Consider the following 57,671-nt stretch of genomic DNA (forward strand, 5'->3'; position numbering starts at 1 on the left):
CAATATGAAGCCGAAAGAGAGGAGTCCTATCTTAGGATCGTTCCAGAAGCCGTCGACGAATTTGATGATCTCTTTGTTGTATTCGGGAGCGGGGATCATGTCCCGGATAATTCTTTTCAGTTCCCATTGCACCGATCTTTTCCTGATGAAGGGCAACTGGGGTATCAGGGTGAACAGGAACAGGCATGTAGGGGGGATGGCCATGATGAAGTTGTACGATACGGCCGAGGCCCTTTCTGTGAGCCCTACTTTCTTCACCTGCTCGAAGAAGAATACCCCCACGTCATACAGCGGCACCCGATCGAAGCCAGGCAATATGATGTGCTTGCTTCTGTCCGTTACGAATTTAACGGGCGGTAAGTTCAGCAGTATGCGCTCCAGTTTGTTCATTAGTATCCTTGGTTCCTCGCTTGTTTAGTTGGCTGCACTGCTATCTTCAGCGGCTTTTTTCTTTGCCGCCCGCTCGTCCATCGATTTGTGGAATTCACGGGCATAGGCCATATGGTCCTTATAGTTCTCGGTGAAGATATGTTTTGTAAGATCGGGACTCACTACAAAATACAAATACTTTGTCGTTGGTGACTGGAGTACTTTATCGAGTGTGGTGAGTGACGGTGTGCAAATGGGGCCCGGGGGCAATCCTTTGTTCCGGTAGGTATTGTACGGCGATTCTACCTGCAGGTGTTTTTCGTATATGCGTTTGATGGTGAAATCGCGCAGGGCAAACTTCACGGTGGGGTCGGCCTGCAACATCATGCCGCTGCGGTACCTGTTGAGGTATACGCTGGCCATGGTGTCCTTTTCGCGGTTGTTCTGGGTTTCTTCTTCAATGATGGATGCCAGGGTATAGGCTTGTACCGTAGTAAGTCCATGGTCTTTGGCCTGTTGTTGCCTTTCGGGTGTCCATACCTTTTTGTATTCGGCAAACAGTTTTTTGAAGATACCCGGTGGGGTATTGTTCCAGAAGTAGGTGTAGGTATTGGGGTATACGGTGGCCATGATGGTATTGGCATCGAAGCCATAGGCTTTGAGGGTATCCTCATTGCTCATGTATGCCATTACGGAGGCGGAGTCGCACTCGAATTTGCGGCCAATGAGGGCGGCCAAATCTTCTTTGGTGCGCACCTTGGTGATCACAAGGTTTACGGGCACCTGGCGGCCATTGCGCAGCATGCGCACGATATCCGACAGGCTCATGCCTTTGCTGATCTCGTATTTACCGGGCCTGATCATTTCGGGCAGGTCCATACGGCGGGCCAGGAAATCGAACGACCCGGGGTTGCGCACGAAGTTGCTGTCTTTGATGGTTTGCAGCACTTCGTCGTAGTTGGCGTGGCCGGTACGGATGTAGAGGTATTTGTGTTTTTCGGCAAAGGGTGTATTGCCCATAAAGAACCGCCAGCCTATAAATGCAGCACCGGCCAAAAGGATAATAAGTACGATCAGTATCAGCTTCTTCCACATAGGTATAAAAGATTGACGCTCTAAAATAGTTAAAGCAGGCAGAATTGGAAACTTATGGCCAGTAATAAAAAACCCTGCCATTTCCGGCAGGGTTGCAATATGTTGTTCGATCAGGTTTTACTTGGCTGCAGGTGCTGGTACTGTTCCCTGAGCAGGGGTGGTAGCAGGAGCTGTTTGCTGTGTAGAAGGCCTGATGTTGGAATCGTTCACTGAAGGGCCACCGCCTTTGATAAAGAAGGCTGAGCAGAGGCAGAGCAATGCAATGGCTACCGCCATGATCCAGGTTCCTTTTTCCAGTACGTCGGTCGTTTGTTTTACGCCCATGAACTGGGAGTTGAAACCGGCGATATTACCGGCCAGGCCACCGCCTTTGGGGTTTTGGATAAGGATAAACAAGCCCATCGCTACACTTGCTATAATGATCAGTATCAGGAAAAAAATCATATCACAATGCTTTTATTTGTTCAATACGAGCTGCAAAATAAGGGGTTTTGGCGGGATTCAGCAAACTTAATTTCTCGTATATCGCTATGGCTTTCTGCTTACTACCTTGCTTCACCCAAACCTCGGCCATGGCTTCTGTAACGATCTCTTTGCCTTCTACGGATGGGCTCGCAAATGCCTGGATCGATTGCTGTACCGTATCCTCATCGCCTGCGTTCGGGATATCCGGGTTGCCGGCTGTGGGCGGTATCTTTTTCATGCTCCTCAGCCAGTCGGTAAAGCTTTTCAGCTGTTTGCCCAGTTTGTCCTTCATGTCCACATCCCGCAGTTTGATGCCGAGAGAGGCGAAATAGTCGATGGTATGGTAAGGTTCAAATACCGGCTCTTCGTTTTCGCTGATCGATGGCTTAAAGGCTTCCGATAAGCCGGAAATGCCCGGTAATGGTATGGTAATCAATGGAGTCTCCTGCGCAGCAGCAGGTGTATCCTGCACGTTTTCAGCGGGTTGTGAGGCGGCTGATGGGGTGCTGGCTGGCCCTGCGGCGGTGACATCGCCAGGTACAAAAAATACGGGCTGTATCTTAAAGGCCTCGATGGCCTCCGGGGTTTCAGTAGCGCTAGCCGGAATTTCGGCCGTGGTGATGGCCGGCGGCACATCGTCTACCAGGCTCAGGGGTTCTTCTACCAGACTTACCGGTTCGGATACGCCGGGGATGAGTATTTCGGTTTCGTCGATATCGTTGATCTCGTTTGCGGCGGGCTCGGGCATTGCGATCCTGGTCTCCACCACGGGGGCTACGAATGCTTCGGGGGCGGCAATTGCCTCGGGGGCTGTCGGTGTTTCCTCTACTGGGTTTGTAGCGGTGGGGATGGTTGCCTCAGCATCCGGTGCCGGGCGGGTTGTTACGGGTTCCGACCGGTGCGTTGGGATTAGCAGCGTTTCTGCTACCGGCTCATGCTCCTGGAGGGTCCAGTGCAACCACAAAGGATTATTGAACCAGGCAACGGCATGGGCCGATTGGGTGGCGGCACGGTCGGGGGCCGTATCGTACACTTTCTTGGCCAGCAGCCAGTGACCTACTGTTGAGTAGGGATGGTCTTCCGTGAACTGCTGCAGCACCTGCTCGGGTACTTCCTGCAGGGAATCCTTTTGAAAAAAGTGTTTTACAATCGTATGGATATGTTGTTGCATGAAGGTTTTTACCAGTTTGAGAATAAGCGGTTGAAGGCTTCATCCACCATGTTCTTGATGATGTCTGGCGTCAGCTGCGGTTCGGCCTGGGTAAGGGAAAGGCTGGCGTTGAAGTCGAAGTTACGGGAAACCGTGGCTTCGAAGTTCGATTTGGGATCGTCCGGGTTCTTGTTGTTCACCAGTTTGATCGACATGGCGACGGTAAGCCGGTTAATCGATGCCTGCTGGTTGGATATAGCGGATGTGCTGACATCGTAACCGGTGACGGTGCCCGATATCTGGTAATCGCCATTGTCCTGTACCGGCGACAGACGGGTTTGACCCACGATCTTTTGCCGCAGTTTATCGGTGATCTGCGGGCTCAATTGCGGGTTCACGTACCGTGCTTTGTTGAGGAACAGTTCTACCTGAAAGGTCTTCACATCGGCCGGTATGCTGCCCAGGTCTTTGAACGAATAGCAGCCGCCGAGTACCAGCATACCGGCGAGCAACAACAGGGCCAGGAACCGGATGCCGGTAGCCTTGAACCATTGATGCAGTGTATTGCCGATATTGCCGGACCGGCTGGCGGTCCCGTTACGCTTTATAATGAGGTCATTCTTTGATATCATATTCTTTTAACTTACGGTATAAGGTCCTTTCACTGATTCCCAGATCGGTGGCGGCGTCTTTTCTTTTGCCTTTGTGTTTTTTGAGCGCCTTCATGATCAGGTCTTTTTCCATATCCATGATGTTGAGGGAATCCTCTACTTCTTCATGATGATGGATAGCATCGTCGTGGTGCAGCATTACCGGTTGTGCGCTGGTTACCGCGCCTGGCTGCTGCATGATCGACGGCGCCATGATCTCCTTGCCGCCCTTCAGTTCATTGATCATGGACTGATGTTGCTGGGCCATGCCTGGATTCTGCAATATCTCCACAAACATCTTCTTCAGTTCCGTTACATCTTTCTTCATATCGAAGAAGAGCTTGTACAGGATCTCGCGTTCGTTGGCAAATTCATGCCCGTTGGTGTTGCCGGTATTGCCTACGAATATCGGGAGCCTGTTCGAGGTGTCCCTATCGGGCAAAAAGCGGCGGAGCTCCTGGGCAGTTACCTGCTTGTCGGTGGCAAGAACGGAAATCTGCTCCGCAATATTCTTCAATTCACGAATATTTCCGGGCCAGCCATAGTTAATTAACACATCTTTCGCCTCATCGTCAAGCTGGATGGGCATTGCCTTGTATTTCTCTGCGAAATCAACAGCGAAACGCCTGAACAGCAGGGGTACATCTTCTTTGCGATCGCGCAGGGCGGGCACGCGGATGGGCACCGTGCTGAGGCGGTAATAAAGGTCTTCGCGGAACTTTCCGTTTTGGGTGAATTCCAACAGGTCTTTATTGGTGGCTGCAATGACGCGTACATCGGTCTTTTGTACCTTGGACGAACCTACCCGGATGAACTCACCGGTTTCCAGTACACGCAACAGGCGCGCCTGGGTGCCGAGCGGCATTTCGCCAATTTCATCGAGGAAGATGGTTCCTCCGTTCACGGTTTCGAAATAGCCTTTGCGGGAATCTACTGCGCCGGTAAAGGATCCTTTTTCGTGACCAAAGAGTTCGGAGTCGATGGTTCCTTCGGGAATGGCGCCGCAGTTGACCGCAATGAAGGGGTTATGCTTACGGTTTGAAAGGGCATGAATGATCTGCGAGAAGGCTTCTTTACCGGCCCCGCTCTCGCCGCTGATCAATACGGTGAGATCGGTATTGGCTACCTGGGCGGCTACCTGCAGGGCAAAGTTCAATGCAGGTGAGTTGCCAATGATGCCGAAGCGGTTTTTGATTGATTGGATATCCATAGTCACAATTCTTTTAGCTCATTTAATCTGGTTTCACAATTCCTGCCATCATCCTTTATTATTAGCAGCCGGTGATTACTCAACGATATGACCGATCAGCGTTCCGCCGGTGCATTCCGTTACAGTAACCATCGCATAATCGCCTTTGTTCAATGCGTGGCCGCCTTTGGGAAAAACTACTACTTTGTACTGACTGGTACGGCCCATCCAATCGTTGGCACTTTTCTTAGAGTCACCCTCGATCAACACCTTTACGGTTTTGCCGAGATCCTTCATATTGCTTTCGTGACTAAGCTTGCGTTGCATGTTGATGATCTCTTCCAGCCTTCTCTTCTTTAAGTCTTCGGGTATATCATCTTTGTAACGGCGGGCAGCCAGTGTGCCCGGCCTTTCGCTGTAGAAGAACATGTAGGCGTAATCGTATTTACTGTACTCCATGATGCTAAGCGTATCCTGGTGATCTTCTTCCGTTTCGGTGCAGAAGCCCGCGATGATATCGGCGCTGATGCTGCAGTCGGGGATGATCTTCATGATGCGATCTACCTTGGCCATGTACCACTCCCTGGTATAGGTGCGGTTCATCAGTTGCAGGATACGGGTAGAGCCACTCTGCACAGGCAGGTGTATGTATTTGCAGATGTTCTCGTATTTCGCAATGGTATACAGCACATCATCATTGATGTCTTTGGGATGGGAGGTGGAGAAACGCACACGCAGCAGCGGGTTCACGAGGGCCACTCTTTCGAGCAACTCAGCGAAGGTGACGATGTGCTCGCCATTGATGCCACTGCTCCAGTAATAGCTGTCTACGTTTTGTCCCAGCAGGGTTACTTCGCGGTATCCCTGGTTGAACAGGTCCTGGCATTCCTTCACGATGGAGTCTGCATCGCGGCTGCGTTCGCGGCCACGGGTAAAAGGTACCACGCAAAAGGAGCACATATTGTTGCATCCCCGCATGATGCTCACAAAGGCGTTGATGCCATTGCTGTTGAGCCTGATGGGGGCGATGTCGGCATAGGTTTCTTCCCGGCTAAGGAGTACGTTCACCGCCTTCTGACCTTCGGCCGCTTCTTCGATAAGGCCGGGTAATGTGCGGTAGGCATCGGGACCTACTACCAAGTCTACCAGTTTTTCTTCTTCCAGCAGTTTGGACTTCAGGCGCTCGGCCATGCAGCCCAATACGCCGATGAGGGCGCCGGGTTTTTCTTCCTTTACCGTGCGCAGGTCGCTGAGGCGCTTGCGCACCGTTTGCTCGGCCTTCTCGCGGATGGAGCAGGTATTGATCAATATCAGGTCGGCTTCTTCGTAGTTGCGGGTAGCTCCAAAACCACTCTCGTTGAGGATAGAGGCCACAATCTCGCTATCCGAGAAATTCATCGCACATCCATAACTCTCTATGTAAAACTTCTTGCCATAGGCAACAGGGTCATTCACGAAGGGGGCATAGGTTTCTCCCTGGCGATTTTCGTCCTGTTTGGTATGGGTAATCAGATCCGGCATCAGTTATTCAAAATTTGAAAGGGGCAAAGATAGCTAAAATGAGGGATAAATAATGACAGGATGGCAGGGCTACAACCACTGCCTTCCTTGTTGAACGATAAAACGATTGTTAGTCTGTTCTCAAATGAAAATGTGGTTAAAAAATGTAAACGGGCGAACAAGTCCGGGTAGATAAAAAGCGTCTGTAGGGTGGAATAACCGGCTAAAGTGGCGGTTGGCGGGGGATACAGTAGCGGGAAGGGGCCATTCCGGTGTCCTGATTGTACAGGGCTTCCGTTCATACCTGAAATATGGATATTGGACCCAATTGATTTAGCAATTTTTCATGAAAAGTTAACTTTACGCTTGCATGACCCTTATTTACCGTAGCTTTTTGTTGATATTTTCTATCGTTTGGGCCTTTTCCTTGCAAGCACAGGAATCGGCGAGCCAATCGCCTGGTATCATCACCGGCAATATCCTGGATGAAAAACAAAAAGCGATCGGCGACGCTACGGTCGAGCTGCAATTGCTGGCCGACACCCTCACCCGCAAAACGACCCTTTCGGACAAGAACGGTAATTTCTCCCTTTCCAATATTGCTTTTGGCTATTACCGGTTGAAGATCACGTATGTAGGTTTTCAGCCCATGGTCATCGACAGCATGAACTTCAGAACAGAGCGGTTCGATTTCAATATGAACGACCTGGTGATGAAATCGGGTACTTCTTCCGAAATGGCGGAAGTGGTGGTGTATGCCGAGAAGCCCCTGATCCAGAGCCGGGATGGCAATATCACGTTCAATGCCGGTGAATCGGCCCTGAGTGCAGGTTCTACCGCCAGTGAGTTGCTGAAGAGCGTGCCGCTGGTGGCCAACGATCCCGATGGCAAGGTGGTGGTGCGGGGTAAGGAGCCGAAGATCCTGATCGACGATAAACCGGTTGACCTCAACGCCCAGCAGCTACAGGATTTTCTCGAGTCGCTGCCCGGCAGTATGATCGAACGCATTGAAGTAATGACCAACCCGCCACCCCAGTATGCCAATGAGCAGGGCGGCGTGATCAATATCATTACCCGTAAGGGCAGGGTAGGTGCCGGCGCGCGGTTGAGCCTCACAGCAGGCACCAATGGCGAACGCAATATCAGCGGCAATATCAATTACCGCAAAAAGGGTTTGTCCATCAACCTCAACGTCAATACCGGCGATAACCGGGTGAACGGGTACGGCTATTCCAAACGGGAGAACCTGTACAAGGATTCCACGAACTATTTCAACAGCACCAACAGTTACCGCAACCGCAATACCCGGCCTGGCGCCCGGTTGAGCATCGATTACGATATCGACCGCAACAATATCGTGAATGTGCTGCTGCTCTTCAACCACAATGATTTCAGGAACCGGAGTGAGAATGAATATACCAACCTCAACCAGCACCAGGAGATCTATAAGTTAAGCAACCGGTATGTAGAAACGGAGGGGCAGAACGTAAACCCCGCGATGAACCTTACTTATACCCATCGCGGTAAGAAGCCGGGTGAAACGTTGCGCCTGATCGCTGGCGCCAATTACTCTTATAACCAGAATGACCGTACTTTCTTTCAGCAGTTCCTGTTTCCGGATCGTACGCCCACGGGTGTCGACTCTACGCAACAGCAGCTCAATGATAGCTGGAACCATGGGTATAGCGTTCGTGTGAATTACGATAAACTGCTTGACAATAAATCTACCTCCTTCTCGGTGGGTGGAGGTACTGTGGCCGATGCCAGTCATGTGGTGTTGAATACGCAATACTGGAAGAAGCCGGATAACGTATATGTGAAGAGCGATCTGTTGAGTAATGATTTTGGTTTTAAACAGAGCGTACACAGTGGCCGCTTTTCGATGAAGCAGATCATCTCCGAGCAAATGAGCGTTACGGCCGGTGTTACTGCCGAAGTAACCGATATTAAGTTTGACCTGAAGGATAAGACGGAGGTGAACAATGATTATACTACCTGGCTGCCTTTCGCCAATTTCAACCAGCGTTGGGAAGAGGTGCTGAACCTGAGTGTGGCTTATCGTAAAACGATCCGCCGGCCGGGTATCGGTCAGCTCAACCCTAGTATCGACTACGGTGATCCAAATAATATCCGTTACGGTAACCCGGAGCTGGCGCCTACTACAGCGCATAACTTCGACCTGGTGCTGGGACGGAATGGCAATAACTATTACACGAACCTGGGCTTCGGCTACAATGTGGTGCAAAGCATTTTCAGTCAGATCCGCAACCTGCTGCCCGATGGCAAAACGGAAACAACCTGGCAAAACATCGACGATCGCCATGAGTATGAAGTGAGTACCTGGAGCGGGTATACCTTGTCGAAAAGGTTGCGGATGAATGCGAGCGCGAGCTATACTTTCAACAAGTACAGCGAATACGACAAAACGAAGAACAAGTACCGGGATGGCGGTTCGTTCACGACGAGCTTCAATGCCAACTACTCGCCCCTGGATGTGTGGAACTTCAATGGCAATTTTACGCTGAACCGCTTTGCCAATCCGCAGGGCACGGTGCGCAGTAACGTGCGTATGAACCTTTCGGCTCAATATAAGCTGCTGAAGAAGAAACTGATCCTTACGCTCAATGCGATCGATCCTATCTTCCAGCAGAAATATACTACGTATACATTTGGTCCCAATTACAACCTGGAGTCTTTCAGTAATGCGCGTACGCGCAGCTATCGTCTCACGGTGAGTTACAACTTTACCAACCTGGTGGGTGGGGGTAAGAAGAAGCCGTCGGCTGCAGCCTCGGTGCCGGTGAAAGGTGGAGCAGGTGCGACCGGGAAAGGATCCCCGGCTAATGGGGTGAAGCGCGGTGAGCCTGCCAAGGCTACGACACCCACTAGCACTGAAAAGAATGGCCAGCCTGCCAAGGCTGTACCGGCCAAACAACCCGCGGCTAAAGTGAAGCCGGAGGGTACGACGGTTGGTGTTCCTATTTAATCGATCAAAAGACTGAGCTATGTGGCCTGCTATCGACCAGTTGAAGGGTTGATGGGGGCGTGGCTATTGGGAGACTTGCTGTCGTAGCAGCTGTGATTGACCGTGAGGTGGTGTGGTGTGGGGAGGCTGTGGCGAGGGCAGGGTGAGATGTGCAGCAGCGTGGCGGCGAAAGGAGGAGTAAGCAGATGAGCACGAGCAGTAACAACGGGGGGGAGGCAGCAGCAGACCAGGGCCTGATCACCGGTAGATCAGGAGGGGACCAGGAGCAGGTCAGGGACTCCCCGGGAAGTGCATCGCTGTAAAGTCGCTATAATGTCGCTATAAGGTCGCTATAAGGCCGGTATAATGTCGCTAAGAGGTCGCTACAGTATCGCGATGATAACGCTGTAAGAGGTGGGGGAAAGCCGCCCAAAAGACTGATTTTGGCCTCTGCGGGTAATAGCTGATATGGTATCCTGGCCGGCATGGTGCGTTTTTATTGTTGTTTTTGTGGATGGCTGATCGTGTGGTGTGATGCCTTGTAAGCTGATGTAAATTTGTAAAATCCCCTCTACATATAAGACAATTCAATACGGTTATTCGTTGCGTATGTGGGTAACTGTTTTTGTTGTTTTTTGGCGTGGTAGTTATTGCCTTTTGCAGGAGTGATACTCCTGACGAGTATGTCAAACTGAGTGATCGGACGAAATTGTTCAGAGGCGCTCTCGTCTCTAAAAAAACGTTAAAAGGGTTACGTGGCTTTTGTTCACGGCGACTGGTAGTTACATTTAGTACATGAAGCATTTACTACTTTCTACCGTATTGTTTGTTTCGACGGGCATTGCCGCTGTGGCTCAAGCCCCTTGTTACAAGAACCTGGTATTGGAAGGCGGCGGTGTGCGCGGGTTTGCTTATGCCGGTGCTTTTGAAGTGCTGGACAGTTTGTGTATCCTCGATGATATTGAGCGGGTGGGAGGTACGTCGGCCGGAGCGATTCAGGCGGCGTTGCTCTCGGTGGGGTATACGCCACGCGAGATATTATCGTTAACAGCCTATGTAAAGCCGCAGCAATTCAATGACGGATCCTGGTTTGTGGGTTCGGGAATGCGCCGGTTGAATAAAGAATTTGGCTATTACAAGGGCGAGAAGATCTCGGAATGGCTGGAAGAATTGATTGCGCGCAAAACAGGAAATGGTCTTATCACTTTTGCCGAATTGCACCGGCTTGGACGATCGAAAGGATACAAAGATCTGTACATAACGGGTACCGACCTTACCTATCAGTGCCTGCGTATTTTCTCCCATGAACAATATCCCAATATGGCCATCAAGGATGCGGTGCGCATCTCGCTCTCCATTCCGCTTTATTTTAAACCGGTATTGATCGATGACCAGGGTAAGGTGTACGAGAAAAAGGAGAAAGGGATCGTTCTCCATACTATGGTTGACGGGGGCGCCCTCAGCAATTATCCTTTGTTCCTGTTCGACTCTTCGAAATACATGGCCGGGGTGGTCTTTCCCCGCAATGTGTTCATGGAAAACCCGGAGACGCTGGGGTTGATGATGGAGTCGCCCGAGCAGATCGCCCATAACCGGTTGAAGGCGGGTAATTCTCCCATTCCCATCAAGAGCCTGAAGGATTATATGAAAGCTGTGTATGTTACGCTGATCGACAAGCCGAGTCCGGAGGCTAATGGCAGCAGCGCCTGGAAGCGTACCATTACCATCAGCACCCTGAACTATTCGGGGCGGGTGCGTAAGTTGCCGAAGAAAGTGGTGGAGGACTTGCTGGAGAGTGGAAGGGAGGGCGTGCGGCGGTTTTTTGCATCTTCCGGCAATCCCGCATGAACTTGTATGTGATAAATGATTATACGGTTTAATCGACCTGTGGATCTATTCGCGCCTGCATGAAAGCGTTTGATGGCGATGATTCGCATTGGCTGAAATAAGCATTCGGAGGAGGGCGTTTATAGGCCCTAACTTTCTTGCCTATGCTCCGTAAGCTGGTGAAATTATTGAGTGCGCTCTTTTTTCTGCAGGCCAGTATGGCGTATGGCCAATGTCCCGGTTCCTCTCCGCTGACTATCGATAATATCATTACAACGGAAATGCGTTGCCCTTCGTCGGCCACTGCCAATGCCATTGTATCGGGAGGTGTGGCGCCTTATAGTTATGCCATTACGGCGGGCCCCAGGATCGTGACCCCGCAATCGTCCAGTCTCTTCAATGCCTTGCCTGCCGGTCTCTATACCATGCGGGTTACCGATAACTGTGGTAACAATACAACACACGATTTTCAGATCACCGGTTCTTATACCGTTACCCAATTGACCAATGTATTGAGATCGCCGTCCTGTACCGGCAACAGCGATGGTGCTATCGAAGTAAATGTTACTGCCGGTGGCCGAGCTCCCTTTACTTATGAGTTGATAGCCCCTTCACCCATTATACGTCCTGTACAAACCAGTAATCTTTTTGACAATTTGCCCATAGGCAGGTATACGTACCGGGTAAAGGATTCCTGTGGTAATGTGCAAACGCGAACGGTAAACCTGCTTGATAACACCAACAATAACTTTTTGATTGTAGACCTGAAATTGAATTGGGTTGCCTGCGATTCCTTTTATGTTGCTTACCGGGTAACGTCGGATGCAGGAGCCAACTTCAGCATGCCTTTTGAATCCGAATTACAGTTGCCCAACGGTTCGGTGATCAAGCGCGTTGTTGCAACTCCCTCTGCTACTATTCTAGATACCTTCCGCTTCAGGTACGGTCACCTTAAGTCGGTGGACCCCTGGTTGCTCCTTACCGTATATAACGGATGCAGGGTGCCGAGGTTGTTGAATTACAGAATGCCGCTGGATATGTCGGTCGTGAAGGAGGAGGATGGCAGTTGCAGCGGCTTATACCGGTACATATTTGATCAAGGTACAGATAACAATCCTGCCTATCCCTATAACAGACTGGTACATTGCGGAACTATTACTTATTCGTTGATCAATCCTTCAGGTACAGTGGTGGCTACCCAGGTCAATAATTCAACCTTTTCCGGTTTTCCGCCAGGTATTGGTTATAAAGTTGTCCGGGAGACCTGCTGCAATAAGGATACGCTGGAGTTTGACTGGGCTACCATGCCGTTTCATAAATTGACGTACAATATTGACCTCGGCTGTAAAGAAGGTACAGCCGTTTTGCGGATACAGAACAATGGAGCCGATTCAGGGATTGTGGTGATAGAATCAGGTCCTGCTTCGGTGACTTTTGCCAATGGGGTTACCCATACCTTCACGTATCCGGATACCATCAGACGAGTGTTTTCTTCGTCTGCCAGTATTGTACTGGGATATCTCACAGAAGGTTCTTACAGGATGTATTATATCAGCGAATGCGGACATAAGGATACTGCTAATATCGTAATACTTCCCGCACACCTGAAACGCGTTACTTTCAACACCAGTCTGGTAAAAGGATGTCTGAATGATAATAAGATCGTTTGGGAAGGAACCAGCAATTTCCGGGGAGCTGATAATATTACCATTACCAAAGGCACGACGGTTACCACCAGGTCCGTATCGACATCGCCCTTTAAGGATTCTGTCGTTAACCTTGCTCCGGCTTTCTATACGGTTGAATACCTGTACCGGAACTACCGGCCTACCCATTTTGTGACGGGCATGGCCGGGCTTGCCTGCGACAAAATTACCGCGTACATCAATGTGCCCAATTATACGCAACCCTTTCTTAGAGATGAAGCATTGGTGGGGCGTTGTGCCAGCGACCGGCTGGTGTCGTTGGTGCCGGATAGTTCAAGCGGGGTATTGCCTTTCTGGTATGATGTTTTAGCCGGTCCTGTTATTCCTCCGGGCCAAAGCCATCCTCTTTATACCAACCTGCCTCAGGGAACGTATACCGTTAGGGTAACGGATGCCTGCGGCAACAGTTATTCGGATGATATATATTTTGATAGCCTTATCAAACCAACGCTTGATGTTCAGCAAGACTGCCAATTCGAAACTTTTACCGCGTTTGCGACCTCTTCGCCTTCCTATGATTATCACTGGATCTATCCGGATGGAACTGCGCTGCCAGGAGGCTACCTTGGTTTGTGGCCCTACACGATCAATGATGCAGGAACCTACCGGCTGGTGGCTACCAGTATATTAGCGGGCTGTATTTATACAGAAGATACGAGCATTACACTAACGCTGTGTTCCCTGCTGCCAACAGAACTGTTAAGCTTTAAGGGTGTTGCTGAAACAAATGTGGTTTCCCTGCATTGGAAGATAGCAGCTGCTGGTACTGTGCATCGTTTTGTTGCAGAACGTAGTGCAGATGGTAAACTGTTTACGCCGTTGGGTTCGGTGCCGGCAACGGAAAGTGTAACTACTTACCGGTTTACGGATCAACATCCGCTTGCCGCCAAAGTCTGGTACCGGCTGCAATTGGTAGATAATAATGGTAGTACCGTTAAAAGCAAGACGATTGTTGTCGACAGATCTCAAACCAGGTCGCTTAGAGTGTACCCTGTGCCGGTCGATGAACACGGCCAGGTTTACCTGGACCATCCGGTAGCCACTACTGCCACACGTATCGAAGTTGCCGACCTGCTGGGCCGGGTAATGATCAGGGCAGCGGCCGTAAGTGGCGTCAAGCAGTCGCTGGTCGATATCAGCAAATTACCGGCGGGCAGTTACCTGCTGATCTACCGGGATGGCAGACAGACGCAAACCGTTAAGTTGTTGAAAAAGTAGGTGGACCCGGGACGAGTTGCTTTTCCGTAACCGGCAATCGGGCAATTCTTATATTATTCCTTAACTTTAAGAGGCAAGCGGAAATAGCTCATTTGGTAGAGCGATAGCTTCCCAAGCTATAGGTGGCGGGTTCGAGCCCCGTTTTCCGCTCAAAGGCTCTCAGGCCTTAGGTGGTCCCGACGGTTGTCGGGAAGCCCCGTTGTTCGTTCAAAAGATCCCCAAACTATAGGTGGTCCCGAAAGTTGTCGGGAAGCCCCGTTTCCCGCTCATTTTTTCCAAAGTAACACCGGCAACAAAAAGAAGATGGCAAATAATGCCGTTGCCAATCCTCCGAGGGTGCCCACGGCCAATGAAAACCAGAATACTTCCTGCTGGCCTTCCAGCACAAAAGGTATCAAGCCGCAGCAGGTCGATATGGTGGTTAGTAATATTGTCTTTGCCCGATAGGCGATCGCTTTCTTCAACGTACTATTCCGGTTCTCTACAGGTTCCTTTTTTTTCAAGTTGTTGAAATCATTGATCAAAAATATGGCTGCATTGGCCACCAGTCCGCCCAGCATGATAAAGGCTGCATACCCACCCTGATCGAAATAAAAGCTCCCCCCGTAAAATGTCAGGAATAGTCCCATAAAAGAAACAGGGATCATGCAAATGATCGCCAATGGCTGCCGGAGGTTTTCGAAAAGGATGGAGCCCAGCATGAATATAGCCAGTATGAGGATGCCGATCAACCCGTATTTGCGCACGCCTTTTTCCCAGGCATCATTGCCTCCCTGGTGTATGGCGCTATAGCCAACCGGCATTTCCAGATTCATTTTTTTTAGGATGCCGGTCAATACTTCGTTGCCCGTTTGTGGTGTGCCGAGGAATTCAAAACTTAACAGCCTGATGTATTGGCGATTTTCCCGATGCAGGCTATTGGTAGTAGCGCGGATCTCCAGGTTACCTGATTCTGCAATTCTTGTTTTTCGATTGCTATCCAGTTGGAGCGTATTTTGTAACAGGTCGTATTGGGAATACCTGCCGGCAATTTTTTCTTTCAGCACCAACGGATACAACTGGTTGTTCATAGCGACCTGTGTAGTGGCTTTGAACTGATTGGTACGGTAAGCAACGCTGTTGAGCACCTGTTGCGGGTTGGTTTGGTGTAACGCGAGTTGCTTTGCATCGAGTTGCAGCAGGTATTCACGCCCGGGCTTTTCATCAAATTCGAGATTGGTGTTGGTGTTTACCTGTTGTATACGTTTATGGGTGAGTAATTTTTGGGCAAGTATGTCTGACTGCCTTTCGAGTTCATCGTAATTGTACCCCTTCATCAATACACGAAAGGTGGGGATCTCATCTCCGCTTTCATTGGTAAACCCGAGTCCAACGCCATATATATTCCAATCAACAGCGCCCCATTCCAGCGATTTGGCCACCAAGGCTGATTTTAACAGATAAGGGGTAGAACTGTATTGTTTCTCTTCCGTAAAGGATATGTCGATGCTTCCGCGCTGGCCATTGTAGACGGTTGTTACAAATTTGTCGATGCCGGGGACTTGTGCAAGGTAGCTTTCGACTTCGGCCAATATTCCGTTGAGTTGATGGACCGTATTGCCATATGGCATTTCAGCTGTTACATGCAGCATAACCCTTTCGGGATTGCGATAGCCGCTTCGTTCGTTAACATTGTCCAGGAATAGCCGGAGTGATCCACCCGCCCATTTTTCAAGTGGTCTTTTGTATTTATCCCGGTACGTTTCGCTGCCGAAGCTGTTATTGTACCAGCGATGATACCAGGCATTGCCTTCCCATGTTGACGGAAGCAGGTATACGGGAAGCCCGAAGCCGATCAATAGCAGCAGCAGGAAGGTTTTTCTGTACCGGGCGAGGCCGGCAAGGATCTGTTCATAATATCGCTGGCAACGGGCTAACCAAGGGGTTTGACCAACAGGTTGCCTGGTGGCCGGTGCAACGGGCACTGACCCGTTCAACAGCCTATACATACCAGGGGTGAACCACAGGGCGGTGATCAACGAGGCCAGCAAGGCCAGCATGATGATGGCCGCAAAGTCGACCAGGTTCTGCTGATCTTCTTCCGGCAGTAAGAAGATCAGGCTCAGCGCAGCTATTGTGGTGAAGGTAGCACCGAGCAGCGCCGGATAGATCTTCCGGTTGCGCCACCGGTGATAGTGGTCGATCATTACGATCGCATTGTCGATCATCAAACCAAATGATATGGCGATACCGGCGATGGTATACAAGTGTATGTTGAGGCGGAAGGCCCAGGCCAGGAGTATGGTGAGCAAGAGTGTTACGAGGAGGCCCGACAGCAAGGTTACCAGGTACTTCCAGTTGCGATAGGCCACTATGATGAATATGACGAGTATCAGCGCTGAAAGTCCGGTACGTTGATAGTTCTTAGTCATTTCACGTTCCAGGAATTCTGTATCGTCGTATTCGAGCAGGGTGGTGAAGTCCAGTGGCAATTGTTGTTTGGTCCCATCCATCAGTTGCTTTACCTTTTTGGCGATCAGTATCTTATTCTCTCCTTCGTTGGCGTAGATACTTAATGTCACCGAGTTATTTCCATTGATCCTGAAATAACTATCGGCCTCCTGTTCTTCCTGGTATATTTCGGCGATGTCGCGGATGCGCAGCGGAACGGTGCCCGCGACCGGCAGCTGTATGTCGCCGATCATCGGGATGGATACTTCGGGTGAAGCTATCTGTAAAAAGTATTGACCTCCGTTGGCAGTTGCCAATTGCCCCGGGTATGCTTCTGCCATGTACGATTGGAGGGTGGTCATAATGCGAGCAGGATCCAGCTGCCAGGCCTGGCATTTGGCTGCATCGAACCTGACGGACAGTTGAAGACCCGGTACGCCCGACAACCTGGTTTCCCGAATTCCCTGGTACCCGGCAAATGCATCCCGGAAGTGTTTCCCGGCCACTTCCCTGATTCGGTAAGGCTGCAAAGGGGCGTTGATCGAATAGACCAGCAATGGTTCAGGAGCCCTGGTTGTATTGCTGTTGGCACTGATCAACGGATAAGATGCACCGGGAGGTAGTTGCGGATAAACCTGCCTGAGCATGGCTGCTAACTCTAACCGCTTGAACTGCATATCGGTTGATGGATGAAATTCCAACTGTATGTAGCCAGCATCATACCTCGAAACAGAATTGATCTTTTTCAAATTGCTTAACTGTGCACAGACGCCTTCAATTTTGGAGGTAACCTGTTGTTCAAGTATTTCTGGGTTGCTGGCAGGCAACGAGAAACTCACCGTTAATGTGGTTGACCGGTGCGATGGCAGCAGGTCAACCTTCAGTGAGGGCAATACCAGCAAGCTGCAGGCAATGACTGCAATAAAAATCAACACAATCCGGAATGGTGTGATGATAGAACTATGCTTCATGCTAGTTGCGGGACATGGTTTTGACAGTCAATTAAATAATGGGATCAATGGAGGTGCGTATCAAACAAATTTAACGGTAACAGTATTAAATAGCTGTTTGTAATATAAAAATAGTTTTTGTTTTGTTGCCTTCACGTTGTTATATTTATTGTAGATAGCAGCTACTCCGGGTTTCTAATTCCCATTAACCTTATTCATCAACGCAGATGCCAAAACAGTACCTTGATCGCCTGCAAACCCTCGACAGGCTTATACGCATTAAAGGCACGGGAACTCCTAAACAACTGGCTGACCGGCTTGATATTTCTGAGAGGACATTGTACAGGCTTATCGATACCATGCGTTCATTGGGCGCACCCATAGCATACTCCGAGTCCAGGCAGTCCTACTATTATATAGAAGAGGGCACTTTCACTTTTAATTTTCAGCGTTATACCACAGCTTAAAAAAGATAAACGATGTATCGTACTGCCAGTACGTGGCAGTATGACTTTGTAAACTTGTCTTAATATTTCCCATACCGGTTAGGAAATAGAAACAATTTTGATTCATTTCTTAAATCATTTAACCATGAATGCTTCCAAGAGGTCAGGTAAGAAAATGATCATGGCGCTGGCAATTGCCGCTATGACCATGGGTATCATCAGTACATTTTCCACAGAAGCCAAAGCTGTTGTTGAGCCACCCAAGGGTAACTGGGTAGAAACAAATTGTGTTTGTCCTGGAGGTAAAATTGTTGGTAATTCCAATAATTGCAATCCCGGCACTGCCAATTGCAACGACAATGACTGCAGTCATACTTCCTGTGGAGGTGTTTCATAATCTTCAAAGTATAATGAAAGGTTGGGGGATCATATTACCCCGACCTTTCCTGTAAACCCAATATGTATATGGTCGTTAATCTTTTACGCAAGGCTTTTAAAGGCATTGCCTTGTTTGCGTTGCCGGTAATTATTCTGTTCGGATGCGCCAGCGGTGACAAGAAGAATAATGTTTTGGTGATCGACGAGGCGATTACGCCGCTTCCTTTGTTCGAGAAAGATAAATATGATTCGCTGGTATCGCCCGGCAAAATTATTAAGGCGGCAATCCCGCTCAAATTTCAGTTGTCAGGAATTGGCAATAGCATTGTCGCCGAGGCTGCGAGTATCTTTGTGGCTGATCATAAATATTATGTATGGGATAAAAAGTTTTCGGGTCTTAAGGTATTTGATGAGAACGGTAACTATCTCTTCCAGGTTGGAAAAGTGGGGAAGGGGCCGGGAGAGTATATCAAGATCTTTGATGTTAAGTTTGTCGATTCTTCCAGGATCATCCTGCTGTGCGATGCTGTCAATTTGCTGTACTTCGATCTGGCTGGAAACTACCTGAAAACCACCAGCCTCGGTATGTTTGCCTACACGTTTTCGATCACCCCGACAGGAGATTTCCTGTTTTACATCAACAATAATTTTTCGGAGAAAAGCAAGCAGTTCAATGTGGTGCTTACGGATTCAACGATCAAGGTGCTGGACCGGTTCTTTGAAAGTGAGATGAAGGATGATCCTGCTTCCTTCGATTATACCGGTTTCCTGAATAATGATATCGGTAATTCGCTGTACGCCATTCCTTTTGATGATAAGGTCTTTGCTTTTAATGGCGGAGCTTTCCGGGTTCAATACAAATTTAACCTTGGTGCCAATAAGCTGGCAGAGTCGATCATTAATAATAATGTACGTTCGAGAGCGGCTGAGCGCAGAAAGGCAGATTATATTGGTAGTGAATTTTTCGAAGGGCAGCATTACCTGTTCTTTTCTTACAAGGAGGATGACAGGATTTTGTACGGTATCCTGGACAAGCAAAAAAATACGCTCAATACTGCCCTGAACATAGAAAGAACCGATGACTATTTGTCGCGCTTGTTCTATGTTCCCCTTGGCCGTGTTGGTGATACGTTGCTGGTAGGTGTGCAACCGGAAAAGATCATTTATCTGAGAGACACGCACAAGGATTATCTTGAAATGATCAAAGTGTCTAACAAGCCTTTATATGATATGATCCAGTCCTTTCACGCAACCGACAATATGGTGCTCCTGAAATGCGTGCTGAAATAAAGAAACCAGTCTGCAGATGCTTTCAGGTGTTTGCGGGGAAGGTATTATTGATCCGTTAATTGTTTAATCATGCGTTTATTCAACCTGTCCGTATTGCTGGCAGCGGGTATTGTTTGCGCTTTGGTCACGGGGTTTGGCGGCTGTGCCTCCCGGCAAGCCAAACCTGTTGTACAGAAGCCTACCAGGGTAGAGGTGGACTCGACCGTGAAAAATCTTGGTGATATTGAACAACATAGTAATTCGGTTGCTGTGTTTCGCGTCAGGAACGTGGGCGACGTTCCGCTTGTACTTTCTTCGGTAAAGCCAGATTGCCATTGTACCGGCGCCCAATGGGATACTGCCGCCGTTATGCCGAATGCGTATACCGAAATCAGGGTCACCTATGATTCGGAAGCGCTGGGCTTTTTTCAACAGTCTGTTGACATTGAATTGAATACCGCCGAGCAACATCTGGTTTGTCTTATCCGGGGGAAGGTGGTTGCCGGCAACCGTCCCCACGGCCTATGAGGCGGGTGGGGCAGAACTTTCGGTTATAGGGTGCATTTGCCGTTATGCGTTCGTTTTTTGGTTATTAATAGTTTATCTTTATCCGTAGCAACAGTACAATAACCGAAACTATGAGAAAGTTCCCAATCCGGGTGCTTGCCTGCCTTTTGAGCGGTGCCTGGTTCTGTATATGCGCTCTCTCCTGCGATTCCGCAGCCACTCCTGCAGGCCATGCCGACAATCAAAACTTTACCGGAATCCGTGTTAGCAAAACCACTTCATCGGTTACGACCGTCGTGGCAGAGGTTCGTCTTTTTCAGTACCTGATCCAATCAAACGGGAAAATAAGATCCTTTAAAGAGCAGCTCGTATTTGCTGAAAATGCCGGGCGGGTAACCGTTTGTCATGCCAGTACCGGCGCCCGGTTCGGATCGGGCAGTTTGATCGTTCAAGTCGACACGGCTGCGATCCGGCAAAAGGTAGAAAGGGTGAAGCTGGCGCAGTTCAATGCGTTGCGCGAGTATGAAAGTCAGTTGCTGGGTTATGAAACACTCCTGAAGGACAAGAGTAAAGAACAGGCGGCTGATATCCGGAAGAAGTTGCGGATCAGTACGGGGCTTGCCATTGCTGAGCAGGAGCTGCTGGAGTTGAAAACCGAGATGGAGAAAACGATGATCAGAGCTCCCTTTAGCGGCATCCTGGCGGATGTGAAGGTACAAGCCGGTGAGCTGTTGAAGCCGGGGCAGGAGCTATTCCGGATATACGATCCCCAGCACCTGCTGCTGGAAGTAAAAGTATTGGAATCGGATATACCGTTGATCAGGAAGGGGACGCCGGCCGAATTGTCGCCTGTTTCAGATGCGGAACAGGTTTTCGGCGCCACTGTGGCTGAGATCAATCCTTACGTCGATGAACATGGCCTTGTTACTATAAAACTTGCCGTAGGCGCCAGGCGCGATCAACCGGGGGCCGGCCGAATGACGGAGCGGATGTTATTTCCCGGAATGAACTGCATGGCTGTGATCCGGGTGCCGGCCGCCAGGTCTTTGCTGGTGCCAAAAGATGCCGTGGTTATGCGGAGCGGGAGGGCAGTCGTGTTTACCGTTGAACAACAGAAAGCGCATTGGCACTATGTAGTTACCGGCAGAGAGAATGGTCAGGAGATCGAGATCAAAGAGGGATTGAAGCCCGGTGTTCAGGTTATCACTTCTAATAATCTGCAGCTGGCCCACGAAGCCCCGGTAGAGGTGGTGAAATCAGCAGATACGCTATTAAAGGAATAAACGATATCTTTCAACAACCCACTTCATCAGCCGAATGGTTCGCTACCTGATCCAACGCCCCATCGCAGTGCTCATGATCTTTGCTGCCTTGCTGATAGCGGGGCTCGTAGTGATCGGCAAAATACCGGTTTCCCTGTTGCCCAATGTCGATGTTCCCCGGGTGATGGTGCGGGTACATTATCCCAATGTATCAGCATCGGTGATGGAGGAGCGTGTTGTGAGGCCCTTGCGTGAAAGCCTGATGAACATCAACAACCTGAAGTCGATCGATAGCCGTTCCGGCAATCACGCAGGCCTTGTGTACCTGACGTTTGAATATGGTACGCGAATGAACCTTGCGTTCATTGAAGTGAATGAGCAAATTGACAGGATCACGGCTTCGTTGCCGCGTGATATGCAGCGGCCGCAGGTAGCACGGATCAATACCGCCGATATTCCAGTGATCCGGCTACAGGTAATTCCGAAGGCAGGTACCTCTATCGGTGAGGTAACTTCCCTGACGGAGAAGGTTTTGAAAAAGCGTTTGGAACAATTAAACGGCGTTTCGCTGGTAGACATCAACGGCGTACGGAAGGATATCATTGGCGTGATTCCCGATGGTGCGAAACTGTCGGCGGTGCAACTTACCGAGCAGGATATTTCTGAGGCCATCCGGAATGCCAACCGTGAGTTGGGTGGTTTGAGCGTGACGGCCGGGCAGTATCGATATTTTGTGAAACTGGCCAATAGGCTCGAGGATGTTCATACGATCGGCCAGTTGCCGATCACCCTGAAGGATGGCACCGTTATCAGACTCAACCAGGTGGCCCGCCTGGAGCAAACGTCGGAAATACCCACGGGCTATCATTTTTACAATGGAAAGGAAGGGCTCGTTGTTACGATACAAAAACAGCCGGATAGCCGGATGAATGAATTGGTGCCGCTGGTAAAGGAGGCGGTGGAGCTGTTTAAACGGGAGTATCCACAGGTTCAATTCGAGCTTACGCAGGACCAAACCTTTTTATTGGATGCCGGGATAGGCAACCTGGAGCAGGACCTGTTGTATGGCGGCATTCTCACTATTCTATTGTTGTTCCTCTTTCTGGGTAATTGGGCTTCTCCCTCCCTGATGAGCATCAGTATCCCTCTTTCGCTGATCATCACGTTCATCTTCTTCTACCTGTTTGGCATCTCTTTCAACATCATTTCCTTATCGGGGCTGGCCCTTGGTATTGGCATGCTGATCGACAACTCCATTGTCGTTATCGATAGCATCACGCGCAAGCGGGTTGCCGGCAAAGGGATGCTCGAAAGCAGTGTGGAAGGAACCAATGAGGTCATTGCTCCGGTGATCAGCCAGGTGCTGACCACTATAGCGGTGTACGCGCCCCTGATCCTGCTGAGCGGAATGGCAGGAGCGCTGGTATTTGATCAGGCCATTGGTTTGACGATCTCTCTGTCTGTATCGTTGCTTGTTGCCTTTATTCTGGCGCCGCTTCTGTATAAGTTGTTGTTGAAGACACCGCCGGATCGATTGAAGAAGGATACCGCTTTATACGCGTTTGTGGCAAAGGGATATCATGCCATGATCCATCACATTCTACAACGCAAGCTGCTGTATTTCCTGCTCACGATCTTCCTGATGCCTATCGGCATTTGGCTGGCGACAAAGGTTCCCATTACCGGGTTGCCTAAACTTGAAAAAAGAGAAAGCCTGGTCATGATCGATTGGAATGAAGCGATCGACGCCCGGGAAAACCTGCAGCGTATCCGGCACTTGTATGGAACTATTCAGCCTTTTTGCCAGGTGGCCGAAGCCGAGGTTGGTATCAAGCAATTCCTGTTGCAGGCGGGCGGGAGCAATATTCAGCAAGCTGAGTTATATTTTGCCTGCAATGACGAAGCGACCAAAATGAGGACCGATAAACTGGTTGCCAGCTGGCTACAGGAAAAGCACCCCCTGGCTGCGCTGCAGATCATTGACGCACCCAATGCTTTTACACAACTGTTCAACTCGACGGCTCCCTATTTTGAGGCCCGTTTTAAGCCATCTGGTAACCAGCCAGCAGGCAATGAATATGCGGACTTCGATCATCTACTTGCACAATTGCCGAAGCCGTACGAAGCGGGAGCGGGCCTGCTCGACGAGCCGAATGTTTCGGTGGTGCTTGACTATAACAAGCTGTCGCTATACGATGTTGACCGGAGCGTTATTGAAGAAGCTCTTCAACAACAGTTTGGTGTTTATACCGTATCTGACATCAGACGGTTTGGAGATAACCGGTCGATCCAGTTACAATCGGCCTATCAGGCTGTTGAGGCCAAGCTGGGTATCCTGGTTGTAAGCCGGCAGGGTGTTTCTTATCCACTGAACAACTTCGTTACCCTCCATAAAGGTGTGCATGCTAAATTCATTACTGCTGATAAGTCGGGCCCCTATCGCTCAGTTGCCTATACGAAGGATAAACAGGATATTCCTGCACTACAACAGCAGATTGCTACGCTCGCCACGCAACATAGTTTGAATGTTGAATTTACAGGTCAGTATTTCGATGACCGCCAGCAGGTAAAACAGCTTTGGATGATCTTCCTGATCGTGTTGTTCCTGCTTTATTTTATCCTGGCTGTTCAATATGAAGACCTGGTGCAACCCATCATCGTCATGCTTACGATCCCTTTGGGTATTACAGGCGGTATGTTCCTGTTGTGGGTGACAGGAGGTACGCTGGATGTGATGGCTGTTATCGGTTTTATTGTGATCCTGGGCCTCATTGTGGATGATCCCATCTTAAAGATTGAAACGTTGAACCGCCTCGAAAAGCGATATGCTCAACAGGGCCTTCCATTCAATGAAAAATTGCTGGAGCGAATGATCCATGAAGCGGGCGATATTTGTTTGAAGCCATTGCTGATGGTTTCGCTGACGACCAGTATTGCGCTGGTGCCTGTATTGTTTGTGGGCGGTATCGGCAATGATCTGCAAAAACCTTTGGCGATCGTCATTATTGGCGGCCTTACGATCGGCACCTTTTTTACGACCTGGTTTATTCCGCTTGCCTATTGGCAGGTGGCCAAATGGAGGAACCGGAAAAACCGCCAACAACCTTTGCTATGAAGAAGATTTTATGGATACTTGCCTGCTGGACGGTTTGGGTAACGATTGCCCACGCGCAGCAACCTTCGGGCCTCACGTTATCGGATATCATTCACCAGGCCCAGTCGCTGTCGACCCGCTTCAGGCTTGCGCAAACGCAAAAGGAGATCAGCCATTACCAGTTTCTCACTTATAAAAGTGACCTTAACCCGCAGATATCGTTGTATGGCAATGCGCCGGTATACAATAAAGAGTATTATGCGGTTCGGCAACCCGATGGTACCATCAAGTTTCAATCCATCAACCAACTGAACAACAATATCGGTTTCAGTTTGAGCCAGCAGGTTCCGCTAACCGGTGGTGTTCTGTCGCTGAATACCGACCTCACCCGTTTTGATGATTTCAGGAGTAAAACAAAACAATACAGTGGCACGCCGGTCTTTCTACAGCTTTCGCAACCCCTGTTTGCTTTCAATGAATTGAAATGGCGAAAAAAGATAGAGCCGCTGAAGCTGGAAGAATCGAAAAAAGTGTATTCGCAGGAGATGGAAAATATTGCGCGGGATGCGACGCGCCTGTATTTCGATGTACTGGATGCGCAGAATGATATGCAGATCGCCGAGGTGAACCTGACTAATAGCCGGCGTAATTATGAAACCGAACAAAAAAGGATCGATCTGGGTACCACGACGGAAGATAAGTTGTTGCAGCTGGAACTGCAGATGCTACGCAGCAGTCAGGACCTGGAAAAAGCCCGGTACAACTACCAGGTGGCTCAGCTGGCACTCAAATCCTTCGTTGGGATCAAAGGCAATGATGAGTTGTTGCTTGTTGCCCCGGAGGAGATCCCTTACCTGCGTATTTCGATCACGGATGCCTTTGACTGGGCAAAAAAGAACAGGCCCGAATTCATTGCCTTTAAGCGGAAGATGGAGGAGGCGCAGCGGGATGTGGCCCAGGCAAGAGCGGCCAAACAGCAGGTAAACCTGTTGGCCAGCTACGGGCTTAACAATGCCGGCAATACGATCGGCAACGTGTACCAAAACCCCAATAACCAGCAACGGTTTATCGTTGGGTTCAACATACCTATTGTTGACTGGGGGCGCAGAAAAGCCCGGTACAATACTGCAAAGGCCATCGAAAAACTGACGGAAACCACCAATGAGATGGATGAGTCGACCATCTACCAGGAGATCACCACGCTGGTAAAGAATGTGGACCTGCTGAAGGCGAATATTGGCCTTGCCCGCAAAACAGATTCTGTTGCTCACCGGCGTTACCTGATCGCCAATAATCTTTTTCAGATCGGAAAGTTATCTGTTACCGATCTTAATCTTGCCCAATCGGAAAAGGATAATGCCCGCCGCGATTACATCGACGCCCTCCGGTCGTATTGGGACGTTTACTATGCCATCCGGCGTGTGACCTTGTACGACTTCGAGAAGAACAAGGGTCTGTTGGCGGCGGATGAACCGCGGTGACATAGCGATTATCATGGTTGCTTTCTGACAAACGGGTTTACTCAATTCATCGTAAATTTTAACAATTGGTCGGATAGGCTCTTTTCCGGCTTCACGCACCATGTACTTTTGCGACAGTAGACACAGGTAAATGGAATTTCCTCTGCGGACTTACCTCCTTTTTGATTAGTGCAATCCTATTGCCTGTTGCTGCTCCATGCAACCCTCGCATGCCGACTGCCCGGCAGTCTCCGATCCAATTATCGCTAAGCATTTACCTATGCAGGTACTACCTGCATACAGACTTTTTTTGCCCATTGCACCATGCATGGCCCCGCGCCGCTTGCGTTGGGAAGCCGCATGGGCATGCATCAATCTGTTTTCATGTTGTCAATCATTTTTACGATGAATACTTCTTTACGGGTTGCTCTATTTAGCCTTCTGTTTATCCTGGCAAGCGCCGGCATGGCCGATGCTCAAACCGTAAAACGGGTTCCCGACCTCAGGCCGGGCACGGTTTCGTGGAACGGGTTTCTCCGCGACAGCAAGATCAGGGCGCACAGTAAGGTGAGCGCATCTGGTGCTACTGCTGTTGATGCAAAGTCGCTGCGTGCTACTGATGGTCAGGTACGTGCTCCACGCGTTACTACGGCTACTGCACGTGGTTCGCAATCGACGGCGGCTCAGGCCCTGGCTGCATCCGCCTGCTTTGTGCCAATAGATGGTACCTTCTCCGCCCTGCCGAGAGACAACGACGGCAGCTCGGAACTGATCTCCCTTCCTTTTTCTTTCAACCTGTACGGTACCGAATACAATTCTGTTTACATCAATACCAACGGCTCCCTGTCGTTCCTGGAGCCTATGGAAGACAACTATTCTTTTCCGCTTCCCTACTTCGCGCCCATGATCGCTCCCTTCTGGTCTGACATCGATACCCGCAACCCGGCCAGCGGACAGATCTATTATAAAGTAACGCCCACCCATCTTATCGTTACCTGGGATCGCGTTGGGTATGCCGATGAAATGGCCGACCTCGTCAATACGTTCCAGGTCATCATTGGTGTGCCAGGCGACGAACTACTGGGACCAGGCATCAACCTGAAAATGAATTATGGCGATATGCAATGGGCTACGGCCTATGAGAACAGTCTATTTCCCGCCCTCGTTGGTATTAACGGAGACTTTCTGCAACATTACCAGCAGATCGGACTGTTTGATAAAGTAGATGCCAGCTATGATGGGCCGTCGGGCGAGAACGATGGTGTGCAATACCTCGCCAATAAATGTTTTGCGTACGATGTAAGAACGCTGAGTAATCTGCCCCCTCAATTCACTTTCAACAATCCCACCCGTCTTATTGAACTGAATGTGGGAGAAACGATAGAATTAGAACCTTTCTTTACTTCTCCCGAACCGGGCCAAACGGTGACCACGCAGGTACGGATCGATGAAGAAGAGATCTGCAAGTTTACTTATTCGGTGACCAATGGCGCTACTTCCAAAGTGAAGATGAAACTGGTGGGGGATCTTTGCAACGCCGGTGTACACATCGTGTACCTGGTTGCTACCGATGATGGCAATCCCCAGCAATGCACTACAGTTGCCCTGGTCTTTTGGGTGAAGGCAGACGTGCCGGTGATCGATTTCCCCACACCGGTAGATGATGATGGCGATGGTCGTTATCCACTCAAAGCAACCGCCAACGGCGGCCAGCCTATCGTTTATGAGCTGGTGGCTGGTCAGGGGCATATCGAGGGCGATACGCTGATCGCTACCGGTGTAGGTCCAATTGTCGTTAGGGCCTGGGTGGAAAGTGAAGGACAATTTCCGGATGTTTTCAAAGATGCGTTGGTGTGTGTGGCGGCTAAAAGTCCGGGCTCTATTCAGGGAGACAACAATGCCTGTCTTGGTTTCACCGCAACCTATCGGGTTGAGCCAGTAGCAGGAGCTATTTATAACTGGACTGTAGAGGGTGGCACCCTTCAGTTCACCGATAACGAAGCTACCGTAACCTGGAAGTCGGTGGGTAAACACCTGCTGTCTGTTTCCTATGCTACGGGATGCGGTGAGGCTGGACCTGTCAGCACCCTGGAGGTGAACGTGATCTCCAATCCGCTCAATGGATCGATTACCAAAATGCTGCCGTCGGATGGTAATAACAAAGTCAGTTTTCCGCTTACCTTCTCCTGGTTCCCGGTAGAGAAGGCGAGCTCATATGATATTTATGTGTGGCCCGCTACCGGCACACAACCTGAAGATCCGCTCTTCACCGGCATCACCAGCATTAATTTCACGGTTTACTCGCACAACAAACTGGAGTATGGTAAAACCTACAAATGGCGCCTGGTAGCGCGCGGCGATTGCTCTATGCTGGAAAGCCCCGTGCAAACGTTTCAGCTGCGTTACCTGCCCGATCTCGTAGTACGCAATATACAGGTGCCGCCAACGGGATGGTCGGGCCAGGAGATGACGGTGAGTTGGCAGGTGAACAACACCGGTGAGGGGGCAACGCTCGATCAGGTGTGGTTCGATAAAGTATATCTATCCCTCGACCAGGTGCTCGACGACCAGGACATCAGCGTGGCCAGTAAACAGACCCCGGTAGCGCTGAACAATGGCGGCAGCTATACCAATTCTGCCACTTTTAATGTGCCCAATGGTCTCAATAACCGGTATTACGTTATTGTAGAAACGAACGAATATGAAAACGTTCCGGAAAAAGATCTTACGAATAATACAGGTGTAGGGCTTGCTGCTGCTACCATCCAACTTACGCCGCCGCCCGATTTGCAGGTGAGCAAGGTAGTGCCTCCCAATAATGCTTTTTCGGGACAAAAGGTGGAAGTGAGCTGGACCGTCGTCAATGCAGGCAATGGTATTGCTACCGGCGCCGGATGGCACGACCTGGTTTGGCTGTCGAGAGAACCCGTGTTGAATACCGCAACAGCTATCAAGCTCGGTTCGGGCTATCATGGCGAGGCGTTGAAGGCGGTCGAGTCCTATACCGGTTATGCCGCTGTGACATTGCCCGACACCATTACCGGCACCTGGTATGTACATGTGGTGGCCGATTGGGTGAATGTGGTCTATGAACATGCCAATGATAATAATAATATAGGTACCAGCGACCCAATCAACATCGTACTTACGCCGCCGGCAGACCTTACCGTAAATAGTGTAACGGTGCCTGCTACCGCTGGTGCAGGTGATAAGATCACGGTGAGCTGGCAGGTTGAAAATGGCGGCGGTTCGGGTACTTTCAATAAGTACTGGCGCGATGATGTATTCCTTTCGCCTACGCCAACGTATCAGGCGGCTACTGCTGTGCCATTGGGTACAGCGGCTAGTAAATCGAATCTGGGCGCCGGCCAATCGTACCGTACGGAGCGCTCGTATAAGCTGCCAGCCAAATTGACCGGCAACTATTACCTCATCGTGAAAACCGATGCGCTGAAAGATGTTTTTGAACAGGCTTTTGAAAATAACAATGAAGGTCATTCCCCACAGGCGATGCCAATCACTGCGCCCGACCTGTTGGTGAATAAGATCGTATCGTCTGCTACGGCGGTATCCGGTGAACACATGAATATTGAGTGGCAAGTAAAGAATAGTGGCGATGGCCTGCTGCTTGCAACTCAACTCAATGATCGAATTTATGTATCCGGTTCCGCTGAGTGGAACCTGCAACAGGCGATCCTCGTGAAGGATACTTCGTACCTCGTTACTCACATCCCATCGGGTGGCGATACCCTGCAACATACCACGATCGTAATGCCCAATGGCTTAAAAGGCAATTACTATATATACGTGCAAACCGATGTGAAGGATACGGCTTTTGAAAGTAAGGAGAACAATAATATTCTGCGCAGCACAGCGCCTGTGGCTATTGCTGCCGGCACCTGGGCCGATCTGCAGGTAACTGATGTACAGGTAAGCGATTCAGCTTCAGCCGCTGAGTTTACCAACATCAGCTACACCGTCATCAACAAAGGCAACAAAGCCACCAACGATAGTACGTGGACAGACAGGATCTACCTGTCGCAGAAGTCAAGCTGGGATCCCGCTGCCAGCTTGTTTGTACGGGAGCTTACACAAACCAGGAATATTGCCAAAGAGGGCAGTTACCAGGTGCAAATACCTGTGCCCGTGCCGGGTAATATCGGCGGCGCCGGCTATTATGTGTATGTATTTACCAATGCCGGCAAACAAGTGTATGAGCAAGGCGACACGGCCAACAATACCGGTCGCAGCAAATCCATGTATATCAGGAAATATCCTCCTGTAGATATCATAGTTACCAGTGTATCGGCTCCTGCTGCCGGCAAATCGGGCAACCCGATTTCGCTGAAATGGTCTGTCAGGAACAATGGCCAGGCAATAACATTGATCAACCAATGGCAGGATGCCGTGTACCTGTCGGCCGATACGGTTTTCGATAAAAATGATACGCTGGTAAAATCCTCTACCCACCGTGGGGCCTTACCCGCCGGTACGGGTTATACCGACGAGCAAACGGTCGTACTGCCCAATGGTATTTCGGGGAAGCAATACCTCTTGCTGGTGAGCGATCCGCAGCATTTGCTGTATGACGCCGATACGGCGAACAATGTGGGTAAAGTGCGCCCGCAGGATGGGGGCAACAATGATCCGATTGCCATCGGCATCGAGTTGACGCCGGCTGCCGACCTGGTGGTGACGAGCTTCACTTCGCCTGATGAAGGTTATGCGGGCCAGCCGGTTAAATTAAAGTGGGTGGTCAAGAACAGGGGAGCAGGTGCTACCAATGCGATTGCCTGGACCGATAAGGTCTACCTCTCTAAAGATCTTAGCTGGAATGCGGGCGATATCCTGTTAAGTACTTATGTGCACAAGGGCATTCTGGCAGCAGGTGGTGTTTATGAAGATAGCGTGGAGGCCTTCCTGCCGGCGGATGACCTGGGTAATCATGTGCTGATCTACCGTTCGGATGTCAATGACCAGGTGTATGAACACCAAGCCGAAGAAAACAGCGCAACGACGATGATTACGGTAGTGCGCGATGAACTGTCGGACCTTGTGATCACCGATATTGAATTGCCCGACACGGCGATGGCTGGTGGTGAAGCTACCATTCGCTGGAAGCTGAAGAACGTGGGTATTAACCCTGCCCGTGGCTATCTGCAGCAAAGCCTGTACCTCTCTACCGACACCACCAAAGATGTTTCGGATGTGTTGGCTGTTACTGCTCCGGTGAAAGTGCTGCTGGCGCCGAACAACTTTATACAACAATCACAAAAGATAAGACTACAGGGTGTTTCCCTGCGTGAATATTATGCCCTCGTGCATGCCGACGTATTGAACAATATTGCCGAGGTGAATGATGATAACAACATTACTGCTTCTGCCCATGCTATGCGGGTTTCAGTAGAAGAGATGCCACTGGAAGTGGAAAAGACTGCGAGCCTGCGCAACAACCAGGCGGTCTACTACCGGATGGAGATTCCCGATTCGCTGGTGGGTGAGTCTGTGCTGGTTTCGCTGAAAGGCGATTCGCTGAAGGGCAATAACGATCTCTTTATCCGGTATGGCGATGTGCCCGACAGGGCTGCGCATGACTTCTCGGCCGAAAAGCCTTTCCAGGGCAGCCAGGAGATCATCATCCCCGCTTTGCAGGCCGGTACTTACTACCTGATGGTGAGTGGCCGCATGGGGGCTCTTGATGTACAATCGATCAGCCTACTGGCTTCTGTTTTACATTTTGAGATCAGGTCGGTAGAAGCTGCCGAAGGGGGCAATACCGGGCAGGCTACGATCCTCGTCAAGGGTTCTAAAATGGATGTTGTTAAGGAACTGCGACTGCGTAATGGCGGTAGTGTGATCGTTGCCGACAAGATAGACCATATCGATCCTACCAGTCTCTATGCGCGGGTTGATCTCGATAGCGCTGCACTGGGAGCCTATGATGTGGTGGTTGAAAATGAAGCCGGCGATACGGCAGTCAGTGTGCAGGGCTTCAAGGTGGTGCCCGGTACGGCTGCTCAGATAACCACGAATGTGATCGCGCCGCCGAATACAAGGCCCACGAATGTATTGAGCATCCGGGTGGAGTTTTCCAATAATGGCAATACCGATATCGTGAATCCCGTGGTAAAGCTTACCAGCCTGGGTGGGGCGCCTATTGCCCTGAAACCTGGTGAGCTGGGCAAGGCGGGCGCGACGTTGACTTTGCCATTAGAGGAGGCTGGTGGTCCGGCCGGCAGGCTGAGGCCTGGTGCGAAGGGTACGATCATCGTGTATGCGAAGGCGACAACGGTACTGGGCTTTATGTTAATGGACAATGAGCAATAATGAGATCTATTCAATTATATAAAAGCAGGCGGCGTCTTCATTTGGGCGAAATGCTGTTGGTGTTCTGCTGGGTATTCCTGTTGAATGCCCGGTTGGGGATGGCACAGGAGCCGCCGGTGAAAGGATTTGAGGTCATCGCCCGCCAGCCTTTTGCGGCGTGGCAGCAGGATAATGCCTTGTCTGCTGCGGTGACCAATATCATAGTGCGGAAGGTTGTAGAAGGTGGCAGGTTTCTTTATGGGATTACCAGCAATGGCAAGGAGGTGGCTATTCCGGCGCTGAGCTCGATTACCGTTCCGTTGCAATCCAACAATATTTGGGTATACGGCGATTCTGCTTACCGTCATTCCGCGGCAGATATCTATGCAGCTGTTTATGACAGATCGGGCGTGCTGATGCAGTCTTTGGGCTGGTTAGGCGCCAACCCCTATTCGGTGGCTGTGAGCGAAGCGGGAGCATTTGTTTTTGCCGGTAATACGGTGAAGGCGGATGTGCCGGTATACGAGGTGGTGCTGTTTGATGAGAAGGGCAGCAAACGCTGGTCGGCCCGCTTGCCCAATGCTGCGCCTACGGAGGTGTATGTTTCGGCTGATCACCAATATGTGGGAGTAACGCTTTTTTCTGCCGCGGACATGAAGATGAAGACGCTTGTATTAAACGGAAACGGGCGATTGATGCATACGATACCCGTTAGCCTGGATGGGCTGGCTTTCGTGCCGGGAGATAAAATGGTCGTGTGCAACGGCAAAACCTGGTCGCTGTATGATATGCGTGCAGGGTTTACCCGGGTGTTTTCGGGTGTACTGCCTGGCTCACCTGTTGGACAGTATCCCGTTATCAGCGACCAATCGGGGCAGCGGTTCTATATATTTTCTCAAGGTGCTGCGGATGGGCAGTTGAGTGTGCAGGCCTACGATATTGCCAGCGGTGTTTTGCAGGCGCGCAGCACCTTCAGTGGTCAGGGGCACCGGCTGCCTTACCGGCAACTGGAGTTTATGCCGGATGGAACCTTACAGGTTCGTACAGATACTGAAGTTCTATCATTAAAGATGAAATAACGTTCTATAATTTTTGCATTTATGAAACATCGTTTACGCCTTCGGAAATTCCTTTTGCTTTTGTGTACAGCAATAGCAATGATCTGTGCAGACGTACAGGCGCAGGTGAAAATATATGCGGTAGTTCCGAAGATTGGCGAGGGCAGGATGTCCGTATTGTGGACCAATTCGCCTGGTGCTACGGTATCGGAAGCGCGCAGAATGGAAGAGGGCGGCCCCTGGACTCCCTGGTATACCCAGGGTGGCTTTGACCAGTTTGAGGATATCAACCTCGATGAAAGTAAGAAGTACTACTACCAGGTAAGGGAAATGATCAATGGTGTGTGGGCCGATACTTCCGAGATCAGGGGTAATGGTTTCCAACGCATATGGCCGGTACTGAAACCTGGCAGTACTACAGAAGAATATGTAAGTGTGCTACATGGTTTTGGTCAGCCGTTGGTTGCTCTTGGTACTTCCGGGTATTTTCATGAAGGTGTTGATATGAACGGCTCTACAAAAGTGGATAACGAATATGTACGTGCCCCGGCTGGTGGTATTGTTAATTCAATATCAGGTGCTGGCGACAATCTTGGGATTGGCATTACCGTATTCATCAATGGGCAAATGTTCGAAATTGAGCTCAATCACTTGCTTTACGTGGATGCGAAGGTGAAAGTAAAGGAATCTGTGGAACAAGGGCAGATAATTGGAAAGATCTACAGTGGAGGAACCTGGGCTACGCTTTCGAACCATACCCATTTCGGCTACTGGCCTTATGGCACTGACAAAAAGGTGAGTGCGCTGAACCCCTTTACCTTTTTTACGCAACCGGCGCATCAGGATCCGCAATTTCATGCTCCCATGTTAAAGGATGTGAATAAAGATGGTAAGGATGTGAAATACCGAAAAACCCCCGATTCTGAGCTTTACTATGAGGAAAATGAAGTACACAATGCGGTGGATTTTGAAGTGGAAGTGGTGGACCACCAGTCGATCGATGAGCCTTTTGCGAACCCCGGCGGCGTTGGTTATTTTGTAGAGCGGGAAGTGAAGGGACGTTGGATCCCGGCTGTAAAGACGCGTACGAATCCCTATATGGTTTTTGATTCGAAGACCTTTTATAAATCGAGTGGCGCCAACAACAATACCGCTTTTGTAGAGAAGATCGTAACGTTTACGGATGAGACGAAATCCGTATACCCCACCACGCCATTGGGCTATAGCTGGTCTCAATGGTTTACCTATACAGTATCGAATACAAAGGGCGAAAAGGGGGGCATGGAGGAAATAGACGACAAGCAGTGTTTTGCTACAGATGCCCGCAAGACGGTGAATACTCCTAATGGTTATGCCTCCAACTACGAAACGGCCAGGATCATCGATGAAGCGAAGTTCCCCGATGGGAAGTATAGGGTTGGTGTAACGATGAAAGATCTGCTGACTAAGGTGAACGACCATCGCAATTTTCAGGTCGATAATTTTCGTCCCTATGCCAAGATCGTCGAGATAGAAGGTGGCGCCCTGAAATACAAGGCCACCTGGAACTGGGATATGAATGGTAACCGGCTGTCACTCGTTGAGGAAAACAATAAGAAAAAGGCCTGCGGCGTCATCAAGATCAAGATCACGATGAGTGAACCGATGAAAGATGTGAGCGTTGATGTGCCTTCAATCGGTTATAAGAAGAACTCTACTACTGCAGTAGCAGGATCGGACAATACTGTTTTTGAATTTGAGATACCTGCCGAGCTGACGAAGGATGGCCCGGAAGGTCCGCATAAGCTGGAGATAGACGGCCATGATATGAATGATAACGGCCTGCAGGGCTTTGGGGATAAAGGCGCCAAAACAGGCGAAATGATGGACAAGCGTATCCTCGATGGCTCCTGGAAGCCGGGGGGCGTTACGAAAAAAGACAATATCCACGAGTTTAAGCTGGTGGACCTTGAAATAGAGGTAGAGACTACGCCTGCCAGTGCTTGCGGAAAGAAGAATGGAACAGCCACTATTCACGTAACGAGTGAGGATGGTCCGTTCGAATACAGTGTTGATGGCTCGAAATACCAGGCTTCCAATACCTTCAAGAACCTCGGTGGCGGTACGCACCAGGCCGTGGTGCGCAAGAAGGATACTGAATGCGAGTACTTCAAAGACTTTGAGATCAAGGATGATGGATTGAAGGTGGAGATAGCCGGTCTTGGTACCGTGCAGTTCTGCGAAGATGAACGTCCGTCCATTACTTTGTCGGCCATGGCTACCGGTGGCTCGGGCGACTATGCTTACAGCTGGCCGGGTGGTGTAAGAACGGTGAGCTCTTCTGGTTACTATACCGTAACGGTGACCGATAGGAAGTATGGCTGTAAGAAGACTGTTGGGGGACAGGTTACCTTTATTCCTATCGTGTGTTCCCGCGACCCCAATGATATTGTTGGCCCGGAAGGCTATGGGCCGGGCAAGATGATCGCGAAATCGAAGAACCATGCTTACATGGTACGTTTCGAGAACGATCCTGAATTTGCCTCGGCGCCTGCGCAGGTGGTGAAGATCAACCATCCCATCGATAGCAACGCCAACCTTTTCTCTTTACGCCTGGGCGACTTTGGCTTCGCGGGCATGACCTTCCCGGTACCTGCCGATAAAACTTTCTATACTACCCGGTTGAACGTGATGGACTCGTTGGGTGTGGTAGTGGATGTTACTGCCGGTATCGATGTCAACAAACGGGAAGTATTCTGGGTATTTGAATCGAAAGATCCGGCTACCGGTTTGCCTCCGGCGAATGCCCTGCTGGGCTTTCTGCCGATCAATGATTCGGCAGGCAGGGGGGAAGGATTCGTTACCTATACTATCAAAGCGGCGAATCACACTCAAACGGGTGATAGCCTCCGCGCCAAAGCGAGCATCGTATTTGATGTGAATGGGGCTATTGAAACGCCTGCTATTTATAATACGATCGATGCGCTGCCGCCGGTCAGCAAAGTGAAAGCATTGCCGGCCATCTCCACTACTCCCGAGTTCCGGGTAAGCTGGAATGGGGCCGATGATGCGGGTGGATCCGGTATACGCGATTATGTTTTGTATGTGTCGGAAAATGGGGGCGCTTATAAAGCGGTGCAGCCTGCTGCACCCGATACAGCACTTACTTATACGGGCGTGGTGGGTAATACCTATCGTTTCTTCGTGCTTGCTGCCGATAACACCGGTAATGTGGAGTCGATGAAAACGGTAGCAGAAGCTACTACCAAAGTGGGCAATGATTGTAAGGAAGAAGTATGTAATGGGGTGGATGATGACTGCGATGGCCAGGTGGATGAAGGCTTTATCATCACGTATTACAGAGATGCTGATGGAGATGGATATGGATCACCCACTGATACCAAGCAGGGTACCACCTGTCTGATCCCTGCGGGATATGTGATTAACAAAACCGATTGCGACGATACCAACGGCGTTATTCATCCGGGCGCTGCAGAGATCTGCGGCAACCAAAAAGATGATGATTGTGATGGTCTCATCGATGAGGGTTGTGGTATGCAGCGCTACTATATCGATGCCGACCTGGATGGTTATGGCCGTGATGGCGGCTCGATCCTCTCGCCAGTGCCCATCTGGGGCCGCGTGCTGGTAGGTGGCGACTGTATGGATTGGGAGCCTTCTGTGTATCCCGGTGCGCCAGAGGTTGCCGATGGCCGCGATAACAACTGTAATGGACAGATCGACGAAGGATTGCCCTTGACGCGCTATTATATCGATGCTGACAAAGACGGCTTTGGCCGTGATGGCGGTTCGAAGTTGTCGGCCATACCGATACCGGGCATGGTACTGGTAGGGGGTGATTGTGTTGATTGGGATGCTGCTGTGTACCCAGGTGCTCCAGAACTGGCCGACGGTAAGGACAATAACTGCAATGGGCAGATCGATGAAGGGTTACCCTTGACTCGTTACTATATCGATGCCGATAAAGATGGCTTTGGCCGAGACGGTGGTTCTAAGTTGTCGGCCATTCCGATCCCGGGTATGGTGCTGGTGGCAGGCGACTGCGTCGATTGGGATGCTGCCGTGTACCCTGGTGCTCCGGAACTGGCCGATGGGCGCGATAACAACTGTGATGGGGTGATAGATGATGGTTTGCCCAAGCAGTGGTATTACCAGGACGTGGATAAAGATGGCTTCGGCCGCGATAAGGGCGCCATCTACTCGGCCGTACCATTGCCAGGTTATGTAACGAGAGGCGACGATTGTCACGATTATGACGCCACCATTTATCCGGGTGCGCCTGAGCTCAAAGACGGTAAGGACAATAACTGTAATGGACAGGTAGATGAGTCGCCGGTCATTACCGCCCCTGCTAATTCCAGCGATGGTACCGGAAATGCACAGGAGGAAACCGCAACGGGCGATCTTGTGGTAGTAGTAGCACCGGTGCCCAGTTACCATGACTTCGCGATACATCTCAAACAAGGGGATGCCAGAGAAAAGATATTGATCCGCGTGTACGACCAGGTGGGCCGTTTGGTGGAAACGAAAGATAATTTGTATGTAGGCGGCCGCCTTCAACTGGGAGCCCAATATGCCAAAGGATATTATACGCTCGAAGCTGTGCAGGGCAAAACGAGGAAACTGATCAATTTGATCAAGCTATAATATCCTGAAAGACTGTTCGATTTACCATTCATGTCTACGCTTTGCCCCCGTTTCTACGGGGGCAATCTTTTTAAGGTGGTTCTTCGATCACTGGATCTGGCGTTTCAGACATATCATCGGCTGTTCGAACCCTTTGTAAATAAAGTTGAACAACAGGGATGCGGCCTACGCGTTTTTACTGGCTAAAAACTTCTATACGTTGATACCAACAATTAATCCCAGCTCGCCTTTAGCAAAGGCCAGAGAATACCTTACAACAGTAACGTTGACCCCTGCAATGATCGATTTTGGAAAGTACAATGAGCAAAGCTCACCGTGGGGAATGATCCGTGGATGGTATTATGATGGAGAGGCCTCCAGACCGTTCCATCAGTTGGATAATAAGGTGCTCAGCCGAAGCTTGCATTGTTACATTACCGTCGATGAAACGGAGGCCGACTCAGAAGAAGAGATTCCGCTGGGTGCTTCCAAGACCAAGGGGCTACCACACCTTCCTGCCTCGATAGAATGGCCAGACAATACCCTGTTCCTGGCTCAGTTTAACCTGGCCGACCTGAAGCCTCATGACATTCAGCAACAGTTGCCGGCTGAAGGCATATTGTATTTTTTCTTCAGTCCCAATGACAGCGAATGCGAGGTGTTCTTTTACGAAGGACCAACCGATCAGCTGGAGAGGCGCGAATACCCGGAAGAAGGTTTCCCTGACATGGAGCATTATTTTGAAGATTATGCAGAGACCAGGAATGCGGTGAACTTTCATCGTGGCGCTAAGATTGCCATACATGAATTTCCGCCCTTGATACCTGCGGAAATGAAGGCCGACCTTGAAAAGATCCTGGGTTGTGAGCTTTCTAAAAATGGTTACGGTGATGATATGTTCGGTCAACCAAGTTACTGGCAGGGTGAGAATGAACTGTTCGACGACGAACAGCACGATGAGGAAGGCGATATTATGTTGTTTCAGTATGAATTTGGCGAAGGGAATGTACATTTCTGGATTTCCCGTGAAGAGCTGGCCAATCGGGATTTCAGTAAGGTTTATTTAGACTATTCGGGAACTTAGGTAGAACTCATCCCAAGTATAAAAAGGGCGCCCAGGGGGAGTGCCCCCAAAAGTTTAACTTTTTGGGGGCACTTCACAAAGGGGCGCCCTGTTTTGCTTTTTACGGCACAACCGTCGTGGCGGTGTCATTCACCCGCTGTATCTGCGTCATCGGTGTGCGGGTGTCGCCGGTAAAATTGTTGCTGATGATAGATGTTCCATAGGTGGTATTGATATAGATACCATAATGCGTTCCGGTTCTGTAAAACCCCGGCATAGCACTGGTGAAGGTGTTGTTCTTAATGGTGCAGTTGGCTGCATTGAAGAGCGAGATGCCGTGCTGTGCAAAGTTCTTTATCGTATTGTTGGTGATCCGGATATTGGCATGGTCGAGTGACCAGGCCGACATTTTATCTATAAAATAGTTATTGGGCCCGGCTGAATCGATCTCATTGAGACGCACATTGATGGAGCCCGCATCGGCGCCCAGGTTGTCGAATGCACAATCCCGGAGATCATTGTTCGTGATCCACACATCACGGCTATAAAGTCCATTGTACCACAATGCGGGTTCATTGTACAAGGCCACCCCTGCCGATGAGCAACTATAGAATTGATTGTTCTCCACCATGCCCTTGGCTGCCCGTATGATGGCGCCGCGCGCCCTTACGGTAAACCGGTTGTTGCTGATCATGAACCTTTCATTGCGCAGGGAGGCATTGTACAACTGTACGTTCTGCTGCAGGTCGGTAAGTCCCATATCAACCAGGCTGTCATAATCACTGGCGGGGATGGCAGGTGTGAACTGTACGCGGTAGCTGCCACTTTGTAAGTACACGGTATCCACCGTAAAATTGGTGCTCATCACCTTGCCTGTTTTAGGGGTGAAGATGCGAAAGATATGCCCCTTTTTCAGGTTCATGAATACATTGTTTGTGAGCAGCAAAGTGGTATTGCTGACCTTCGATTTTACAAAGATGCCTTTGTTGTACAGGGCGACGCCATCATCGGCATTACCGATAAATGTACTGTTCTCTACCCAGGGGCCGATGGCATTGGCGCGGCAATGTACCCCATCGGCATTGGCCGATACAAACCGGCTTGCATCTTTCAGGGTGGATTGGCAGTTGAGTATCTTCATATCGCTCCCATCGTACGAGTAGTAGCAGCCGATCGGACTGGTGTAATTGGTGATGCTGTCACAAACAAAGTCGACACAATTGCTGGTGCTCAGCAGCGGGCCTACATTGTCCCTGGCTACAATAGACAACACATCGCCTACTGCGAAATATTTGCCGGATGTAGTGCCCGTATGGTAAATATTGTATTCTGGCTGTCCTTTACAGGCCAGTGGTGTAATATCGGCCGGCACAATCCCAAATGTATTGTTGTCTATCTTCTTCAGGCTACCGGGATCGGCGGTATCGATCAGGTACGACCATGACCAGTGATCGGTAAAGGAGGCGTTGTCGTAAATGGCCGGGTAATAGGGCGACATTTTACCATTCACTTCTCTAAGACGCACATTCACGTTCAGCACGGTGCTGTCTGTTTTGTTCACGCTGATGACGTCCAGCAGGGAGTGGGGCAGGGGATCCCAGTCTACCGTCAATCGTCGCACTGTTACCCGGTTGGAGTTTTGTATGCGCATGAAGCCTACATGTGCATTGTTCTTTATCACGATCTGTGCGTTGTTGCCTTCTATGATGAGGTCATTGATGTTGGCGGTGTCGATGGCAAACAGTCCGGAGATATTTCCATCCAGTTCATAGGTTTCACCGGCTGTGAAAGCGAGGATGGCAGGCGTATTCGTAATGGCTTTGCGCATCGTGTCTTTAATGGCTTGCAGGGTGGCGTGCGCGGGTATGGTGTAGGTTCTGGGCGGGATGGCTACCACATACGTAAAGGTGTCGGACCAGTTGCTTACGTCGGCGCCTGCTTCGTCTTTTGCCTTTACCCGCCAGTATACATTGCCCGCCGGCAATTGGCTTACCGGTACAAAACGGGTGATGTTCAGGTTACTGCGCGTAGTGATGATATTGGTGAAGCTGGCATCGGTGGCCAGTTGTATTTCATAGCTGTAGCCATTGGTAAAGGCCTGCCAGGTAAAGGAGGGGTTGCGCACGTATCCGGTGTTGTTATGAGCGGGCGTGGACAATACGGGTTGACCTTGTGCATAGCTTTCACCGGGCAGGAAACATGCTGTGCAAACTATAATGATCAGGTGCAATATAGCTTTTTTCATGTGCAGGAGTTTTGAGGTATTAGTAGATGAACTTACGGGTGATGTAAACGCCGCGGTGGGAAGTGAAGCTGACGAAGTATAATCCACGGGCATTGGCCGGCATTTGGAGCGGGTAGCGATAAATACCTTTGTCAACCGATACTTTACGGCTATAGACAAGGCGGCCTTTCAGGTCATACACATTCACGATGCCTTGCAGTGGGGTGCCTGTGGTGAGCTCTGCCAGTACCGTAGGACCATTGTTATTGGAAAGTACCCGGAAGCCGGCGTCGCTGGTGTTGGTTTTGAGCACTGCCAATGGGGCTGCTGCCTGCGGCGCCATGGTTACATCCCTGAATACCCTGTTGCTGTCGGCCTGTACAATGATGGTAGGTTTAAGGCTGGCAAAGCTAGCATTGTACCCGGTGTTGTCGGTGTATTTGATGATCTCACCACCGGTGTCATTTCTGCGAAGGGCATAGAGTATTACATCACTGCCCGAGAGGGTGCCGGTGAGTCCGCGGTATTTATCACCTGTTGTGCCGATGGTGCCGTTGGCTGTCCAGGTGCCTGCTACCAGTGAATACTTTTTGAGCTGGTTATTATCGGCTATGTACAATACATTGACCGTATCGCTGCCGTTCTGCCGCGCCATAAAGAATTGGAGCGGACCGCCACCAGTGGCAGGATAACCGGGCAGGTTGGTCATCGTTTGTCCGGTAGTAGTGGGCAGGCCAGTGCCCACACGTGCCATACGCAGACTGGTGGCGGTGGAAGTGGCATACAGTTGCCCGTCATAGATGCCCAGGCACCGACCGGTGGTGGTGGTGATCAGGGTGTTGGAGGTACCGGTACTGCCTACTGTGGCATAGACAACACCACCATTTCCGCCGGCAGCCCATACGTTACTGCCATCGGTGATGGCCGAGCGGATGGAAACAGTACTGAACCGGTTGCTGAATGCGGTGCTGGTGTTTACATTGGCAGCGGCATCGATTATGCCCGCTACGCGGTTAACGGCAGTACTGGTAGTGCTGGTGATGGAAGTGGTGCCGGTGGCTGCATCGTAGCCGCCCAGCGCCAGGTACTGGCCGTCTTCGGACCGGCTGATAAACCCTTCGGTATAATCTGCTGTTGCCGGCGGCAGGGTGAGCCGGCGGTTGCTACCGCTGGCGGTTACCGGCATGGCGATGGTTCTGACCAGTTCTCCGCAGGGCGTATATTCATCCAGGTATACAGGCTGTGCAACGCCTGCTGTCATGGGGAGGGCGCCGGTACCAATTCGTACTACTACAATGTTACCGGTGCCGAATGATTGTGCGCTGGTGGGGACAGCACATAGGAATAGGAGACCGCATAAAAGTGTCCTCATATGGCTAGTGTTTGGTTTGTGCAATCGTTGTGTACACAATCTTTGCAATACCGTTCACTTGTCAAAAGAAAAGTCATCCATTTTTTGACTGGGAACATTCCCGGTGTCCGGGAATGTTCCCATGAGCTACCGCGTTTCCACCTGGTGTACTCAAATGGAGAGGCCGTCTCAAAAGAATGAGACGGCCTCTTTATCTTTCAGCACTTGTAAGGAATTGCTTAATACATCATCTTGCCCTGGTAGTAATCGAGGATCTTCGTACGTACTACATAATCGTAGCGGGCGATGATGAGGTTGAGGTTGGCGGCATCCAGCTTGTTCTTGGCTATCAGGTAGTCGACCGAGTTGGAGGCTCCTTCGTTGAACCGGATCTCAGCCGCGCGGAAGTTCTCCACATATGCTGCTACCTGATCCACCAGCGCCAGGTACCTGCTCTTCGTGGCTTCGAGGTTATTGTGGTCGCGCTCGATGGCTTGCTTGAGTTGTATCAGGTTGGTCTCTTTGGTGTACTCCATTTCCTTGAGATCGATCTTGCTGAACTCTACATTGTGCTTGTTGCGCAGGGCGTTGAGGATCGGGATGCGCAGGTTGAGTCCGAAGTACGTGAAATAGTTGTTGCTGAGCTGATCGTAGTAAGGCACTTTTACCCCTGTAGCGTCTGTGCCGGTGCTGGAAAAGCGGGTATCGATACCGCCGCCGAATGTCAGCAAGGGCCACAAGGCACCCTTGGCCGCCAGCACATCTTTTTGAGCACTCTTCACCAACAGGTCTACTGCTTTTACCAGGCCCATATGTTCCAGGGCCAACTGGTAGATGGTATCGGAGGTTGCCGAATAATCAACGGAAAACTGCTCGGCTGTAAGCCTTTCCAATTGAACCTCCTCGTTGTAGGGCAGGTTCATCAATTGGGCCAGCGTCAGGCGGGAGGTGTTCAGGTTGTTCTGTGCGTTGGTGACCGACATTTTATTATCGGCCAGGTTGCCTTTCATGTCAAACAGGTCGGAGGGTTTGATGGAGCCTGCCTGGTTGAGTATCTCGAGGCGGTCTACCTGTTTTTGGGTTACCTCCACCTGCTTTTTGGCCTGCGCCAGCAGGTCTACATTGGTGAGTATATCCAGGTAGGTCTGTATTACCGTGAGGGTAATGTTATCCTTTTGTTGTTGCAGACTGGCGCGGCTGGCGTCGTAGGCATAGCGCGCCGATTTTAGCGTGTTCATCAGGCGGAGGCCATTGAACAGGGTGACATCGGAACCAAGGCTGTAGGAGGCAGATGTATAGCTTTGGGTAACGTAGCTATTGGTGGTTGGATCAATACTACGACCGTTGTTGGCGTTGTGGCCAATATTGGCATTCAATGTAGGCAGCAAATTAGCTTTCCCCTGTTTCCAGTCTACATGCCGGCGGTCCATATTGAGCTCCCGCAGCTTTATATCGAAGTTCTTGGCAATAGCCGCATCTACACATTGCTTCAGTGTTATGGGCGTGTTCTGTGCCGTACTGTTCAGCGACAAATGTGCTACCGCATAACAGATCATCAAGGCTTTACCGGGTTTCATGGTTGAGTTTCTTTATTTATGTTGCTTTAATTGGTATCAATTCTTCCGTCGAGCAGGTTTATGATATGGGACCCATAACCTGCATTCTTTTCGGAGTGCGTAACCTGGATAATGGTAACGCCGTCTTTGTTCAATTGCTTAAACAGGTCCATAATGTCTTCACCTTGTTTGGAGTTGAGGTTGCCGGTAGGCTCATCGGCCAGCAGCAGTTGCGGCTTGGCGATCAATGCGCGTGCGATACCCACCAGTTGTTGCTGACCTCCGGAGAGCTGGGTAGGGAAGAGGTCCTTCTTGCCCACGATCTGGAAGCGGTCGAGGATATCGGCCACCATGGCTTTGCGTTCGGAGGATTTGATGTCCTGGTAAATAAGGGGCGTTTCGATATTCTCGTACACGGTCAGTTCATCGATCAGGTGATAGGCCTGGAACACGAACCCGATATGCCGTTTGTATAGCTGTGAGCGTTGTTTCTCCTTCATGCTGTGCACTGCTTCTCCGTTGAAGAAGTATTCTCCTTCGTTGGCGTCGTCGAGCATGCCGATGATGTGCAGCAGGGTAGACTTGCCCGATCCGGAAGGGCCCATAATGGATAGGAACTCTCCTGCTTCTACTTTCAGGTTAACATCTTTCAGCAGGAAAGTTGGTTTACCGCCTACATTGACCCATTTGGAGATGTGCTTAAGCTCTAACATGTGATCTATTGTTTTTTGTTTACTGGTTTAAGTAGTTTGACCGCGTTAAGATATTATTCTGTTCGCAAACTTTCTACCGGGTTGGCTGTGGCTACCCGGTAAATTTGTGTAATAATAGTCATAATAGCGATCAATAGCATGCCGGCAAAGCTGATCAATAAGAGATCAACCCCAAGCGTGACCCGGTTAGCAAATATGTTCAAAAAGAAGAATCCAAGTATATAACCGATGGGCAGGGCGATACAACCGGCGAGCAGCAACAGTTTCAGGAATCCTTTGCTCAGGAGCGCCATGATAACAGTCACGCTGGCGCCCATCACCTTCCGGATGCCAATTTCTTTGCGGCGTGTTTCGGTGGTATAGATCACCATGCCCAATAGGCCCAGGGCTGCGATGGTGATGGTGATGAGCGTCAGGAATCCGAGCATGCCCACCATACCGACAGTATTGTTGCGCCCGATCCAATCTTCCTGCAGCCAGCTGCCTTCGAACGGATACAGCGGAAATTGTTTTTTCCAAACACTTTCTACATTGACCAGGAAGGTGGCTGGTAAAGAAGTAGCGGTACTCACCACCAGGTAATGCCCGGCCTGCGGTTTACTGCGCAACATCAAAGGCATGTAGGGATTGGCAAGGCCACGGTGAAAGATATTCTTCATCACCCCGGCGATCTGTACCTGCACACTGTCATCGATCCAGATGGTTTTGCCGATGGCTTCCTGTGGTGTCTTTATTTGAAGTGGCTGTAAGGCGAGTTCGTTCACGATGACGGCGCTCTCTGCCTGGAGGCTGTCTGTTCTGTCGGTGTAGGGGTGGCCGGCCAGCAACGAAAGCTGCATCACGGGCAGGATGGCCGCATCGGCAAAATAGTAATCCATACTGATCGGCTCGGCGCCAGGCTGCGTTCTTACGCGGGTGTTGCCCGATGCATCCTTGCCAGGTATGGTGGAGATGGACGCTACTCCTGTAATTCCGTTCAATTGCTCCAGTTCATGTTTCAGGATGCCCTGACTGGCTGGTGTAACCGGGATGGTGATGATGTGGTCTTTACGGAATCCAGGATCAGCATTTGCCATATAGTCGAACTGCTTGTAGAAGGTAAGGGTAAAAACGATGGCAATGAGGGAGAGCGTAAACTGAACCACGATTAGCCCCTTGCGCATGTTATTGCCCAGGAAGAGTTTTACGGTAGACAGGTTCTTCAGCACTTCCACCGGCTTGAAGGATGACAGCGCCCAGGCAGGGAGGCCGCCTGCCAGCAGACCTGCAAATACGGCAAACAGGATAAACCATCCAGCCGTGGCTGCATCCAAAGAAAGCTCATCCGATTGGGTGAGCTCCCGGCTGAATGGTTGTCCTGTAATGAGGTGTAAGAGCACATAACCCAGCACCAGGGCAAGCATGGCCGTGAGCATGGATTCTATAATGAATTGTGCGAATATCTGTTTGCGCATGGCCCCCGATACTTTGCGAACGCCCACCTCTTTTCCTCTGCGCAGGGAGCGGGCTACCGACAGGTTCGTGTAGTTGAAACAGGCGGACAGCAATATCACGAAGGCCACCGTAATCTCGGCCCACACTTTACCGCGGGAGCCTGTATCGCCGAGGGAAAATCCCATTTCTTCACTCAGTATGATCTTATTGAAAGGTTGCACTTCGAAGCGGAAGCTTTCTTTGCCCACCAGTTTAGATTCCTTCATCAGGCTGGCCGAGATGGATTCCAGCGCTGTATTTAGTTGATCGTTGGTTGCCTGGGGCTTCAGGGCTACGTAAGTATACCCTTTGGTGAGGTCCCATTGCTGCAGGGCGGCAGAGAGTTTGCCGGCCTTCTCCAGTTGGGGCACGGTGCTCATAGAAAGATAAGCGTCCTGAAGGAGGTGCGATTTGCCAACAGGCTCCTTCATCACTCCCGTTACCACAAAATCGCCCAGGTTGGCTAGGTTGATGGTTTGTCCGATCGCGTGGCCGCCCTGACTGAAGAACTTTTCGGCGGTGCGGTGGCTCAATACAATGCTGTTGGGTGCGGTGAGTGCTGTACTGGGATTACCGGCCTCCAGGGTAAAGCCAAACAACGAGAAAAAGCTGTTGTCGACAAATGCCTGTCGCAGCCGCAGGTCTTTTACGCCGTTGGATCCATTTCCGTTGCAGGGGTAGATGCGGGTAATGGTTTCAACGAGGTCGTAGTTGCTGGTGAGTTTGTCGCCCAGGGGCAGGGGCGTGCTGGCCCAGATCAACGAATTGCCTTCGCGGCCGGTAACCTGGCTGATGATGCGCGCCATGTGGTTTGCCCGGGGATGGAAATTGTCATAGCTCAGCTGATCTTTTACATGAATGATCACCAACAGGCAAACGGCCATGGAAAGTGCCAGGCCGAAGATGTTGATGAAGGAAAACACCTTGTTGCGGGTGAGGTTTCTCCATGCTATTTTAAGATAATTGCTGATCACGTTTTTCGTTTGTTTTTGGGTGGGGCAGCTGTCTGCCTTTAATGACCACTTGTTTCTTTCTCTCTAAAAGGCTATCCAGGAGGCATTTTGTTGCATTAAAGGAAATCAATTTTCATGGCTATTCTTTCCCTTCGTTCATGGCTATGCTTTCCCTGCCTGCTGGATGCCTGCCGGTATTATGGCAAACACATGCCAGAACGTAGTAGGGTGATTTACAGGTTGCTATGAGCTTCTTGCGTTACGAAGTAGTTCGTTTCCGATACAAAAACTGTCCGGTTTCGATACAGTTAAGCGTACACCCTGCAGCGGGTTCAAAATGAGGGGCTTCTTCCCGGTATCCGCTACGGGCATTCGCTCCCGGGCATGCGCCGGAACAATTGTGTGTGGTGAATTGGCGTAGGCGGTGTGTGGTGAGGAAATAAGCGGCCAGAAGGGACAGGAGCTTACATTTTTTGGAAACTGAAACTATAGCCCAGCAGCAGACCGATGGTGCTGTAACGGGCTTTGGTGATGGTGGTGGCGCCCTGTAGGAAATTGTCTTCTTCCACCTGTTCCAGGTTACCGTTCTGCACGCGGGCTTTGTCGTTGCCGGCGCTTAGCAACAAGCCGGCGCTGATGCTGCTGCGGCCAAGCTGTATGGTGCAGCCTGCGGAGAGGTGATAGATATTCCAGGAGGTGATATCTGGTTTGATGCCGACGGCGGTATTGAGCTGCGGATCATAGAAGGACTGGTTGCTGCGGATACTCATGACGAGCGTGAGTTTTTGATTGAGGGGGTGTTCGTAGCCCACTACCATGTTAAAGACCGAGGTGGCGCCCGTTTTTACCCGCATGAAATTTTCGCTGCCGAGGGCGGGGTAGAGGTCTGCCGGCCTCACAAAGGCGGCCGGTTCTGCGCGTAGGATGTCGTACACTGCTTCCTTTCCAGCATAAAAGGCCGTTACCGTCAACATTTTCCGTCCGAGGTAAACATTTACGCCTGCACTGGCATTAAATGGCGCGTGGTATTTGCTCTTTAGCTTTTCCTGGCGGTCATTCGCCTGTATGTCCTGTCGCGTGCCCTTGAATTTGATCTGTGTAGCCGTGATATCGGCGGCTACGGTTCCATTGCCCATGATGCCCAGGGAGGGCGTCGTGAAAGCGATGCCTGCTTCTACCTTATCCCATTTGTACGAGGCGCCCAGGCGCGCGGCAACCCTTACATGGTAGTAGTTTGCGCTTTGCAGTACAGTAGCCGTTACCAACTGTCGGGTTGCATTGTTGAGGTAGAATCTCGATAGCGTGGATTGGAGGTAGTCGGCTGTGCGCAGGGTGAACAAGGGGGTGATCCCGATCGCAAACCGCTCACTCGCCCTGTAGCCGACGCCTATGGCGAGTGATATTTCTTTTAGGGTGCTGCTGACCGATTTCTGACCTATAAAATCTTCTTCGCCCGGGCTCTCCGTATCATCCACGATCTGTACTTTATCGTCTATCCGGGCGGTGGCTTTGCATTCAAAATTTACCGGCGCAAAGAATCCATAGCCGATCTTCCACCGGTTGTTTTTGCTTTTGAACATACCCGTTACCAACAGGGGGATGGTGGCGATGCGGTTACTTTTGAAATCGGCCCGCTGGCCGATCGCATTCTCTATCCGTATGTTCTCGAATTGGTAAAGGTTGGCATTGATGGATACTGATGCGGTATCTATGAAGGCGAGTAAGGACGGGTTGTAATAAAGCGCGGTATTGTCTTTGGTGCCGCCAACGACCGAGCCGCCCAACAGTGCTGCCCGGGTACCAAAGGCCTGGGTCCAGTAATGCGTATCCTGGCCGGCGCCGGCCAGGCTGTGGCCAACGATGAGTAGTAACGCGCTGATGCGTTTCATAACTGCCTTGTTTTTAGCGGCATCCCGTTTGCGTGCCGGTACTGTCAAGACACCTGCTAACGGCCTCAGCCTCCAATGTTGCCGTTTTTTCTTTCCCGGGACCCTCGGGTAGGCGGTAGCTGGTGGTGGATAGTGTCTTGTAATACAAGCAGGATAGATCCATGCAAAATACTTTTTTCATTCGTCGCATCGTGTGGCCTCTCGGGCTGGCTTTGCTGATTTGCCTTATTGATGCAGCGGCCCTTGCCCAGCAGCGGGATAGTGTTGGGCGGCAGGACAGTGTTGATGTGCGGGATTCTTTGATCGACACGGTAAAACCCGTGTTCCGCGATCCCATCAAGCGTATCAAAGAAAGGGGCCGCGAAAGCATCAGCGAGTTTAAGACCGATAAACTTGCCATCCGGCAGGACGATCTGCTGGAGCAGATCAAAAAGAATATCTACAATGCGAAAGCTTATCTCAAACGATCGATCGATACCGCGGATGTTATTGATGAAATGAATGCGATCCGCCGTTGGTACAATATGGCCGGGGAAGGGGTGTTTACCAATAAAGGTCCGGTGGAGACGCACCGCAACCTGGGTACCACTACGAAGATCTATGAAGAGCTGCTCCGCAAATCTATTGCCCGGAGAGAAGAGGTAGATAAGTCGCTGAAAAGTTTGATGCGCTACCGGAACATCATCGATTCGCTTACCAGTGATAGCGCCCTGTATGCCTTTAGCAACGACTCCGTGCAACTGGTGCAGTATATCGAAAAACTGAAGGCTACGGGACAGGAATTGCGGCCTGCCGACAGTATACTCGAGCAAACCGTGCCGCGGATTCGCTCCCTTCAGTTGCGCATCAATGATATGATCACTTCGCTGACCGCCGGCCTGGAAGAGATCGAGAATTACCGGGTGGCCGTTTCTTACAGGAGCTTCCGGCAGGAGGTGCCCAGGCTGTGGCAGAAGCCGGCACAACACCGATCCTTTAATGATATCTTTCAACGATCGGCGGCCAAGGATGTATTGAGCTGGAAGTTCTATGCGCAGAACAACAGCGGCAATATTACGATGCTGGTGATATTGATCCTGCTGTCTGCTTATTTTTTGAGGAACGTGAAAAGGCGGCTCATCAAATCCGGCGTGCTGCATACTGATTATGCGGGGCAACACGTATTGCGTGTTCCTTTGTTATCGGCCATCGTGATCGTGATCAGTTATTTCCAGTTTGTATTTCCGGACCCTCCCTTTGTGTTCAGCGCCATTCTGTGGATCATAGTGGCTATCTGTTTGTCGTTGATCTACCGGCGCGGTGTTTCGACATACTGGATGATCGCCTGGGTATTATTGGTGACCGGATTTTTGGCAGCCTGTTGTATCAACCTCATTCTGGAGCCATCCCAGCCCGAAAGGTGGATGATGATGATCTTATCTACTGGCGGCTGCGTTTACGCCGCCTACTTTATCTTCAATGGCCACCGCGACGAATTGAAGGAAAAGACTGTTGTCTTTTTCCTCGCTTTTATGGGGGTGCAGATGCTCGCGGCCACCATCGGCAATTTGTATGGTACCTATAATTTTGCGAAGACCAGCCTCGTTAGCGGCTTCTGCAGTACCATGATCGCCGTGCAGATGCTGTGGACCATACGACTCCTCAATGAAGGGTTGTTCCTGGCTTCTGAAGTGTATAAGGGCGCCGATAGAAAGTTGTTCTATGTGAACTTTGATCGCATCGGCAAAAGCGCGCCAACTGTGTTCTATATCTTCCTGCTCATCGGTTGGCTTATCCTGTTTGGCCGGAACTTCTACATATTTAAACTGGTCACCGATCCAATTCAGGAATTTTTCTTCCGGCAAAGGTCTGTTGGTGATTTCAGTTTCAGTATCTGGAGTGTGGTCTCTTTCTTCCTGATCCTTTCCTTATCGGTGATCGTTTCAAGGATCGTCTCCTTTTTTGCTTCCGGACAGGCTGCTTTGCAAAGCAAAACACATGATAACCGGGCTGGTATCGGCAGCTGGCTTCTGCTGGTACGCATTGTCATTATCGGTTTAGGCTTGCTGCTTGCCTTTGCTGCAGCCGGTATTCCGTTCGATAAGGTAACGCTGATCCTCGGCGCGTTGGGCGTGGGTATCGGTTTTGGCTTGCAGGCCCTCGTCAATAACCTGGTGAGCGGGTTGATCATTGCTTTTGAGAAGCCGGTAAATGTAGGCGACATTGTGGAGGTTGCGGGCAGGGGAGGTACCATCAAATCGATCGGTTTTCGTAGTAGCGTGCTGGCTGCGTATGACGGGGCCGTGGTGGTGATCCCCAATGGCGACCTACTCAACCAGCACGTGGTAAACTGGACGCAGGGCAGCACCTTACGCCGGGGAGATGTGGCCGTAGGTGTGGGTTATGGTACAGACCTCGGGAAAGCCACGGAAATACTGAACCAGGTACTGGCCACGCATGATAAGATACTGAAGTTCCCTGCACCGGCGGTTCTCAATACAGCTTTTAATAACAGCTCCATTGATTTTCAGATCTATTTCTGGCTGCCGCACTCCCGCGACCTGATGCAGGTAAAAAGTGATGTCATCAATGCTATACAAAAAGCCTTCCGGGAAGCTGGTATCGAGATTCCTTATCCGCACCAGGACCTGCGGGTACAGGTGATGAAGCAGCCGGAAAATGGAGAACGAAATGAAGACAAATTGGAGCAGGGTTAACGCCGGTTGGATAAGCCAGTTCGGCGATTGAAACGCCACAATGGATGCTGTCAAAATAAGAAACCGGATGGGAGCGTTCTTCTTCTTTACTGTTCCCGCACCATGAAAAAAATACATCCTCTCCACCCTGCTCTTAAACCTTATAAAAAGGAAATTGAAGCAACCCTGAAACCTGTTCTGCGCATCTCCGCATCACCCGCCCAAACAGGTATCCGGCAGAGTAAGTTTGGCGGAGTTCCGTATTGGCCGGCCGCTATGCCTTATCCTGTTCATTCGCGTACAGGTAAACCATTGTTTCATCTTGGGCAAATCAATTTCGGAGAAATCCCTGCCATGAACCCTTTTCCTTCCACAGGCATCCTACAATTCTTCCTCAATGATGTATCCATATTTGACGAAGAATTTTCAGTCATTTACCATAAACAAGTGATCAACGACGATGACGCCCTGTGGGAAGGCTTCGATGAACCCGTGTATTGGGAAAGGTGGGGAGGTGATTATGCCCTTCATTTTGAAGAAGATGTAGAACCCGTTACTGACGAAGACTTCAGATTTACCAGGTACTATGGCAAAGCTTTACAGGATCTGATCTGGTTTCCCTCAGAAAAGTATGGCTATGAAGTGCGGCAGCAATATATGGAACTGCATCGTGACCTGAACGGTCGTAAAAATAAAATAGGCGGGTATCATTACTCTCAAAATGGAATAGACCCGAGACCCATGTCTTACATTGGTGAAGAGGAATCGGAATTGTTGATCCAGTTTGATGGATGCGACGTTTTTTCCTGGGGAGATCTTGGTTCCGCGAATTTCTTCATTAAAAGAAGAGAGTTGGAGGAACTGAATTTTGCCGATGTAGTATATCATTGGGATTGTACCTGAAAAGACATGCCGGCAAGCCTGTTTTTTCAGGTACAATTCTTTTCTTGTAAGGCTTTGAAATACTGACCTTAATTAACTTTACTCACTCCGAAGATTCCTGATGGGATTGTTCAACGCTTTTATGATGGTTTGTATGGATACGATCAAGACGATCAGCGCGGCCATGATCGCGGCTACCATGGCGAAGCTGGTCCAACCCAATGTTATGCGGTACACAAAATTGCTGAGCCAATTGTCGAGTGCCCAGTAAGCCAGCGGACAGGCAACGCATATGGCCAGCAGGATCATCCAGGTAAACTCTTTGAGGAATATGCTGATGATCTGTAAGCCCGATGCGCCCAGCACTTTGCGTACGCCTACTTCCTTCATGCGCCTGGTGATGCTGAGGGTCACTACGCCCAATACACCCAACAGTACGATCACCAACGCCAGCAGGGTGGCTGTTTGTGCTGCCTGCTTCAATTGTATGTCTGACCGGTACATGAAGGCCAATGTATCGTCCATGAACTTATAATCGAACGGGGCACCCGGTAACACGGTAGCCCATTTGTGTTCCAGGCCGGCAATGGTCTTCGACATATTACCCGGCTTCACCTTGAAGGAGAGATACCGGTAGGTAGTTGTGTTCCTGATGTGCATCATGAACATCGGCGAGATGGCCACATGTTTGCTATCAAAGTGAAAATCCTTTACGACCCCGGCAATGGTCATCACGTTCGGCGATCCTTCGAATTTAACAGGCTGCCCTACGGCCATGCTGGCTTCTTTCCAACCCAGTTCCTTCGCTGCCGATTCATTGATCACCAGTTTGGTGGTATCACGGCCCAGGTATTCACCGGCTGCCATGGTGAGCCCATAGGTGGCCGCATATTGATCGTCGGTACTCATACCTCCAATGATAATACTATGCGTTGAGTCTTCGGACGCTTTGTAGAGTTTGCCGCCGCCGCCGTTCATACCATCCGGTACTTCGTACGATACGGTGGCGCTCGCTATGGCTGGCAGGGTGGTTAGCTCATTGCGCACCGTTTCCATTCGCTGCACGCCGTGGGTGGTCCAGTCGCGCGGTACTGCTGCCGTAATGATCTGTTCTTTATCGTATCCCAAACTGGCATTGAAGGAGTATTCTATTTGCCGGTCTACCACGATTGCACCCACGAATACGACGATGGCCGTGGTGAACTGTAGTGCTATGAGGCCCCTGCGCAGGAATACTTTCTCTTTCACGGTTTGCAGTTTCCCTTTGAGCGAGGCTACCGATGGTTGCATCGATAACACCAGGGCCGGGTAGCTGCCCGCGAGCAGGCCGATGATCAGCGCCATGCCGGGCGGTATGGCCAGATAGGCGATTGGCATGTTTAGGAGAGAAGGCAGTTCCCTGCCGAGCATCTTACCGCAATACGGATAAGCCGCCTGGTAAATGAGGAGGGCGAGCGATACTGCCAGCAGGGCCAGTACCACTGATTCAGTGAGGAATTGTATGATCAGTTGTCTCCGGCTGCCGCCCATTACTTTACGCAGTCCGATCTCCTTTAAGCGCGTACCAGAATTGCCTACCGTGATGTTGATGAAATTGATCACCGCCATCACGAGTATGAACAGGGCTACGATACTGAGGGTGTAGACCATGCGCCGCGCCAGTCCATTGTTAAGGTCGAGGTAATATTCACTGATGGGCGTAAGGTACACTTCGAGGTTGGCCTGGATTTCGGGCGAGGCATTCAGCTTCAGCAGTTGCCGTATAGGTTTCTCGATGTCTGACGGTTTAATACCTGCTTTGAGTTGCACATAGTTGATGATGTAAACGGTGTTCCAGGATTGGAACATGTCATAGCGGCCGAAGAAACGCAGGCTTTCTTCCGGCAGGAATATTTCGTTTTTGGTATTGGTGAAATTGGTAAACGTATTGAAAGGAAGGTCTTTCAACACCCCGGTAATGATGAAGTCCTGCTTGCCGCCGGCAAAGGATTGCAATGTGAGGGTTTCGTTCAATACATCGGTGCGTCCGAAATACTTGAGTGCCTTTGCCTCCGTGATCACCACCGAGTTGGGATTGTTTAATGCTGTGCGGGCATCACCGTGCGCCAGCGGAAAGCCGGTCATCCGGAGAAAGCTGGCATCCCCTGGCTGCAATCCCTCCCGGAAATATTTGTTGCCCTTGGATACGATGGAGGTAATGCCGTCGTGGCGGTAATAGTTTTCCACCAGGTCGGGAAAGTTCTCTTTGAGCGATTTACCCAGGGGAGCCAGTGTCGTGAGGTCCATCCCCATTTCGGGCTTTTTCCATTTGCTGCGTACCAGGTAGATCCGATCGTTGTCCGGGATACTGTGGTTCACCCGCCATTCGCCCCACACATACACGGCTATCAGGAACACGAACGATATGCCAGCGGCCAGGCCGAAGATGTTGATGAAGGAGAATGTTTTGTGTTTGACCAGGTTTCTCCAGGCAAGCAGGATGAAATTGCTCAACATAGTATTTGATTTACGAGGTGTACTATTCGCTTCTTAAACTTTTAACGGGGTTTGAGGAGGCGGCCCGCCAGCTGTGCAGGCCCACGATCAGCAACGTCACCGACAATACCACTCCGCCGGCCAGGGCAAAAATGCCGGGTGCAATATTGACCCGGTACGCAAAATCTTCCAGCCAGTGGCTCATGGCCCACCAGGCTATTGGTGTGGCGATCAGGGCGGCTATACATACCATTAGTAAGAACTCTTTCGATAATAGACCTATGATGCTGTGAACGCTTGCGCCCAGCACTTTCCGGATGCCGATCTCTTTCATGCGGCGCTCGGCCGTGAAGGCGGCGAGGCCCAGTAAACCCAGGCAGGATATGACAATGGCAATACCGGCGAATACGCCCATCAGCGTCGACATTTTGCGTTCTGCACGGTACAACTTTTCGAACGACTCGTCGAGGAAGGTATATTCAAATGGTTCGCGGGGAACTACCCCTTTATAGATCTTCTCAATTGCTGCGATGGTAGTGCCGGCATTTTTGGCCGTCAGTTTCACATTGAAGTGCAGCATGCTTTGATCGCCATTGTGGTAGATCATGGGCGATATGGCTTCGTGCAGGCTGCGGAAGTGGAAATCTTTTACTATTCCCACGATCTGTCCGGAATCGTTGTTGAACCGGAACCACTGGCCAACATACGGTTTCGTGATTTTGAGTTCCCGGATGGCCGTTTCATTGAGGATAAAACCCGTATTGGCGTCGTTGGCATCGTTGGGATGAAACCATCTTCCTTCTGTTAGTTTGAGGCCAAACATGCCGGGGAAATCGGTGTCGGCTGTTAGCTTCACCACGGAAGGTTCAAAATCTTTGGGTCTGCCTGCCCAATCGGCGTTACCGGCTGAAGAGCTACGTATATCGATCAATGATTCGTTGCTGGCCGCTACCTGCTCTACACCTGCTACCGATTGCAGGTCCTGTTTGAAGGCTTGTTGTATACCTGCTGCTTTTTCTTTGGGTATTCCTTTAAATGCGCGCCAGGGTACATTGAAGGTGAGCACCTGCGAGCGCTCGCCACCCTTCGTTTGATCGTTGATATAGTTCAGTTGTTTGTAGATGATGAGGGTAGCTGCTATCAGCATTACCGATACAGTAAACTGCGTAGTGACCAGTACTTTCCTTAACGTTACATCCTTCAGCTTCAGCAGGCTATTGCCGCGGAATAGATTCAATGGCTTGAAGGACGATAATAATATAGCAGGGTAGATGCCCGTGAGGATCGTAACTGTCAGCAGGGTGCCGGTGATCAGCAACCAGAACTTGCCTTCGTAGATCGGCAGCCTGAACTGCTGATCGGTGAAGCGGTTGAAGAAGGGCAGGCTGAGCTGTACCAGGCAAATGGTGATGAATAAGGCCAGTAGTCCGGTGAGCAGTGATTCGGCCATGAATTGGGCAAACAAGGAAGCCCTGGGGGCTCCCACGATCTTGCGTACGCTAACTTCTTTGGAACGCAGGCTGGCCCGGGCAGTCGTCAGGTTCACATAGTTGATGCAGGCCACTACCAGGATCAGGATGGCCAATATGGCGAAGATGTATACAGACTGGCGGTTGCCGACGGCGAAGTCGGGGTTTTGAACGGTGCTATCGAAATGCAGCTGGAGCAGGGGCATCAGTGAGGTGGTCACCTTATTGTCCTTCCTGTTCTGATCGAGCAGTTTGTTGAGCTTTTGCGTGATGGTGCCCGGTTTGGTACCGGGCTGCAATCGAATAAAGCTGATGTAGTTGAAGTTGCCCCATTGCAGATCGTATTTCTTTTCGCTGGGGTTGCTTTGCCAGGCTTCGATGGGGATGTACATATCGAACTGGAAGCTGGAGTTGGCCGGTGCATCTTTCATAATGCCCGCTACCTGGTAGGTGACGGTATCGATCTTTACCAGCTGACCTACCGCATGGGTGGTGCCGAAATATTTTTTAGCGGCCGATTCGGAAAACAGCATGCTAAAGGGATTCTGGAAAAAGGCCGCAGCTGTACCTTCCGTGAATTCCATATGGAACACATCAAACCAGCCCTTCGATATATACACGCCTTTCTTTTCCTTGAAGTACTGTCCGTTGATGTTGATAGGAGGCCCATAGGCGGTTATAGACTTCATCAACGCCATGGCCTCTATTTCCGGTATATCCTGTTTGGCCTTATCGCACAGCGCATAGGGTGTGTTTTCCCATATCCAGGTTTCTTCGGGGGTGATGGGAATATGGTTGGTGATGCGGTACACCCGATCGCCGTTGTTGTGGTAATTGTCATAACTCATTTCATTCTGTACCCACAGCATGATCAGCACGGCGGCCGTCATACCAATTGACAATCCTGCGAGGTGTATGGCGCTTTCGGTTTTGTGTTTCCACAGTTTACGCCAGGCTGTTTTGAGGTGATTCTTGAACAAGTTGCTGCTGTTTATAGATTAATACTACTGTTTTATTCACTGCGCAGG

General features: G+C 50.4%; 33 protein-coding genes and 1 tRNA gene (2 of these 34 cut by a window edge). 17 read left to right on the forward strand and 17 right to left on the reverse strand.

The annotated features are described in order from the left end of the window. The 7 genes from P2H89_RS26270 to miaB form a co-directional block, all read right to left on the reverse strand. On the reverse strand, positions 1–390 hold the 5' portion of the coding sequence (locus P2H89_RS26270) for a YihY/virulence factor BrkB family protein (RefSeq protein WP_275832682.1). It extends 573 nt beyond the left edge of the window; only the first 390 of its 963 coding nucleotides appear in the window; it begins with the start codon at positions 388–390; its stop codon lies off the left edge, out of view. A gap of 24 nt (positions 391–414) precedes the next feature. Next, a complete protein-coding gene (gene mltG, locus P2H89_RS26275; RefSeq protein ID WP_275832684.1) occupies positions 415–1,464 on the reverse strand; it encodes an endolytic transglycosylase MltG in 1,050 nt (349 codons plus the stop codon). Between the two features lie 117 nt (positions 1,465–1,581). Further along, the gene (gene secG, locus P2H89_RS26280) at positions 1,582–1,908 is read right to left on the reverse strand and encodes a preprotein translocase subunit SecG (RefSeq protein ID WP_275832686.1); all 327 of its coding nucleotides are present in this window, start codon (positions 1,906–1,908) and stop codon (positions 1,582–1,584) included. Between the two features lies 1 nt (position 1,909). Continuing rightward, positions 1,910–3,100, reverse strand: coding sequence for a hypothetical protein (locus tag P2H89_RS26285; protein WP_275832688.1), 1,191 nt, complete (start codon positions 3,098–3,100; stop codon positions 1,910–1,912). An 8-nt stretch (positions 3,101–3,108) separates the two neighbouring features. Beyond that, entirely contained in the window at positions 3,109–3,711 is a 603-nt protein-coding gene (locus P2H89_RS26290) for an LptE family protein (protein ID WP_275832690.1), read from the reverse strand. Further along, positions 3,695–4,939 (reverse strand): sigma-54 dependent transcriptional regulator, encoded by a 1,245-nt coding sequence (locus tag P2H89_RS26295; RefSeq protein WP_275832692.1) that lies wholly within the window; start codon positions 4,937–4,939, stop codon positions 3,695–3,697. Before P2H89_RS26295 ends, P2H89_RS26290 begins: the two co-directional genes overlap by 17 nt. A gap of 75 nt (positions 4,940–5,014) precedes the next feature. Next, on the reverse strand, positions 5,015–6,439 hold the full coding sequence (gene miaB, locus P2H89_RS26300; RefSeq protein WP_275832694.1) for a tRNA (N6-isopentenyl adenosine(37)-C2)-methylthiotransferase MiaB: 1,425 nt from the start codon (positions 6,437–6,439) through the stop codon (positions 5,015–5,017). Positions 6,440–6,788: 349 nt separating this feature from the next. On the opposite strand from miaB, the gene P2H89_RS26305 reads away from it, so the two are divergent. The 4 genes from P2H89_RS26305 (at position 6,789) to P2H89_RS26320 (ending at position 14,284) form a co-directional block, all read left to right on the forward strand. After that, on the forward strand, positions 6,789–9,404 hold the full coding sequence (locus P2H89_RS26305) for a TonB-dependent receptor (protein ID WP_275832696.1): 2,616 nt from the start codon (positions 6,789–6,791) through the stop codon (positions 9,402–9,404). Positions 9,405–10,178: 774 nt separating this feature from the next. After that, positions 10,179–11,231: a patatin-like phospholipase family protein gene (locus P2H89_RS26310; RefSeq protein WP_275832698.1), complete on the forward strand. Its 1,053-nt coding sequence runs from the start codon at positions 10,179–10,181 to the stop codon at positions 11,229–11,231. Between the two features lie 143 nt (positions 11,232–11,374). Continuing rightward, the gene (locus tag P2H89_RS26315) at positions 11,375–14,134 is read left to right on the forward strand and encodes a T9SS type A sorting domain-containing protein (protein ID WP_275832700.1); all 2,760 of its coding nucleotides are present in this window, start codon (positions 11,375–11,377) and stop codon (positions 14,132–14,134) included. 77 nt (positions 14,135–14,211) lie between these two features. Then, positions 14,212–14,284 (forward strand) — tRNA-Gly (locus P2H89_RS26320). 116 nt (positions 14,285–14,400) lie between these two features. Here P2H89_RS26320 and P2H89_RS26325 read toward each other — a convergent pair. Then, entirely contained in the window at positions 14,401–17,535 is a 3,135-nt protein-coding gene (locus P2H89_RS26325) for an efflux RND transporter permease subunit (protein ID WP_275832702.1), read from the reverse strand. Positions 17,536–17,741: 206 nt separating this feature from the next. Between P2H89_RS26325 and P2H89_RS26330 the strand changes: the two genes are divergently transcribed. The 11 genes from P2H89_RS26330 (at position 17,742) to P2H89_RS26380 (ending at position 39,004) form a co-directional block, all read left to right on the forward strand. Continuing rightward, the gene (locus tag P2H89_RS26330) at positions 17,742–17,981 is read left to right on the forward strand and encodes an HTH domain-containing protein (RefSeq protein WP_275832704.1); all 240 of its coding nucleotides are present in this window, start codon (positions 17,742–17,744) and stop codon (positions 17,979–17,981) included. 124 nt (positions 17,982–18,105) lie between these two features. After that, on the forward strand, positions 18,106–18,357 hold the full coding sequence (locus P2H89_RS26335) for a hypothetical protein (protein WP_275832706.1): 252 nt from the start codon (positions 18,106–18,108) through the stop codon (positions 18,355–18,357). 68 nt (positions 18,358–18,425) lie between these two features. Beyond that, a complete protein-coding gene (locus P2H89_RS26340; protein ID WP_275832708.1) occupies positions 18,426–19,628 on the forward strand; it encodes a 6-bladed beta-propeller in 1,203 nt (400 codons plus the stop codon). Between the two features lie 69 nt (positions 19,629–19,697). After that, positions 19,698–20,135 (forward strand): DUF1573 domain-containing protein, encoded by a 438-nt coding sequence (locus tag P2H89_RS26345; protein WP_275832710.1) that lies wholly within the window; start codon positions 19,698–19,700, stop codon positions 20,133–20,135. Between the two features lie 110 nt (positions 20,136–20,245). Next, positions 20,246–21,397, forward strand: coding sequence for an efflux RND transporter periplasmic adaptor subunit (locus P2H89_RS26350; protein ID WP_275832712.1), 1,152 nt, complete (start codon positions 20,246–20,248; stop codon positions 21,395–21,397). 34 nt (positions 21,398–21,431) lie between these two features. After that, complete coding sequence (locus P2H89_RS26355) at positions 21,432–24,491, forward strand: efflux RND transporter permease subunit (protein WP_275832715.1); 3,060 nt, start codon at positions 21,432–21,434, stop codon at positions 24,489–24,491. Continuing rightward, positions 24,488–25,951 carry a TolC family protein gene (locus P2H89_RS26360; protein ID WP_275832717.1) on the forward strand — a complete coding sequence of 488 codons (1,464 nt, stop codon included), beginning with the start codon at positions 24,488–24,490 and terminating at the stop codon, positions 25,949–25,951. Before P2H89_RS26355 ends, P2H89_RS26360 begins: the two co-directional genes overlap by 4 nt. A 363-nt stretch (positions 25,952–26,314) precedes the next feature. After that, positions 26,315–32,257 carry a CARDB domain-containing protein gene (locus P2H89_RS26365; protein ID WP_275832719.1) on the forward strand — a complete coding sequence of 1,981 codons (5,943 nt, stop codon included), beginning with the start codon at positions 26,315–26,317 and terminating at the stop codon, positions 32,255–32,257. Next, complete coding sequence (locus tag P2H89_RS26370) at positions 32,257–33,315, forward strand: hypothetical protein (RefSeq protein WP_275832721.1); 1,059 nt, start codon at positions 32,257–32,259, stop codon at positions 33,313–33,315. Before P2H89_RS26365 ends, P2H89_RS26370 begins: the two co-directional genes overlap by 1 nt. Positions 33,316–33,336: 21 nt before the next feature. Continuing rightward, on the forward strand, positions 33,337–37,941 hold the full coding sequence (locus tag P2H89_RS26375; RefSeq protein WP_275832723.1) for a MopE-related protein: 4,605 nt from the start codon (positions 33,337–33,339) through the stop codon (positions 37,939–37,941). Between the two features lie 277 nt (positions 37,942–38,218). Continuing rightward, on the forward strand, positions 38,219–39,004 hold the full coding sequence (locus P2H89_RS26380; RefSeq protein ID WP_275832725.1) for a YwqG family protein: 786 nt from the start codon (positions 38,219–38,221) through the stop codon (positions 39,002–39,004). A 100-nt stretch (positions 39,005–39,104) separates the two neighbouring features. Here P2H89_RS26380 and P2H89_RS26385 read toward each other — a convergent pair whose 3' ends face one another. The 6 genes from P2H89_RS26385 to P2H89_RS26410 form a co-directional block, all read right to left on the reverse strand. Next, a complete protein-coding gene (locus P2H89_RS26385) occupies positions 39,105–41,228 on the reverse strand; it encodes a right-handed parallel beta-helix repeat-containing protein (protein WP_275832727.1) in 2,124 nt (707 codons plus the stop codon). A 19-nt stretch (positions 41,229–41,247) separates the two neighbouring features. After that, positions 41,248–42,579 carry a T9SS type A sorting domain-containing protein gene (locus tag P2H89_RS26390; RefSeq protein WP_275832729.1) on the reverse strand — a complete coding sequence of 444 codons (1,332 nt, stop codon included), beginning with the start codon at positions 42,577–42,579 and terminating at the stop codon, positions 41,248–41,250. 218 nt (positions 42,580–42,797) lie between these two features. Next, positions 42,798–44,135, reverse strand: a complete 1,338-nt coding sequence (locus tag P2H89_RS26395) for a TolC family protein (protein ID WP_275832731.1) — start codon at positions 44,133–44,135, stop codon at positions 42,798–42,800. 26 nt (positions 44,136–44,161) lie between these two features. Then, complete coding sequence (locus P2H89_RS26400) at positions 44,162–44,827, reverse strand: ABC transporter ATP-binding protein (RefSeq protein ID WP_275832733.1); 666 nt, start codon at positions 44,825–44,827, stop codon at positions 44,162–44,164. 53 nt (positions 44,828–44,880) lie between these two features. Further along, a complete protein-coding gene (locus P2H89_RS26405; protein ID WP_275832735.1) occupies positions 44,881–47,274 on the reverse strand; it encodes an ABC transporter permease in 2,394 nt (797 codons plus the stop codon). 443 nt (positions 47,275–47,717) lie between these two features. Continuing rightward, positions 47,718–49,142 (reverse strand): hypothetical protein, encoded by a 1,425-nt coding sequence (locus tag P2H89_RS26410; protein ID WP_275832737.1) that lies wholly within the window; start codon positions 49,140–49,142, stop codon positions 47,718–47,720. A 161-nt stretch (positions 49,143–49,303) separates the two neighbouring features. Here P2H89_RS26410 and P2H89_RS26415 point away from each other — a divergent pair, with 161 nt between their 5' ends. Together P2H89_RS26415 and P2H89_RS26420 are read left to right on the forward strand one after the other, a co-directional pair. Continuing rightward, positions 49,304–51,838 carry a mechanosensitive ion channel domain-containing protein gene (locus P2H89_RS26415; RefSeq protein WP_275832739.1) on the forward strand — a complete coding sequence of 845 codons (2,535 nt, stop codon included), beginning with the start codon at positions 49,304–49,306 and terminating at the stop codon, positions 51,836–51,838. A 102-nt stretch (positions 51,839–51,940) separates the two neighbouring features. Next, the gene (locus tag P2H89_RS26420) at positions 51,941–52,720 is read left to right on the forward strand and encodes a YwqG family protein (RefSeq protein ID WP_275832741.1); all 780 of its coding nucleotides are present in this window, start codon (positions 51,941–51,943) and stop codon (positions 52,718–52,720) included. Between the two features lie 78 nt (positions 52,721–52,798). Here P2H89_RS26420 and P2H89_RS26425 read toward each other — a convergent pair whose 3' ends face one another. The 3 genes in view from P2H89_RS26425 to P2H89_RS26435 are tightly spaced (at most 32 nt apart) and all read right to left on the reverse strand, a layout consistent with a single transcriptional unit that may run on beyond the window. Then, positions 52,799–55,195 carry an ABC transporter permease gene (locus P2H89_RS26425; protein WP_275832743.1) on the reverse strand — a complete coding sequence of 799 codons (2,397 nt, stop codon included), beginning with the start codon at positions 55,193–55,195 and terminating at the stop codon, positions 52,799–52,801. A gap of 22 nt (positions 55,196–55,217) precedes the next feature. Then, positions 55,218–57,623 carry an ABC transporter permease gene (locus P2H89_RS26430; protein ID WP_275832746.1) on the reverse strand — a complete coding sequence of 802 codons (2,406 nt, stop codon included), beginning with the start codon at positions 57,621–57,623 and terminating at the stop codon, positions 55,218–55,220. A gap of 32 nt (positions 57,624–57,655) precedes the next feature. Continuing rightward, on the reverse strand, positions 57,656–57,671 hold the end of the coding sequence (locus P2H89_RS26435; protein ID WP_275832749.1) for an ABC transporter permease. 2,429 nt of this gene lie beyond the right edge of the window; only the last 16 of its 2,445 coding nucleotides appear in the window; its start codon lies off the right edge, out of view — the gene reads right to left on this strand; the stop codon is at positions 57,656–57,658.

The sequence above is a fragment of the Paraflavitalea sp. CAU 1676 genome, from assembly GCF_029223285.1.
Taxonomy (GTDB): Bacteria; Bacteroidota; Bacteroidia; order Chitinophagales; family Chitinophagaceae; genus Paraflavitalea.

What these genes read in the sequence shown, in the direction of transcription:
- mltG (WP_275832684.1), bottom strand. Translation starts at nt 1,464, where the DNA reads ATGTGGAAGAAGCTGATACTGATCGTACTTATTATCCTTTTGGCCGGT.
- secG (WP_275832686.1), bottom strand. Translation starts at nt 1,908, where the DNA reads ATGATTTTTTTCCTGATACTGATCATTATAGCAAGTGTAGCGATGGGC.
- P2H89_RS26285 (WP_275832688.1), bottom strand. Translation starts at nt 3,100, where the DNA reads ATGCAACAACATATCCATACGATTGTAAAACACTTTTTTCAAAAGGAT.
- P2H89_RS26290 (WP_275832690.1), bottom strand. Translation starts at nt 3,711, where the DNA reads ATGATATCAAAGAATGACCTCATTATAAAGCGTAACGGGACCGCCAGC.
- P2H89_RS26295 (WP_275832692.1), bottom strand. Translation starts at nt 4,939, where the DNA reads ATGGATATCCAATCAATCAAAAACCGCTTCGGCATCATTGGCAACTCA.
- miaB (WP_275832694.1), bottom strand. Translation starts at nt 6,439, where the DNA reads ATGCCGGATCTGATTACCCATACCAAACAGGACGAAAATCGCCAGGGA.
- P2H89_RS26305 (WP_275832696.1), top strand. Translation starts at nt 6,789, where the DNA reads ATGACCCTTATTTACCGTAGCTTTTTGTTGATATTTTCTATCGTTTGG.
- P2H89_RS26310 (WP_275832698.1), top strand. Translation starts at nt 10,179, where the DNA reads ATGAAGCATTTACTACTTTCTACCGTATTGTTTGTTTCGACGGGCATT.
- P2H89_RS26315 (WP_275832700.1), top strand. Translation starts at nt 11,375, where the DNA reads ATGCTCCGTAAGCTGGTGAAATTATTGAGTGCGCTCTTTTTTCTGCAG.
- P2H89_RS26325 (WP_275832702.1), bottom strand. Translation starts at nt 17,535, where the DNA reads ATGAAGCATAGTTCTATCATCACACCATTCCGGATTGTGTTGATTTTT.
- P2H89_RS26330 (WP_275832704.1), top strand. Translation starts at nt 17,742, where the DNA reads ATGCCAAAACAGTACCTTGATCGCCTGCAAACCCTCGACAGGCTTATA.
- P2H89_RS26335 (WP_275832706.1), top strand. Translation starts at nt 18,106, where the DNA reads ATGAATGCTTCCAAGAGGTCAGGTAAGAAAATGATCATGGCGCTGGCA.
- P2H89_RS26340 (WP_275832708.1), top strand. Translation starts at nt 18,426, where the DNA reads ATGGTCGTTAATCTTTTACGCAAGGCTTTTAAAGGCATTGCCTTGTTT.
- P2H89_RS26345 (WP_275832710.1), top strand. Translation starts at nt 19,698, where the DNA reads ATGCGTTTATTCAACCTGTCCGTATTGCTGGCAGCGGGTATTGTTTGC.
- P2H89_RS26350 (WP_275832712.1), top strand. Translation starts at nt 20,246, where the DNA reads ATGAGAAAGTTCCCAATCCGGGTGCTTGCCTGCCTTTTGAGCGGTGCC.
- P2H89_RS26355 (WP_275832715.1), top strand. Translation starts at nt 21,432, where the DNA reads ATGGTTCGCTACCTGATCCAACGCCCCATCGCAGTGCTCATGATCTTT.
- P2H89_RS26360 (WP_275832717.1), top strand. Translation starts at nt 24,488, where the DNA reads ATGAAGAAGATTTTATGGATACTTGCCTGCTGGACGGTTTGGGTAACG.
- P2H89_RS26365 (WP_275832719.1), top strand. Translation starts at nt 26,315, where the DNA reads ATGTTGTCAATCATTTTTACGATGAATACTTCTTTACGGGTTGCTCTA.
- P2H89_RS26370 (WP_275832721.1), top strand. Translation starts at nt 32,257, where the DNA reads ATGAGATCTATTCAATTATATAAAAGCAGGCGGCGTCTTCATTTGGGC.
- P2H89_RS26375 (WP_275832723.1), top strand. Translation starts at nt 33,337, where the DNA reads ATGAAACATCGTTTACGCCTTCGGAAATTCCTTTTGCTTTTGTGTACA.
- P2H89_RS26380 (WP_275832725.1), top strand. Translation starts at nt 38,219, where the DNA reads ATGATCGATTTTGGAAAGTACAATGAGCAAAGCTCACCGTGGGGAATG.
- P2H89_RS26385 (WP_275832727.1), bottom strand. Translation starts at nt 41,228, where the DNA reads ATGAAAAAAGCTATATTGCACCTGATCATTATAGTTTGCACAGCATGT.
- P2H89_RS26390 (WP_275832729.1), bottom strand. Translation starts at nt 42,579, where the DNA reads ATGAGGACACTTTTATGCGGTCTCCTATTCCTATGTGCTGTCCCCACC.
- P2H89_RS26395 (WP_275832731.1), bottom strand. Translation starts at nt 44,135, where the DNA reads ATGAAACCCGGTAAAGCCTTGATGATCTGTTATGCGGTAGCACATTTG.
- P2H89_RS26400 (WP_275832733.1), bottom strand. Translation starts at nt 44,827, where the DNA reads ATGTTAGAGCTTAAGCACATCTCCAAATGGGTCAATGTAGGCGGTAAA.
- P2H89_RS26410 (WP_275832737.1), bottom strand. Translation starts at nt 49,142, where the DNA reads ATGAAACGCATCAGCGCGTTACTACTCATCGTTGGCCACAGCCTGGCC.
- P2H89_RS26415 (WP_275832739.1), top strand. Translation starts at nt 49,304, where the DNA reads ATGCAAAATACTTTTTTCATTCGTCGCATCGTGTGGCCTCTCGGGCTG.
- P2H89_RS26420 (WP_275832741.1), top strand. Translation starts at nt 51,941, where the DNA reads ATGAAAAAAATACATCCTCTCCACCCTGCTCTTAAACCTTATAAAAAG.
- P2H89_RS26425 (WP_275832743.1), bottom strand. Translation starts at nt 55,195, where the DNA reads ATGTTGAGCAATTTCATCCTGCTTGCCTGGAGAAACCTGGTCAAACAC.